Annotated in this window: 56 protein-coding genes and 1 pseudogene (2 of these 57 cut by a window edge); 16 read left to right on the top strand and 41 right to left on the bottom strand. The window is 67.4% G+C overall.

What is annotated here, in order from left to right:
• Positions 1-625, bottom strand: partial view of a DNA polymerase I gene (polA, locus tag PSm6_RS10505; protein WP_021219849.1) — the start only. The gene continues 2,123 nt to the left of window position 1, outside the view; the window shows 625 of its 2,748 coding nt (coding positions 1-625); the start codon lies at positions 623-625; its stop codon lies beyond the left edge, outside the window.
• A gap of 77 nt (positions 626-702) precedes the next feature.
• On the opposite strand from polA, the gene PSm6_RS10500 reads away from it, so the two are divergent.
• Entirely contained in the window at positions 703-987 is a 285-nt protein-coding gene (locus PSm6_RS10500; RefSeq protein WP_043243844.1) for a DUF2782 domain-containing protein, read from the top strand.
• Between the two features lie 32 nt (positions 988-1,019).
• Positions 1,020-1,970, top strand: coding sequence for a homoserine kinase (locus PSm6_RS10495; RefSeq protein WP_043243845.1), 951 nt, complete (start codon positions 1,020-1,022; stop codon positions 1,968-1,970).
• On the opposite strand, the gene PSm6_RS10490 is transcribed toward PSm6_RS10495, so the two are convergent.
• The 4 genes from PSm6_RS10490 to PSm6_RS10475 form a co-directional block, all read right to left on the bottom strand.
• Positions 1,967-3,046: a DUF4419 domain-containing protein gene (locus PSm6_RS10490; protein WP_043243846.1), complete on the bottom strand. Its 1,080-nt coding sequence runs from the start codon at positions 3,044-3,046 to the stop codon at positions 1,967-1,969. The two genes, PSm6_RS10495 and PSm6_RS10490, sit on opposite strands and share 4 nt — an antisense overlap.
• 286 nt (positions 3,047-3,332) lie before the next feature.
• The gene (locus tag PSm6_RS10485) at positions 3,333-4,022 is read right to left on the bottom strand and encodes a TSCPD domain-containing protein (RefSeq protein WP_169708402.1); all 690 of its coding nucleotides are present in this window, start codon (positions 4,020-4,022) and stop codon (positions 3,333-3,335) included.
• A gap of 12 nt (positions 4,023-4,034) precedes the next feature.
• Complete coding sequence (locus PSm6_RS10480) at positions 4,035-6,170, bottom strand: adenosylcobalamin-dependent ribonucleoside-diphosphate reductase (RefSeq protein ID WP_021219854.1); 2,136 nt, start codon at positions 6,168-6,170, stop codon at positions 4,035-4,037.
• A gap of 167 nt (positions 6,171-6,337) precedes the next feature.
• Positions 6,338-7,258 (bottom strand): zinc ABC transporter substrate-binding protein, encoded by a 921-nt coding sequence (locus PSm6_RS10475; RefSeq protein ID WP_031287846.1) that lies wholly within the window; start codon positions 7,256-7,258, stop codon positions 6,338-6,340.
• 32 nt (positions 7,259-7,290) lie between these two features.
• Between PSm6_RS10475 and PSm6_RS10470 the strand changes: the two genes are divergently transcribed.
• The 3 genes from PSm6_RS10470 to znuB are packed head-to-tail and all read left to right on the top strand — an operon-like array spanning position 7,291 to position 9,399.
• Positions 7,291-7,821: a Fur family transcriptional regulator gene (locus tag PSm6_RS10470; protein ID WP_265170518.1), complete on the top strand. Its 531-nt coding sequence runs from the start codon at positions 7,291-7,293 to the stop codon at positions 7,819-7,821.
• A complete protein-coding gene (znuC, locus tag PSm6_RS10465; protein WP_021219857.1) occupies positions 7,818-8,621 on the top strand; it encodes a zinc ABC transporter ATP-binding protein ZnuC in 804 nt (267 codons plus the stop codon). Before PSm6_RS10470 ends, znuC begins: the two co-directional genes overlap by 4 nt.
• The gene (gene znuB / locus PSm6_RS10460; protein ID WP_043243847.1) at positions 8,614-9,399 is read left to right on the top strand and encodes a zinc ABC transporter permease subunit ZnuB; all 786 of its coding nucleotides are present in this window, start codon (positions 8,614-8,616) and stop codon (positions 9,397-9,399) included. The genes znuC and znuB overlap by 8 nt, the downstream gene beginning before the upstream one ends.
• Here znuB and PSm6_RS10455 read toward each other — a convergent pair.
• A complete protein-coding gene (locus PSm6_RS10455; RefSeq protein WP_021219859.1) occupies positions 9,396-11,042 on the bottom strand; it encodes a GMC family oxidoreductase in 1,647 nt (548 codons plus the stop codon). The genes znuB and PSm6_RS10455 overlap by 4 nt on opposite strands.
• Positions 11,043-11,243: 201 nt before the next feature.
• Between PSm6_RS10455 and PSm6_RS10450 the strand changes: the two genes are divergently transcribed.
• From PSm6_RS10450 to PSm6_RS10435, 4 genes are all read left to right on the top strand, one after another.
• A complete protein-coding gene (locus tag PSm6_RS10450) occupies positions 11,244-12,080 on the top strand; it encodes a PA5502 family lipoprotein (protein WP_043243849.1) in 837 nt (278 codons plus the stop codon).
• A gap of 245 nt (positions 12,081-12,325) precedes the next feature.
• Complete coding sequence (locus PSm6_RS10445) at positions 12,326-13,333, top strand: methionine ABC transporter ATP-binding protein (RefSeq protein WP_021219861.1); 1,008 nt, start codon at positions 12,326-12,328, stop codon at positions 13,331-13,333.
• On the top strand, positions 13,333-13,998 hold the full coding sequence (locus PSm6_RS10440; RefSeq protein ID WP_021219862.1) for a methionine ABC transporter permease: 666 nt from the start codon (positions 13,333-13,335) through the stop codon (positions 13,996-13,998). Before PSm6_RS10445 ends, PSm6_RS10440 begins: the two co-directional genes overlap by 1 nt.
• Positions 13,999-14,054: 56 nt before the next feature.
• Complete coding sequence (locus tag PSm6_RS10435) at positions 14,055-14,825, top strand: MetQ/NlpA family ABC transporter substrate-binding protein (RefSeq protein WP_021219863.1); 771 nt, start codon at positions 14,055-14,057, stop codon at positions 14,823-14,825.
• 159 nt (positions 14,826-14,984) lie between these two features.
• Here the strand turns inward: PSm6_RS10435 and PSm6_RS10430 are convergent, their stop codons facing one another.
• The 14 genes from PSm6_RS10430 to PSm6_RS10365 form a co-directional block, all read right to left on the bottom strand.
• A complete protein-coding gene (locus PSm6_RS10430) occupies positions 14,985-15,380 on the bottom strand; it encodes a YbaN family protein (RefSeq protein ID WP_265170189.1) in 396 nt (131 codons plus the stop codon).
• Complete coding sequence (locus tag PSm6_RS10425; RefSeq protein WP_043243851.1) at positions 15,373-15,966, bottom strand: biliverdin-producing heme oxygenase; 594 nt, start codon at positions 15,964-15,966, stop codon at positions 15,373-15,375. Before PSm6_RS10425 ends, PSm6_RS10430 begins: the two co-directional genes overlap by 8 nt.
• A gap of 154 nt (positions 15,967-16,120) precedes the next feature.
• Positions 16,121-17,458 (bottom strand): TolC family outer membrane protein, encoded by a 1,338-nt coding sequence (locus PSm6_RS10420; protein ID WP_371877073.1) that lies wholly within the window; start codon positions 17,456-17,458, stop codon positions 16,121-16,123.
• Complete coding sequence (locus PSm6_RS10415; protein ID WP_265170187.1) at positions 17,455-18,792, bottom strand: HlyD family type I secretion periplasmic adaptor subunit; 1,338 nt, start codon at positions 18,790-18,792, stop codon at positions 17,455-17,457. Before PSm6_RS10415 ends, PSm6_RS10420 begins: the two co-directional genes overlap by 4 nt.
• Positions 18,789-20,561: a type I secretion system permease/ATPase gene (locus PSm6_RS10410; protein WP_021219868.1), complete on the bottom strand. Its 1,773-nt coding sequence runs from the start codon at positions 20,559-20,561 to the stop codon at positions 18,789-18,791. Before PSm6_RS10410 ends, PSm6_RS10415 begins: the two co-directional genes overlap by 4 nt.
• Before the next feature lie 158 nt (positions 20,562-20,719).
• Positions 20,720-21,481, bottom strand: a complete 762-nt coding sequence (locus PSm6_RS10405; RefSeq protein ID WP_021219869.1) for a heme acquisition protein HasA — start codon at positions 21,479-21,481, stop codon at positions 20,720-20,722.
• A gap of 119 nt (positions 21,482-21,600) precedes the next feature.
• Positions 21,601-24,210 carry a TonB-dependent receptor gene (locus PSm6_RS10400; RefSeq protein ID WP_265170186.1) on the bottom strand — a complete coding sequence of 870 codons (2,610 nt, stop codon included), beginning with the start codon at positions 24,208-24,210 and terminating at the stop codon, positions 21,601-21,603.
• A gap of 209 nt (positions 24,211-24,419) precedes the next feature.
• Entirely contained in the window at positions 24,420-25,427 is a 1,008-nt protein-coding gene (locus PSm6_RS10395; RefSeq protein ID WP_021219871.1) for a FecR family protein, read from the bottom strand.
• A gap of 68 nt (positions 25,428-25,495) precedes the next feature.
• Entirely contained in the window at positions 25,496-26,011 is a 516-nt protein-coding gene (locus PSm6_RS10390; protein WP_021219872.1) for an RNA polymerase sigma factor, read from the bottom strand.
• A gap of 81 nt (positions 26,012-26,092) precedes the next feature.
• Positions 26,093-26,728: an SCO family protein gene (locus tag PSm6_RS10385; protein WP_021219873.1), complete on the bottom strand. Its 636-nt coding sequence runs from the start codon at positions 26,726-26,728 to the stop codon at positions 26,093-26,095.
• An 89-nt stretch (positions 26,729-26,817) separates the two neighbouring features.
• Complete coding sequence (cyoE, locus tag PSm6_RS10380; protein ID WP_043241920.1) at positions 26,818-27,723, bottom strand: heme o synthase; 906 nt, start codon at positions 27,721-27,723, stop codon at positions 26,818-26,820.
• 23 nt (positions 27,724-27,746) lie between these two features.
• On the bottom strand, positions 27,747-28,790 hold the full coding sequence (locus PSm6_RS10375) for a COX15/CtaA family protein (protein ID WP_021219875.1): 1,044 nt from the start codon (positions 28,788-28,790) through the stop codon (positions 27,747-27,749).
• A 98-nt stretch (positions 28,791-28,888) separates the two neighbouring features.
• Entirely contained in the window at positions 28,889-29,476 is a 588-nt protein-coding gene (locus PSm6_RS10370) for a PA_0111/PP_0108 family redox-active disulfide protein (protein ID WP_021219876.1), read from the bottom strand.
• Positions 29,451-30,179 (bottom strand): SURF1 family protein, encoded by a 729-nt coding sequence (locus tag PSm6_RS10365; protein ID WP_021219877.1) that lies wholly within the window; start codon positions 30,177-30,179, stop codon positions 29,451-29,453. Before PSm6_RS10365 ends, PSm6_RS10370 begins: the two co-directional genes overlap by 26 nt.
• Before the next feature lie 69 nt (positions 30,180-30,248).
• Between PSm6_RS10365 and PSm6_RS10360 the strand changes: the two genes are divergently transcribed.
• Entirely contained in the window at positions 30,249-30,452 is a 204-nt protein-coding gene (locus PSm6_RS10360) for a twin transmembrane helix small protein (protein WP_021219878.1), read from the top strand.
• 78 nt (positions 30,453-30,530) lie between these two features.
• Here the strand turns inward: PSm6_RS10360 and PSm6_RS10355 are convergent, their stop codons facing one another.
• The 4 genes and pseudogenes from PSm6_RS10355 to coxB all read right to left on the bottom strand — a co-directional run bounded on the left by PSm6_RS10355 (position 30,531) and on the right by coxB (position 34,714).
• Positions 30,531-31,418: a cytochrome c oxidase subunit 3 gene (locus PSm6_RS10355; RefSeq protein ID WP_043241918.1), complete on the bottom strand. Its 888-nt coding sequence runs from the start codon at positions 31,416-31,418 to the stop codon at positions 30,531-30,533.
• Positions 31,419-31,443: 25 nt separating this feature from the next.
• A pseudogene (locus PSm6_RS10350) lies at positions 31,444-31,994 on the bottom strand (cytochrome c oxidase assembly protein).
• Position 31,995: 1 nt separating this feature from the next.
• Positions 31,996-33,585 (bottom strand): cytochrome c oxidase subunit I, encoded by a 1,590-nt coding sequence (ctaD, locus tag PSm6_RS10345; RefSeq protein WP_021219881.1) that lies wholly within the window; start codon positions 33,583-33,585, stop codon positions 31,996-31,998.
• Between the two features lies 1 nt (position 33,586).
• On the bottom strand, positions 33,587-34,714 hold the full coding sequence (coxB, locus tag PSm6_RS10340) for a cytochrome c oxidase subunit II (protein WP_043241915.1): 1,128 nt from the start codon (positions 34,712-34,714) through the stop codon (positions 33,587-33,589).
• A 375-nt stretch (positions 34,715-35,089) separates the two neighbouring features.
• Here coxB and PSm6_RS10335 point away from each other — a divergent pair, with 375 nt between their 5' ends.
• A complete protein-coding gene (locus PSm6_RS10335) occupies positions 35,090-35,749 on the top strand; it encodes a hypothetical protein (protein WP_043241913.1) in 660 nt (219 codons plus the stop codon).
• A 3-nt stretch (positions 35,750-35,752) separates the two neighbouring features.
• Here PSm6_RS10335 and PSm6_RS10330 read toward each other — a convergent pair whose 3' ends face one another.
• From PSm6_RS10330 to prlC, 11 genes are all read right to left on the bottom strand, one after another.
• Entirely contained in the window at positions 35,753-37,282 is a 1,530-nt protein-coding gene (locus PSm6_RS10330) for a SulP family inorganic anion transporter (protein ID WP_265170185.1), read from the bottom strand.
• A gap of 71 nt (positions 37,283-37,353) precedes the next feature.
• The gene (locus PSm6_RS10325; protein ID WP_021219885.1) at positions 37,354-38,076 is read right to left on the bottom strand and encodes a carbonic anhydrase; all 723 of its coding nucleotides are present in this window, start codon (positions 38,074-38,076) and stop codon (positions 37,354-37,356) included.
• A gap of 292 nt (positions 38,077-38,368) precedes the next feature.
• On the bottom strand, positions 38,369-39,073 hold the full coding sequence (locus PSm6_RS10320) for a carbonic anhydrase (RefSeq protein WP_021219886.1): 705 nt from the start codon (positions 39,071-39,073) through the stop codon (positions 38,369-38,371).
• Between the two features lie 148 nt (positions 39,074-39,221).
• Positions 39,222-40,280 (bottom strand): PA0069 family radical SAM protein, encoded by a 1,059-nt coding sequence (locus tag PSm6_RS10315; RefSeq protein WP_265170184.1) that lies wholly within the window; start codon positions 40,278-40,280, stop codon positions 39,222-39,224.
• An 83-nt stretch (positions 40,281-40,363) separates the two neighbouring features.
• A complete protein-coding gene (locus PSm6_RS10310; protein ID WP_021219888.1) occupies positions 40,364-40,885 on the bottom strand; it encodes a hypothetical protein in 522 nt (173 codons plus the stop codon).
• Positions 40,882-41,706 (bottom strand): hypothetical protein, encoded by an 825-nt coding sequence (locus tag PSm6_RS10305; protein WP_021219889.1) that lies wholly within the window; start codon positions 41,704-41,706, stop codon positions 40,882-40,884. The genes PSm6_RS10310 and PSm6_RS10305 overlap by 4 nt, the downstream gene beginning before the upstream one ends.
• Positions 41,707-41,834: 128 nt before the next feature.
• A complete protein-coding gene (locus PSm6_RS10300) occupies positions 41,835-42,476 on the bottom strand; it encodes a Vat family streptogramin A O-acetyltransferase (RefSeq protein WP_043241907.1) in 642 nt (213 codons plus the stop codon).
• A 37-nt stretch (positions 42,477-42,513) separates the two neighbouring features.
• Positions 42,514-43,293 (bottom strand): DUF3658 domain-containing protein, encoded by a 780-nt coding sequence (locus tag PSm6_RS10295; protein WP_043241905.1) that lies wholly within the window; start codon positions 43,291-43,293, stop codon positions 42,514-42,516.
• Between the two features lie 80 nt (positions 43,294-43,373).
• Positions 43,374-44,753 carry a hypothetical protein gene (locus PSm6_RS10290; protein WP_043241903.1) on the bottom strand — a complete coding sequence of 460 codons (1,380 nt, stop codon included), beginning with the start codon at positions 44,751-44,753 and terminating at the stop codon, positions 43,374-43,376.
• A gap of 21 nt (positions 44,754-44,774) precedes the next feature.
• A complete protein-coding gene (locus tag PSm6_RS10285; RefSeq protein WP_021219893.1) occupies positions 44,775-45,056 on the bottom strand; it encodes a YheV family putative zinc ribbon protein in 282 nt (93 codons plus the stop codon).
• Positions 45,053-47,101, bottom strand: coding sequence for an oligopeptidase A (gene prlC, locus PSm6_RS10280; RefSeq protein WP_043241901.1), 2,049 nt, complete (start codon positions 47,099-47,101; stop codon positions 45,053-45,055). The genes PSm6_RS10285 and prlC overlap by 4 nt, the downstream gene beginning before the upstream one ends.
• A 439-nt stretch (positions 47,102-47,540) precedes the next feature.
• Here prlC and PSm6_RS10275 point away from each other — a divergent pair, with 439 nt between their 5' ends.
• Both PSm6_RS10275 and PSm6_RS10270 read left to right on the top strand, forming a co-directional pair.
• Positions 47,541-48,086 carry a gamma carbonic anhydrase family protein gene (locus PSm6_RS10275; protein ID WP_021219896.1) on the top strand — a complete coding sequence of 182 codons (546 nt, stop codon included), beginning with the start codon at positions 47,541-47,543 and terminating at the stop codon, positions 48,084-48,086.
• Positions 48,087-48,176: 90 nt separating this feature from the next.
• On the top strand, positions 48,177-48,824 hold the full coding sequence (locus PSm6_RS10270; protein WP_043241898.1) for an HAD family hydrolase: 648 nt from the start codon (positions 48,177-48,179) through the stop codon (positions 48,822-48,824).
• 56 nt (positions 48,825-48,880) lie between these two features.
• Here PSm6_RS10270 and PSm6_RS10265 read toward each other — a convergent pair whose 3' ends face one another.
• Together PSm6_RS10265 and PSm6_RS10260 are read right to left on the bottom strand one after the other, a co-directional pair.
• Complete coding sequence (locus PSm6_RS10265) at positions 48,881-49,114, bottom strand: DUF1161 domain-containing protein (RefSeq protein WP_031287857.1); 234 nt, start codon at positions 49,112-49,114, stop codon at positions 48,881-48,883.
• A 31-nt stretch (positions 49,115-49,145) separates the two neighbouring features.
• Positions 49,146-50,243, bottom strand: a complete 1,098-nt coding sequence (locus PSm6_RS10260) for an aminopeptidase (protein ID WP_265170183.1) — start codon at positions 50,241-50,243, stop codon at positions 49,146-49,148.
• Positions 50,244-50,292: 49 nt separating this feature from the next.
• Here PSm6_RS10260 and PSm6_RS10255 point away from each other — a divergent pair, with 49 nt between their 5' ends.
• Both PSm6_RS10255 and PSm6_RS10250 read left to right on the top strand, forming a co-directional pair.
• Positions 50,293-50,709 (top strand): PA0061/PA0062 family lipoprotein, encoded by a 417-nt coding sequence (locus PSm6_RS10255; protein WP_265170182.1) that lies wholly within the window; start codon positions 50,293-50,295, stop codon positions 50,707-50,709.
• Positions 50,710-50,760: 51 nt separating this feature from the next.
• On the top strand, positions 50,761-51,180 hold the full coding sequence (locus PSm6_RS10250) for a PA0061/PA0062 family lipoprotein (RefSeq protein WP_265170181.1): 420 nt from the start codon (positions 50,761-50,763) through the stop codon (positions 51,178-51,180).
• A gap of 1 nt (position 51,181) precedes the next feature.
• Here the strand turns inward: PSm6_RS10250 and PSm6_RS10245 are convergent, their stop codons facing one another.
• The 3 genes from PSm6_RS10245 to PSm6_RS10235 all read right to left on the bottom strand — a co-directional run bounded on the left by PSm6_RS10245 (position 51,182) and on the right by PSm6_RS10235 (position 52,969).
• On the bottom strand, positions 51,182-52,180 hold the full coding sequence (locus PSm6_RS10245) for an LLM class flavin-dependent oxidoreductase (RefSeq protein ID WP_265170180.1): 999 nt from the start codon (positions 52,178-52,180) through the stop codon (positions 51,182-51,184).
• Positions 52,181-52,371: 191 nt separating this feature from the next.
• Complete coding sequence (locus PSm6_RS10240) at positions 52,372-52,596, bottom strand: DUF1161 domain-containing protein (protein WP_021219903.1); 225 nt, start codon at positions 52,594-52,596, stop codon at positions 52,372-52,374.
• 157 nt (positions 52,597-52,753) lie between these two features.
• Positions 52,754-52,969: a dodecin gene (locus PSm6_RS10235; RefSeq protein ID WP_043241890.1), complete on the bottom strand. Its 216-nt coding sequence runs from the start codon at positions 52,967-52,969 to the stop codon at positions 52,754-52,756.
• A gap of 137 nt (positions 52,970-53,106) precedes the next feature.
• Between PSm6_RS10235 and PSm6_RS10230 the strand changes: the two genes are divergently transcribed.
• Entirely contained in the window at positions 53,107-53,430 is a 324-nt protein-coding gene (locus PSm6_RS10230) for a hypothetical protein (RefSeq protein ID WP_021219905.1), read from the top strand.
• Positions 53,431-53,542: 112 nt separating this feature from the next.
• Here PSm6_RS10230 and PSm6_RS10225 read toward each other — a convergent pair whose 3' ends face one another.
• Positions 53,543-54,551, bottom strand: partial view of a TonB-dependent siderophore receptor gene (locus tag PSm6_RS10225; protein ID WP_265170179.1) — the final stretch only. Its footprint extends 1,238 nt past the window's final position; only the last 1,009 of its 2,247 coding nucleotides appear in the window; its start codon lies off the right edge, out of view; the stop codon is at positions 53,543-53,545.

The raw sequence follows: 54,551 nt of genomic DNA, 5'->3' as shown, positions 1-54,551 counted from the left end.
GGCCGCCACCGACGCCGGTCAGCAGGCCCAGGGCGGTCTTTTCACCGACGCCGGGCACGCCCGGGATGTTGTCGACCTTGTCGCCCATCAGGGCCAGGTAGTCGATGATCAGCTCAGGACCGACGCCGAATTTCTCTTTCACGCCATCGATGTCCAGCACGCTACCGGTCATGGTGTTGACCAGCGTAATGTGCCCGTCGACCAACTGCGCCATGTCCTTGTCGCCGGTGGAGATCACCACCGCACGGCCCAGCGCCGCGCTCTGCCGGGCCAGGGTGCCGATCACGTCGTCGGCCTCCACGCCCTCCACGCACAGCAGCGGCAGGCCCAGGGCGCGCACGGTGGCGTGCAGCGGTTCGACCTGCACCCGCAGCTCGTCGGGCATCGACGGCCGGTTGGCCTTGTACTCGGCGAACATCTCGTCGCGGAAGGTTCCGCCCTTGGCGTCGAAGACCACTGCGAAGGGGCTGTCCGGGTACTGCTTGCGCAGGCTCTTGAGCATATTCAGCACGCCCTTGACCGCACCCGTCGGCAGGCCGGCGGAGGTGGTCAGCGGAGGCAGGGCATGAAAGGCACGGTACAGGTAGGAGGAACCGTCCACCAGGACGAGAGGGGCTTGGCTCATGCGTGAATTCAACCTTTATTCGCCGGACCCGCAGTAGAATGGCCCGATCATTGACGATAAGGGACAAGGTTACCACCATGCGCGCCATCAACCGCCTGTTGCTTGCCAGCCTGCTGGTCGTCGCACCGGCCGGCGTATTCGCCGCCGACGACACCCCCTCTGCCGAGCCCGACGTGACCATCCGCCAGGACGGCGACAAGACCATCCAGGAATACCGCGTCAACGGCTTCCTGTACGCCATCAAGGTCACCCCCAAGGGTGGCAAACCCTATTTCCTGGTCCGCGCAGACGGCGACAGCAACTTCATCCGGTCGGACAACCCGGACATGCTGATCCCGCAGTGGGAAATCTTCAGCTGGTAAGGCTGCTGCGCCGACCGTAACAAGGTAGTCCAATGTCCGTTTTCACCCCACTCGAACGCCCTGAACTCGAAACCTTCCTGGCCCCTTACGGGCTGGGGCGGCTCAAGGACTTCAAGGGCATCGCCGAAGGCTCGGAGAACAGCAACTTCTTCGTCAGCCTGGAGCAGGGTGAATACGTGCTGACCCTGGTGGAGCGCGGCCCCAGCCACGACCTGCCGTTCTTCATCGAGCTGCTCGACGTGCTCCACGACGCCGGCCTGCCAGTGCCCTACGCCCTGCGTACCGACAACGGCCAGGCCCTGCGCGAGCTGGCCGGGAAGCCCGCCCTGCTGCAGCCCCGGCTCGCCGGCAAGCATGTGCGCGAAGCCAACGCGCACCACTGCAGCGAAGTCGGCGCGCTGCTGGCCCGCCTGCACCTGGCCACCCGCGCGCACCCCATCGAGCGCAAGAGCGACCGTGGCCTGGACTGGATGCTCGCCGAAGGGCCGTCCCTCGCCCTGCAACTGGACGACGCCGCGCTGCCTTTATTGCGTGACGCCCTGAAGGAAATCGCCGAGCTCAAGCCGCGCATCGTCGCCCTGCCCCGCGCCAACCTGCACGCCGACCTGTTCCGCGACAACGTGCTGTTCGACGGCCCGCACCTGGCCGGGCTGATCGACTTCTACAACGCCTGCTCGGGGCCGATGCTCTACGACCTGGCGATCTGCCTGAACGACTGGTGCTCCGACGAGGAAGGCCGCCTGGACGCCCACCGCGCCCGCGCCCTGCTCGGTGCCTATGCCGCGCTGCGCCCCTTCAGTGCCGCCGAGGCGGAACTCTGGCCGGCCCTGCTGCGCATCGCCTGCGTACGCTTCTGGCTGTCCCGCCTGATCGCCGCCAACGCCTTCGCCGGCCAGGACGTGCTGATCCACGACCCCGCCGAGTTCCAGCGCCGCCTGGCCCACCGCCAGAACGTGCACCTGCCGCTGCCTTTCGCGCTCTAGCTGGAAGGCTCGTCCACCACCGCCCAGCCGAACGCCGGGTACAGCGCACCGTCCACGTCGCGCTGGGCCACGCCGAACAAGCCGCCCACCAACCGGGCATTGCGCTTCGTGCCGGTGGTGAACTCGTCGATCAGCAGCACCGCACTCACCAGGCTCTTGGGGATGGCCTGCAGGCCCGGCCCCTGGGCCTGGTCCGCCATCAGCCAGTCACCGCTCAGCGCCATCACGCCAGCCCGCTCGAAGCGCACCTGCCAATCCCCCAGGTAGGGGTTCGGTCGCAGCGCGTCGGTGGCCGTGTCGACGATGTAGGGGAAGAGCGTGAGGATCCAGCCCGTCAGCTCGGACGGCCCCGAACCGCTGCGATAGCGGAAGAAGGACTCCCAGAAGGCGCGGTCCACCTCGCCGGCCGCAGTGCGGGCGATCGCCTCCAGCACCGGCTTCAGGCTCGCCACCCAATGGCCCAGACCATAGCCCTCCAGGGCGATGAAACGCTCGATGATCAGGCGCCAGTCATCCTCGCTGCCCTGCAGCTCGATTTCGGGGATGCCGCAACCGGCCAGCATCTCGTAGTCGAAATATCCACTGAAGGCATCCATCCAGCACAGCGAGAAGGCCGCCTGCTCGATGGGCCCGGTGGTGGAGAAGGCGGTGGAGATGAAGTCGGAGAACTGCGGGATCTCCCCGGCGATCTGCCGGGAGAAATCACCGAACAGCTCGACCCAGCGGTTTTTGTCGGTGAAGGGGTAGTCGGGGCAGAACACCGTCAGCTTCTTCTTGCCCTGGTGGCTCACCAGATCGGGCCGCAGCTGCTCGCCATGCAGGGCCATGTGGTTCGCGAAGCCCTGGGCGATGCAGAACCAGATGTCGTCCGGGCGGATCACCAGCGGGTGATGCCCATAGAAGGCACGGCACGCGGCCTTGGCGAAGGCGTTGCAGTTGTCCTCCTCCAATAGCTCGGCGGCCGCGCAATCCAGCGCCTCCACCGGCAGGTTGAGCAGCGTGCGCATGACGGTATCGGCCGGCAGGCGTGGATAAGGGGCGCCGTGTTCTACATCCGAAAGGATGAAGCGGATCATTCGGGTTCTCCCTGAACCTGGAAAAGCGCCATGGTGCCGGTTTGCCGAAAGCGGTGCAGCTACCTACGTCCGACTCTGGAGCCACGGAAGGGCACGGATAGAGGGCAGATGTAGCCTGGGCTTCAGCCCAGGAAATGCGCGCGAGGACGAAGCATGCTTGTCCGAGGAAAGGTAAAGCCCGCTGTAGACGTCCCTGTCGGTGCTCCGCTGCCTCAGTTCGACCCCGGCCCGGCCATCCTTGGCCGGGCGTTCGCCGGCGCAACGCATGCGTTGCGAAAACCCCGGCTCACCCACACTTGGAATGCCCGCAGTTGAGACAGGTGGCGCAGCCGTCCATCTGCACCACGGCCTGGGTGTTGCACTTGCCGCAGAGCTGGGAGCCGGGCGGGAAGCCTTCGCCGGGTTCGGCGGTGCTGGTGCCCAGGCTGGCTTCGTAGGCGGCGCGTTTTTCGGCGAGGTAAAGCTTCTGCTCCTCGCCCAGTTGCTGGCCTTCCATCAGGCCGATGGCGATCAGGTGGCGCTCCAGCACCGCGCCTATCTCCGCCACCAACGAGGGCATGTAGATACCGCCGCGCTTGAGATAGCCACCACGCGGGTCGAACACCGCCTTGAGCTCCTCCACCAGGAAGGTGCAGTCACCGCCCTTGCGGAACACCGCCGACATGATGCGGGTGAGGGCGACTATCCACTGGAAGTGCTCCATACCCTTGGAGTTGATGAATATCTCGAAAGGCCGGCGCTGCTCGTAGGCCGTGCCGGGGTTGAGCACCACGTCGTTGATGGTCACGTACAAGGCATGCTCGAACAGCGGCGACTTGATCTTGTAAGTGGCACCCACCAGGGTTTCCGGGCGCTGCAGGGTCTCGTCCATCTGCACCACGGCGGCGGCTTCCTCGGCGGCCAGGCGCACGCGCTCGGCCTCGACGTCGACCACCTTGAAGCCCTTGATCTTCTGGCTGATCTTCACGCTCATCACTGCCTCCGCGAATCAGTACTTGCCGTAATAGCCTTCTTTCAAGGCGTCGAAGAGGTTGGCGGCGCTGTGCAGCTCGCCGTCGTACTCCACCTGCTCGTTGCCCTTGAGCTCCACCACGCTGCCGTCCTCGAGTTCGAAGCGGTAGCGGGTCTTCTCCAGGTCCGCGTCCTTCACCAACACGCCCTGGAAGGCCGCCGGGTTGAAGCGGAAGGTGGTGCAGCCCTTGAGGCCCTGGCGCCAGGCATAGCGGTAGATGTCCTTGAAGTCTTCGAAGGGGTAGTCGGTGGGCACGTTGGCGGTCTTGGAGATGGAGGAGTCCACCCACTTCTGCGCGGCCGCCTGGATGTCCACGTGCTCGGCCGGGCTGATGTCGTCGGCAGCAACGAAGTACTCCGGCAGCTTCTGCGCCGCGGCCTCGGCGCCCGGCACGGCGTGGGCGTTGACCAGGGTGCGGTAGGCCAGCAGCTCGTAGCTGCACACCTCGATCTTTTCCTTGGTCTTGCGTCCGGGGCGGATCAGGTTGCGCGAATAGGCGTGGGCGAAGCTCGGCTCGATGCCGTTGGAGGCGTTGTTGGCCAGGCTCAGGCTGATGGTGCCGGTGGGCGCGATGGAGCTGTGGTGGGTGAAGCGTGCGCCGACCCGGGCCAGCTCTTCCACCAGCTCCGGTGCGTACTCGGCGATGCGCTGCATGTAGCGCGAATAGCGCGCATGCAGCAGGCTGCCGGGCACCTCGTCGCCCACCTTGAGGCCGTCCGCGGCCATCTCCGGGCGCTTGCGCAGCATCTCCGCGGTCACCGCGAAGCGCTGGGCCAGCAGCGGCGCCGGGCCTTTCTCCCGGGCCAGCTCCAGGGCCTGCTGCCAGCCCACCAGGGCCATCTCGCGGGCCACTTCCTCGGTGAACACGCAGGCTTCAGGGCTGCCGTAGCGCAGGCGCAGCAGGGTCAGCGCCGAGCCCAGGCCAAGGAAGCCCATGCCATGGCGGCGCTTGCTGGTGATCTCCTCGCGCTGCTGCGCAAGCGGCAGGCCGTTGATCTCCACCACGTTGTCGAGCATGCGGGTGAAGACCTTCACCACCTCGCGGAAGCGGTCCCAATCGAAGCGCGCATCCTCGCCGAAGGGCGCCTCGACGAAGCGGGTCAGATTGATCGAGCCCAGCAGGCAGGAGCCATAGGGTGGCAACGGCTGCTCGCCGCAGGGGTTGGTGGCGCGGATCGCCTCGCACCACCAGTTGTTGTTCAGGTCGTTGACCCGGTCGATGAGGATGAAGCCCGGCTCGGCGTAGTCGTAGGTGGAGACCATGATCATGTCCCACAGGTGCCGCGCCTTGAGCCGGCCATAGACGCGGCAGGCCACCAGCCCGTCCTCGCGCACCTGGTAGCCCTCGTGCACCGGCCACTCGCGCCAGACCACCTGCTCGGGGTCGCCCAGGTCCACCTCGCCCAGCTCCTTGGCGTGCACGGGGAATACCAGGGGCCAGTCGTCGTCGGTCTCCACCGCCTGCATGAAGCCGTCGGTGATCAGCAGACTGAGGTTGAACTGGCGCAGGCGCCCGTCCTCGCGCTTGACCCGGATGAACTCGCGTACGTCCGGGTGGCTGACGTCGAAGGTGCCCATCTGCGCGCCCCGGCGGCCGCCGGCGGAGCTCACGGTGAAGCACATCTTGTCGTAGATATCCATGAACGACAGCGGCCCGCTGGTATGGGCGCCGGCGCCGGAGACGTAGGCGCCACGCGGGCGCAGGGTGCTGAATTCGTAGCCGATGCCGCAGCCGGCCTTGAGGGTCAGCCCGGCCTCGTGGACCTTGGCCAGGATGTCGTCCATGGAGTCGTGGATGATCCCGGAGACGGTGCAGTTGATGGTGGAGGTGGCCGGTTTGTGGCCCAGGGCGCCGGCGTTGGAGATGATCCGCCCGGCGGGGATAGCACCGTTGCGCAGCGCCCAGAGGAAGCGTTCGTACCAGTGTTCGGCGTCCTTGCCCTCCACCTCGGCCAGGGCCTTGGCGACCCGCTGCCAGGTGTGGTCGAGGGAGGTGTCGACCGCGGTGCCGTCCTTGTGCTTGAGACGGTATTTGCTGTCCCAGATATCTTCCGAAGCGGGCTGCAGGGCGATGCCCTCGCGCGCCTGGATCGTGGTGCCTGTCTTCGCCATTCGCCGGAACCTCCTGTCGTCTGGATGAACCCTTGGAAGCGGCTCACCCTATCAACATGTAGTGCCAGATCGATGACGCATATCAATATCTTGTGTCACCGAGCCAAAATCCTCGATGACACCTTAGTCGCTGGAACGCCCCCTCGCCGGGCGTTCCGTCCGAACCTTCAGAGCGCTTCCAGGCAACCGGCCAGGCCGTCGCCCAGGTTCTCCAGCAGCTTCTCGTAGCCACCGGCATCCAGGGTTGCCTGCATGCCCAGGGCGTCCAGCTCGGCCAGGCGCACCGGCAGGCCGGCGGTCAGGGTTTCGGCCAGGCGCGGACGCACCGGCGGCTCGTTGAACACGCAGCTGGGGCCGGCTTTTTGCAGCCGCGCGCGCATGGCGGCAACGTGGCGGGCACCGGGCTGCACCTCGGCGGCGACGCTGAAGACCCCGGTGTGGCGCAGGCCGTAGGCGGACTCGAAGTAATCGAAGGCCTCGTGGAAGACGAAGAACGGCTTGCCCGACACGGCGGCCATGCGCGCCTTGAGGCGCTGGTCGAGCTGGCCCAGGCGCTCGTCGAAGGCCTTGAGGTTGGCCTGGTAGCGGGCGGCGTTGGCCGGGTCGGCGGCGGCCAGGTCGGCGGCCATGCGCGCGGCGATCACCCGGGCGTTGGCCGGCAGCAGCCAGAGGTGGGCGTCGAGGGAGCCGGGGCGGTGGTCGTGGTCATGCTCGTGTTCATCCTCGGCCCCGTGCTCATGCTCGTCGTGGCCGATGGCTTCGAAGTGGCGCAGGGTCATGCCGGGCAGGGACTGCACCGCCACCGATGGTTTGCTGCGGCCTTCCAGCACGCGGGGGAGGAAGCCTTCCAGGTCCGGGCCAACCCAGTACAGCAGGTCCACTTCACGCACCCGCCGCACGTCGGATGGGCGCAGCGCGTACTGGTGCGGCGAGGCACCCGGGGGCAGCAGCACCTCGGGCGTGCCGACACCGTCCTGCACGGCGGCGGCGATCAGTTGCAGCGGCTTGATGCTGGCCAGCAGGCGCACTTCGGCCTGGGCCGGAAGGGCCAGGCAAGCGAGGAGAAGAAGAGGCAACAGACGTGACACGGGAACAGACTCCGGCTCGAAAGCGTAATAGAATAACGTCTCTTTGCCCGGACGTCGCCGCCCATGCTCAAGCCCATCAAGACCAAAGCCCCCTGGCCTGCCTGCCCCACGACCATTCCCATTGCGTCCGTGATGCCCTGGCCGAAGCCGAGGTGCTCTGCGCTCGCGACGGCCTGCGCCTGACCGCCCTGCGCAAGCGCGTGCTGGAGCTGGTCTGGGCCAGCCACAAGCCGCTGGGCGCCTACGACATCCTCGGGGTGCTCACCGAGGAAGACGGCCGCCGCGCCGCGCCGCCTACCGTTTATCGGGCGCTGGATTTCCTCCTGGAAAACGGCCTGGTGCACCGCATCGCCTCGCTCAACGCCTTCGTCGGTTGCAACCACCCGGGCGACGCCCACCAGGGCCAGTTCCTCATCTGCCGCGAATGCCAGACCGCCATCGAGCTCGAACAGCCGACCATCAGCAACGCCATCGTCGCCAGCGCCCAGGCCGTGGGCTTCAGCGTCGAAGGGCAGACGGTGGAGATCGTCGGCCTCTGCGCCACCTGCCGGGAGGCGGCATGAGCGACGCGCTGATCCGCCTCGACGGCGTCGGCGTCAGCTTCGCCGGCCAGGCGGTGCTGCAGGACGTCGGCCTGAGCCTGAAGCCCGGCGAGATCGTCACCCTGATCGGCCCCAACGGTGCCGGCAAGACCACCCTGGTGCGCACCGTGCTCGGCCTGCTCAAGCCCGAGCGCGGCAGCGTCTGGCGCAAGCCGCGCCTGCGCATCGGCTACATGCCGCAGAAGCTCCAGGTGGACGCGACACTGCCGCTTTCCGTGCTGCGCTTCCTGCGCCTGGTGCCGGGGGTGGACCGCGACGCCGCCCTGGCCGCCCTCAAGGAAGTGGGCGCCACCCACGTCATCGACAGCCCGCTGCAGAGCGTGTCCGGCGGCGAGCTGCAACGGGTCCTGCTGGCCCGGGCGCTGCTGCGCCAGCCCGAGCTGCTGGTGCTCGACGAGCCGGTGCAGGGCGTCGATGTCGCCGGCCAGGCCGAGCTCTACCGCCTCATCACCCGCCTGCGCGACCGCCTCGGCTGCGGCGTGCTGATGGTCTCCCACGACCTGCACCTGGTGATGAGCACCACCGACCAGGTGGTCTGCCTGAACCGCCACGTGTGCTGCTCCGGTCACCCCGAGCAGGTCAGCTTCGACCCGGCCTTCGTCGAGCTGTTCGGCCAGGACGCCAAGAGCCTCGCCGTGTACCACCACCATCACGACCATGCCCACGACCTGCATGGCGAGGTCGTGGCCACCCCCACCTTCCCCGAGGGCACCCGCTTCACGCCCGTCCACAAGCACGGCCCCGACTGCAACCATGGCTGATTTCCTCGTCAACGCGCTTCTCGCCGGTCTCGCCCTGGCCCTGGTGGCGGGCCCGCTCGGCTCCTTCGTGGTCTGGCGGCGCATGGCCTACTTCGGCGACACCCTGTCCCACGCTGCGCTGCTGGGCGTCGCCCTGGGCCTGATGCTGGATGTCAGCCCGACCCTGGCGGTGACCGTCGGTTGCGTGCTGCTGGCCGTGCTGCTGGTGACCCTGCAACAGCGCCAGCCGCTGGCCTCGGACACCCTGCTGGGCATCCTCGCCCACAGCACCCTGTCCCTGGGCCTGGTGGCCCTGAGCTTCATGAGCGAAGTGCGCATCGACCTGATGGGCTACCTGTTCGGCGACCTGCTGGCGGTGAGCCCCACCGACCTGGCCTGGATCCTCGGCGGCAGCGCCCTGGTGATGCTGATCCTCATCCCGCTGTGGCGGCCGCTGCTGGCCATCACCGTGCACGAGGAACTGGCCCGGGTCGAAGGCCTGCCGGTAGCGGCCATCCGCCTGGCGCTGATGCTGCTGATCGCCGTGGTCATAGCCGTGGCCATGAAGATCGTCGGCGTGCTGCTGATCACCTCGCTGCTGATCATTCCCGCCGCCGCCGCCCAGCGCCACGCGCGCACCCCCGAGCAGATGGCCGCCGGCGCCAGCCTGCTGGGCCTGGTGGCGGTGTGCGCCGGCCTGGCGCTGTCCTGGTTCAAGGACACCCCCGCCGGCCCCTCCATCGTCGTCTCGGCGGCGGCGCTGTTCCTCCTCAGCTTCGCCCTGCCCAAGCGCACTTAGCCGCTCACCGCCTGCGCCACGGCCGCCTTCGCAGCGCCCGTGGCCGCGTCTTCCAGGATCATCCGTGCCGCCTTCTCGGCGATCATCAGGGTCGGCGAGCAGGTGTTGCCGGAAACGATGGTCGGCATGACCGACGCGTCCACCACCCGCAGCCCCGGCACCCCGTGCACCCGCAGGCGCGCGTCCACCACTGCCTCGCGGCCCTGGCCCATGCGGCAGGTGCCCACCGGGTGAAAGATGGTGGTGCCGATGGCCCCGGCCGCCTGGCGCAACTCCGCCTCGCTCTGCAGCGCCGCACCCGGCAGGTATTCCTCCGGCCGGTAGCGCGCCAGGGCCGGTGCGCCGGCGATGCGCCGGGTCAGGCGGATGGCGTCGGCGGCCACGCGCAGGTCCTCGTCCTCGCTCAGGTAGTTCGGCTGGATCAGCGGCGCCGCACTGGCCTCGGCGGCGCGGATATCCACCCGCCCGCGGCTGGCCGGGCGCAGGTTGCACACCGAAGCGGTGAAGGCCGGGAAGGCGTGCAGCGGCTCGCCGAAGCGCTCCAGGGACAGCGGCTGCACGTGGTATTCGAGGTTGGCGCGCTCCTGCTCCGGGCCGCTGCGGGCGAAGGCGCCCAGCTGGCTTGGCGCCATGGCCAGCGGGCCGCTGCGGCTCAGCAGGTAGCGCAGGCCCATGCCGGCCTTGCCCCAGAGGCTGCCGGCCATCTGGTTGAGCGTCGGCACGCCGCTGACCTTGAAGATCAGCCGCAGCTGCAGGTGGTCCTGCAGGTTGCCGCCGACGCCCGGCAGCTCGTGGCGCACGGCGATGCCCAGCCCTTCCAGCAGCGGGCGCGGGCCGATCCCCGAGCGCTGCAACAGGGTGGGCGAGCCGATGGCCCCGGCGCTGAGGATCACCTCACGGGCGCGGAATTCCCGGGCCTGGCCCTGCCAGCGGGCCAATACGCCCCGGGCGCGGCCGTCCTCCAGCAGCACCCGCTCGGCCTCGACGCCGGTGAGCACCGTGAGGTTGGGGCGCTGGCGTGCGGGGCGCAGGTAGGCCTTGGAGGCGTTCCAGCGCACCCCGGAGCGCTGGTTGACCTGGAAGTAGCCGCAGCCTTCGTTGTCGCCGGTGTTGAAGTCCTCCACCGCAGCAATGCCGGTCTCGCCCGCCGCCGCGCGGAAGGCGTCCAGCAGGTCCCAGGACAGGCGCTGGCGCTCCACCCGCCATTCGCCGCCGGCGCCGTGGTGCTCGGAGGCGCCGCCGTGGTGGTCCTCGCAATGCTTGAACAGTGGCAGCACGTCGCTCCAGCCCCAGCCCGGGTTGCCCAGGGCGGCCCAGTGGTCGTAATCCGCCGCCTGGCCACGCATGTAGATCATCCCGTTGATCGACGAGCTGCCGCCCAGCACCCGCCCGCGCGGGTAGCCCAGGGCGCGACCGTTGAGGCCCGGCTCGGCCTCGGTGCGGTAGCACCAGTCGGTGCGCGGGTTGCCGATGCAATAGAGGTAGCCGACGGGGATGTGGATCCACGGGTGGTTATCTCGGCCCCCGGCTTCCAGCAGCAGGACCCGATGCCGCCCGTCGGCCGAAAGCCGGTTGGCCAGCAGGCAACCGGCGGGGCCGGCGCCGACGATCAGGTAGTCGTAGGGGCTGTTGTCAGGCTGCATCGGAACCTCGCCAGAGCGTGTAATTGTTGTCGTTCACCATGGTAGGGAAGCCGCCGCAGAAATACAGGACGAACGGCGAACGGCGCGCGGGCCGCCTGGTCTGATAGCACGCAGATGGCAAAAAAGTGGCCCCGACTTTTGTCCTGCCCGGTCGCGCAGTGTAGAATTGCGCGTTTTTTGAGCAACACGAGACTTGCAGGAATGATGCTGTTCGCAACCCGATACCTTCCCGTTATCGCGATTTCCCTGCTGTTAGCCGCGTGCCAGAGCAAACCGCAGGTGGCCAGCCTGCCCACCGACGACCTGGTCACCAGTTTCCGTCAGCTGGACCTGAGCCTGAACAACGGGCAACTGGCCGACGCCGAAACCCAGCTCAAGGACCTCCAGCAGCGCGCCGCCGGCGACACCCGCCTGGAGCAGTACCAGCGCCAGCTCACCGAAGCCTGGCTGAAGAAAGGCCAGGCCGCGCTGCAGCAGGGCGACCTGGACACCGCCACCACCGCCCTCAGCCACGCCCGCAGCCTGATGCCCCAGGCCCCGGCGCTGACCACCGGCCTCGACGGCGCCATCGCCCAGGCCCGCGCCAGCGAGCTGGACCGTGCCGAGCAGGCCCGCACCGCCACCGAGCAGGCCGCTGCCAAGGAAGTCGCCGCCCGTACCGAGCAGGCCCGCCAGCAGCGCCTCGCCCTGGAGCGCCAGGCCGCCGAGGCCGCCAAGCTGGTGGCCATCCCGGCACCCGTGGCCCAGCCGGCCGCAGCCGCCAAGCCCGTACGCCGCGTGGCCAACCAGGTGGCCCTGCCGATGCTCGACAACGACGACAACGAGCGCCTGCGCAGCCTGTTGGACGCCGTCGCCGCCGACGTGGTCGCCTTCGACTGCGGCGTGCGCCTGCAGGTGCGCGAAGCCAAGCAGTACCCCTGGGTCGTGGCCCTGCTTTCCGCCCGGGTGAAGAAGCTCGACCCCAGCTACAAGCTGCGCGTGGACCACAGCGTCGACCCCGCCAAGGTGCCGAACCTGGTGCTCAGCCCGAAGAGCTGAGGCCCCGGCCAGCACGCACCGGGTTACACCCGCCCCAGGTCACGCAACGCCGATCCGTAGGGCGGGTGGAACCCGCGTTCACCCCCACCATGGCGTGACGATGGCGAGACGCGCCCACTCCCGTTCTTATTCCAACTGGCTATAGCCATAGGCCGACAAAGATTTTCGGCGCCTATGTGCGAACAGGTAAACTACTCGGCTTTTTAGGCCCCATCCGGCCCCCGAGAACCCACAAGGTTTCCCCCGTGATCGAATTCCATGACGTCCACAAGGCGTATCGCGTCGAAGGCCGCGAGATTCCGGCCTTGCAGCCCACCGACCTGCGTGTCGAGCAGGGCGAGGTGTTCGGCCTGATCGGCCACTCCGGCGCCGGCAAGAGCACCCTGCTGCGCCTGATCAACCGCCTGGAAGAACCCAGCGGCGGGCGCATCGTCATCGCCGGCGAAGACGTCACCGCACTCGACGCCGAAGGCCTGCGCCGCTTCCGCCAGCGCGTCGGCATGATCTTCCAGCACTTCAACCTGCTGTCTTCCAAGACCGTCGCCGACAACGTCGCCCTGCCGCTGAAGCTGGCCGGCGAGCTGTCGCGCAGCGAGATCGACGCCCGCGTCGCCGAGCTGCTGGCCCGCGTCGGCCTCAGCGATCACGCGAAGAAGTACCCCGCCCAGCTTTCCGGCGGCCAGAAGCAGCGCGTCGGCATCGCCCGCGCCCTGGCCACCCAGCCGAAGATCCTGCTCTGCGACGAGGCCACCAGCGCCCTCGACCCGCAGACCACCGGCCAGGTGCTGCAGCTGCTGGCGGAGATCAACCGCGAGCTGAACCTGACCATCGTCCTCATCACCCACGAGATGGACGTGATCCGTCGCGTCTGCGACCGCGTCGCGGTGATGGATGCCGGCGTCATCGTCGAGCAGGGCCCGGTGGCGGATGTGTTCCTCCACCCGCAGCACCCCACCACCCAGCGCTTCGTCCAGGAGGACGAGCAGGTGGACGAGGGCGAGCAGCGTGACGACTTCGCCCACGTCCAGGGCCGCATCCTGCGCCTGACCTTCCGCGGCGAGGCCACCTATGCGCCGCTGCTGGGCACGGTCGCGCGCCGCACCGGCGTCGACTACAGCATCCTTGCAGGGCGTATCGACCGCATCAAGGACACCCCCTACGGCCAGCTGACCCTGGCCCTCACCGGCGGCGACATCGAGGCCGCGCTGACCTGCTTCCGCGAAGCGGACGTGCACCTGGAGGTCCTGCGCTGATGAACGAGCTCATCGCCAACATCGACTGGTTCGAAATCTGGCTGGCCAGCCTGGACACCCTGCTGATGCTGGGCGGCTCCCTGCTGTTCACCGTGCTGCTGGGCCTGCCCCTGGGCGTGCTGCTGTTCCTCACCAGCCCGCGCCAGCTGTTCGAGAACCGCGCCCTCTACAGCCTGCTATCGCTGGTGGTGAACGTGCTGCGTTCGCTGCCCTTCATCATCCTGCTGATCGTGATGATCCCCTTCACGGTGTTCATCACCGGCACCTCCCTGGGTGTCGCCGGCGCCATCCCGCCGCTGGTGGTGGGCGCCACGCCGTTCTTCGCGCGCCTGGTGGAAACCGCCCTGCGCGAGGTGGACCGCGGCATCATCGAAGCCACCCAGTCCATGGGCGCCACCACCCGGCAGATCGTGGTCAACGCCCTGCTGCCGGAAGCGCGCCCGGGCATCATCGCCGCCATCACCGTCACCGCCATCACCCTGGTGTCCTACACCGCGATGGCCGGCGTGGTGGGTGCGGGCGGCCTGGGCGACCTGGCCATCCGCTTCGGTTACCAGCGCTTCCAGACCGACGTCATGGTGGTCACCGTGGTGCTGTTGCTGGTGCTCGTCCAGATCCTGCAAACCATCGGCGACAAGCTGGTGGTGCATTTCTCGCGCAAGTGAAAGGATGGCCGGCGTCCACCCCGACCCGGCCCTCGCATTCTCATAAGGAGCGTTCCATGAAAAAACTGCTGGTGGCCGCTGCCGCCTTCGCCGCCCTCTCCGCCCAGGCCGACACCCTGACCGTGGCCGCCACCCCGGTGCCCCACGCGGAAATCCTCGAATTCATCAAGCCGCAGCTGGCCAAGGAAGGCGTGGACCTGAAGATCAAGGTCTTCACCGACTACGTGCAGCCCAACGTGCAGGTCGCCGAGAAGCGCCTGGACGCCAACTTCTTCCAGCACCAGCCGTACCTGGATGAGTTCAACAAGGCCAAGGGCACCCAGCTGGTGAGCGTCGCCGGCGTGCACATCGAGCCCTTCGGTGCCTACTCCACCAAGATCAAGAAGCTCGATGAGCTGCCCCAGGGCGCCGCGGTGGTCATCCCCAACGACGCCACCAACGGCGGCCGTGCGCTGCTGTTGCTGGACAAGGTCGGCGTGATCAAGCTGAAGGACAACACCAGCATCACCGCCACCCCCAAGGACATCGCCGAGAACCCCAAGGGCATCAAGGTGCGTGAGCTGGAAGCAGCCACCCTGCCGCGCGTGCTGACCCAGGTCGACCTCGCCCTGATCAACACCAACTACGCCCTGGAAGCCAAGCTGAACCCCACCAAGGACGCCCTGGCCATCGAAGGCAGCGACTCGCCCTACGTGAACATCCTGGTGTCCCGCCCGGACAACAAGGACAGCGCCGACATGCAGAAACTGGCCAAGGCCCTGCACAGCCCCGAGGTGAAGCAGTTCATCCTCGAGAAGTACAAGGGCGCCGTGGTTCCGGCGTTCTGATCGCTTCCCGGTCATGAAAAAGCCCGCTCATCGAGCGGGCTTTTTTGTGGGCGCGGAACGGCGTCGATCAATACCGTAGGGCGGGTGAAACCCGCGTGTGCACCGTGCTCGGTCGTCGGGTTTCACCCGACCTACGAAACGGCGCCAGGGTAGGGGTCTTCAGCCCGCGTCCGGCAGCCGCTCCGGGCGCGACCAGATCCACGCGGCGCCGATGGCCATGCCGATGCCGGCCATGATCACCGACGGCAGGTGCGGCACGGTGCAGGCCATCAGGGTCAGGCCCAGGCACATGCTGGTACTGGCGACGACCTTGGTGCGGCGGGTGATGACCCCGCCGTTGCGCCAGTTGCGCAGCGAGGGGCCGAGCAGGCGGTGGCTCTCCAGCCAGGCGCTGAGGCGCGGCGAACCCTTGGCCGCCGCCCAGGCCGCCAGCAGCACGAACTCGGTGGTGGGCAGCCCCGGCAGCACCACGCCCAGCAGCGCCAGGCCGATGAACAGGTAGGCGAGGGCCTGCCACAACCAGCGCAACGGCCCCCGCGCAACGGCCTCAGGCAAAGCAGCGTTCCAGATGATCGGCGAAGCGGTTGAACGCGGCGATGGCGGCGGCCTCTGCGTGGCGCTCCTGCTCGGCGTCCAGCTCGATGCCGTCGAGGGTGGCGACGAAGCTCTTCCAGCCCTGGGCGCGACCGCCCTCCGGGTCACCCAGGTGACGGGCGCCGAAGCTGTCGGACAGCTGCAGCGCCTCGGCGCGCTTGTAGAGGAAGGCGGCGCCGAGCTTGGAGCCCTCGGACACGAACAGCCAGCCCAGGGCGGCACCCAGCGGGTGCTTGGCGCCACGCACGCTCTCGTCGCCCTCGGGCACGGCATGGCCCAGGTCGGCCAGGTCGAGGCGCGCCTGCTCGTGGCGGGCGCGGGCGGCGAGGTTGTCGAAGGTCAGGCCCAGCTCGGCGTCGGCATAGAGCGCGGCCAGGTCGTACTGGAACAGGTACTGGGCGGCGACGAAGCGCGCGAAGTTCTCGCGGTTGCCGAAGGGGTCGTGGCTCTTCACCAGGGCGTCCAGGCGGCTGTGGGGCTCGTGGGTGAGCTGGTTGAGGCGCTGGGAACGCAGGGGATGGGAGAGTTGCGACTGGGAAGCGGTCATGACGATGTCTCGATTCGGGTTGGCCTGCCCGGTCGATCGGCCGGGCTTTGCACTGGATGACGTTTCAGCGAATGAAACTCAGTAAAAAATATTCCGAACGGTTTTCCCCGGGCTGCAGCCCGGGCCACCTGCCGGGATAGATCGATGCCCGGGGTCAGCCCCGGGCCTGGAAATACCCGGCCAGCACATCCAGGTCACCCGCCTCCAGCAGGCCGGCGTGGTACTTCAGCTGCAACCAGGCGCGCAGGTAGCCGTAGCGGGCCTGGGCCAGGTCGCGGCGGGCGCTGTAGAGCTGCTGCTCGGCATTGAGCACATCGAGGTTGACCCGTTCGCCACCCGTCACGCTGCGCCTGGTGGCCTCGATCAAGGTGCTGGCCGATTCCACCGCCAGCTCATAGGCACGCACCTTGGCACCGCTGCTGACGCAGAGGTTGAACTGCTTGCGCAGCTGGTTGAGGGTCTCGGCGGTCTGCGCATCCAGGGCATGGCTGGCGCGCTCCATCTCGGCGGCGGCCTGGCGGGTGGAAGCGGAGACTGCGCCGCCGGCGAACAGCGGCAGGCTGATCTGGATGCCGATGCTGTCGGTGTCGTACTTCTGGTTGTAGGTGCTCTCCGAGCTGGAGCTGGTCTTGCTGGTGCTGGCGTAGGCGCTGAGGGTGGGCAGGTGGCCGGCGCGGTTGCGCTCCACCGTGTAGCTGGCGGCGTCCAGCGCGTGGCGCTGGGAGGCCAGCTCGGGGTTGCTGGCCAGGGCCAGGTCGCGCCAGGTCTCGAAGCGCGCCGGCTGCAGCGGCTGGATGTGGAAGCCGTCCGCCAGGGGCGTCAGGTCCTGGATGTCCAGGGGCTCGCCGACGATGGCCTGCAGCTCGCGCAGGGCCGCATCGAGGTTATCCACAGCCTCGATCTCCTGGGCCTGGGCCAGGTCGTAGCGGGCGCGGGTTTCCAGCAGGTCGGTGCGGGTGCCTTCGCCGGCCTCGAACAGGCGCTGGTTGAGCTGCAGCTGCTCGGCATAGGCGCGGCGCTGAGCCTGGGCGAGGTCGATCTGCTCGCTGGCGAACAGCGCCTCGCTGTAGACGTTGAACAAGCGCACCGCCAGCTCCTGGCTGCGGCTGCGCAGGCGCTCGTCGGCCAGCAGCGCCTTGGCCTCGCCCTGGCGGTACTCGGCCCAGGCGGCGTAGTCGAACAGTGGCTGCTGCAGGGTGAAGGTGGAGGAGTAGCTGCGGTAGTCCCGCTCGTTGGTGATGTCGCCGATCACGGTGGACTGGGTCACCTTCGAGTCGTTGCGGCCGTTGTTGTAGCTGTAGGAGAGCTTGGGCAGCAGCGCCGCGCGACCAATGATGCGCTCCTCCTGGCCGGCGTCGCGCTCGGCGAGGGCGGCGTGGAAGGTCGGGTCGTTGCGCAACGCCAGGGCATAGGCGTCGCGCAGCTCCAGGGCGCTGGCGGGGAACACGGGCAACAGCAGGATGAGGGCGAACAGCAGGCGCATCGGGCTCATTCCTCCGCCAGCGCGACGTGGGCGCGGTCGGTCAGCGGCTTGAACAGGTAGTTGAGCAGCGAGCGCTCGCCGGTGCGCACGAAGGCTTCCACCGGCATGCCGGGACGGATCTGCACGCCGGCCAGCTTGTGCATGCCCTCGTCGCTCACCTGCACGCGCATGCGGTAATAGGGGATGCCGGTCTTCTCGTCCTGCAGGCGGTCGGCGGAAACCAGCGTCACCCGGCCTTCCACCCGTGGCGTCAGGCTCTGGTTGAAGGCGACGAACATCAGCTCCACCGGCAGGCCGGGTTGCAGGGTGTCCACCAGGTCCACCGGCACCTGGGCGTCCACCAGCAGCGGCGCGTCCTGGGGGACGATCTCCATCAGCTTCTGCCCGGGGCTGATCACCCCGCCTTCGGTGAACACGCTGAGACCCACCACCACGCCGCCGCTGGGCGCGCGCACCTGGGTGTTGGCCAGTTCGAACTCGGCGCCGCGCAGGCGGTTGGCCAGGTCCTCGGCGCGCACCTGCTCCTCGGCGAGCTGGCCGCGCACTTCCTTCTGGTATTCCTCGCGGCGCTGGCCGGCGTTCAGGCGCAGCTCGGCCACCTGGCGCTGCAGGCGGCCGATATTGCCCAGGTCCTCGGAAAGGGTGCCGTTGATCTGCGCCAGCAGGCGCTCGTTCTCCAGTAGGCGGTTACGGGCGATGTAGCCGTCACGGGCCAGGTCGCGCAGGCCGCGCAGCTGTTCTTCCAGGGTGTCGCGCTGGGCTTCCTTGCTCGCCATCGAGGCGCGCAGGCCCTGGAGGATGGCCTGGGTGCCGGCGATGCTTTCGTCGATGGCCGAGAGTTCCATGCGCAGCGCCTGGCGCCGGCTGCCGAGCAGCTGGCGTTGCAGGGCCAGGCTGGCGGCGACGCGGGGTTCGCTCTCGCTGGCCAGCAGGTCGTCGGCGAAGGTGATGGTTGCCAGCCCGTCGCGTTCGGCGGTCAGCCGCGCCTCGGCGGCGCGTGTCCCGAGGTACTGGGCATGCAGGGATTCCCGCTGCGCCCGCGCCTGGGTGGCGTTGACCTGCACCAGCACCTGGCCGGCCTGCACCGTGTCGCCATCGCGCACCAGGATGCGCTCCACCACACCGCCACCGGGGTGCTGCACGGCCTTGCGGCTGTCGGCGACCACCACGCTGCCGGAGACCGGCACGCCCTTGTCCAGGGGCGCCAGCGCGGCCCAGGCCATGAAGCCGCCGAAGCCCAGCAGCACCAGCCACCAGCCGAGGCGGGTGAAGCGGCGCTCGTCCAGGGGCAGCACCGGTGCCAAGGTCGGCTCCGGGGCCTTTTCCACTGCATGCAGGCTCATGATTGCACCGGGGCGGCAGGGCCGCTGGCGTAGCTCACGCTCAGGCTCGGGGCCGCGCGCAGGGGCGCGGCCGCCGGGGTGGCGGGCCGTCCTTGCAGGTCCTGCCAGACCCGCGCCGCCGGGCCGAAGGCCTGCATCTGCCCGCCCCGCAGCACCAGCAGCTTGTCGGCACCGGCCAGCAGCGAGGGCTTGTGGGTGACCATCACCAGGGTACGGCGCAGGCGGCGCAGCTCGGCGATGGCCGCCAGCAGCGCCTGCTCGCCGGCTTCGTCGAGGTTGGCGTCGGGCTCGTCGAGCACGATCAGCGCCGGCAGGCCATAGAGCGCCCGGGCCAGGCCGATGCGCTGCTTCTGCCCACCGGAGAGACCGTTGCCGCCGTCGCCCAGCGGCGTGTCGTAGCCCTGGGGCATGCGCAGCACCAGCTCATGCACGCCGGCCAGGCGCGCGGCGGCCACCACCTTCTCCGCGTCCACTTCGGCGAAGCGCGCGATGTTCTCGGCGATGCTGCCGGCGAACAGCTGTACGTCCTGGGGCAGGTAGCCCAGGTGCGGGCCGAGGGCGGCCTTGTCCCATTGCTGCAGGTCGGCGCCATCCAGGCGCACCTTGCCCGCCTGGGGCGCCCAGACGCCCACCAGCAACCGCGCCAGGCTGGATTTGCCGGAACCCGATGGGCCGAGCACGCCGAGGGTTTCCCCGGCCGGCAGGGCGAAGCCCAGGTTGAGCAGGGCGGGAACACGGCTGCCCGGCGCGGCGGCGCTGAGCTGCTCCACGCTCAGGTTGCCCTCGGGCACCGGCAGCGGCATCGCCTGGGGCCGGCGCGGGTGGGCCTGGAGCAGCGCCACCAGGCGCTGGTAGGCCAGGCGCGCGGCGCTCCATTGCTTCCAGGCGCCGATCAGTTGGTCCAGCGGTGCCAGCACCCGACCCATGAGGATGGAGCCGGCGATCATCATTCCCGGCGTCACCAGGCCGATCACCGCCAGCCAGGCGCCAAGGCCGAGCACCAGGGATTGCAGGGCGATGCGGGCGATCTTCGACAGCGCGCCGATCATCGCCGTGCGCTCGCTGGCCAGGTTCTGCTGGCGGAGGAACTCGCCATGGCCGGCGAACCAGCGGCTGCGCAGGGCCGCGAGCATGCCCATGGCTTCGATCACCTCGGCATTGCGCAGGCTGCTGCCGGCCTGCTGGGAGGAGCGGATCGACAGGCGGCTGGCGGCAGCCAGCGGCTCGGCGGACACCCGCTCGTTGAGCCAGGCCAACAGCACCAGGATCAGCGAGCCGACCAGGGCGAACAGCCCGAGCCAGGGGTCGAAGAGGAAGATCACCCCCAGGTAGACGGGGAACCAGGGCGCGTCGAAGAAGGCGAACAATGAGGGCCCGGTGACGAACTGGCGCAGGGTGGTGAGGTCGTTCAGCGCCTGGGCGGCGGCCTGGTCGCCACTCTTCAGGCTGGACTCGAAGGCCGCGCTGTAGACCCGCTCGTTGAGCTGCATGTCGAGGCGTGCGCCGATGCGGATGACCACGAAGCTGCGCACGTATTCCAGCAGCCCCATGAAGGCGAACAGGCCGAGCACCATCAGCGTGAGCATGGCCAGGGTCATGGTGTTGCCGGAAGCCAGCACCCGGTCGTAGACCTGCAGCATGTAGAGCGCCGGGGCGAGCATCAGCAGGTTGATGACGGCGGTGAAGATGCCGACGCTGCGAAAACTCGACCGGAACAGCCCCAGCGCGGTGAGGATCTCGTTGCGCGGGCCCTGCTGTTGTGTGGCCATGACCGACTAGCTCCTGCGACACGCGCCCGGCGGGCATTGACGTGCCCCGGGCGCCTTTCAGAATTCGGCGCCGTCACAGCCGGCCTGCAAGCGAGGGCTGTGACGACGTGGTAACGGAGCGGATGGAAGAGCGATCTTTCATCCGCTTTTTGCTTTCGTCAGGCGACGAATTGCAGGTCGGCGGTGTTGAAGCTGGTCACACCGGCGAGGGTGATGGTGCCGTGACCGTTGGTGTCGATGACGGTGTTGCCGCCCACGCTGCCCACGGTGCCGCCGGCGGCGGTGAAGGCGCTGTAGTTGGCGAACAGCGAGTTGGAGATCTGGATCTTCTCGCCGCTGGCGTAGTCGGTGACGGTGTCGTTGCCGAAGCTGGTGGCCGCGCCGTTCACGCCGAAGAAGAAGTTATCCACACCCGCGCCACCGGTGAGGGTGTCGTTGCCGTTGTAGCCGGTGACGGTGTCCGCGCCAGAGCTGCCGTTGATCGACAGGTTGTTGGCGTTGAGCACGGCCTCCAGCTCGGTGGTGGTGCCCTGCATCAGGCCGTAGACGACCTTGTGCACGATGTTGTTGGCGGTCTGGGTGCCGGTCAGGTTGAGGCCGGTGATGGACAGTTCCGGGCCGTTGTTGAAGCTGTAGCCGGCGTTGTTCACGATCTGGTTACCGAAGCCCAGGCTGTCCAGTTGGCCGTACAGGGTGTGGGCCGGCGGTGAGAACAGGGTGTAGTTCAGCGAGCCGCCGGCGATGAAGCCTGCGGTGTGGCCTTCAACGCCGCTGGACAGGGCGTACTGGGTACCGCTCAGCGAGCCCGGGTAGAAACCGCCGGTGTTGTCCGGGTGGTTGCCGCTGATGAAGTCCGCGCGCCAGTCGGCGAAGTAGGTGCGGCCATTGGTAGCGGTTCCGTAGTTGATTGCGATAGTCACAGGTGAGTCTCCATCGTTTGGGGTTTCCCTCGGCGCCGTCCGGTGCCTCGGGGCCTGCCTGCCGGCTCAGGGCCGAGAGGCGTGCTCGTCGATGCCTGCCACGGGGGCGTGCATCAGGATCAGAAGCGGATTTCCACGGTGCCCTGCGCCGTGCGTCCACGGCCCATGGTGGCGGCCAGGGCATCGCCCATCGGCACCACGTAGGCACGATCACTCAGGTTCTCCACGGAGAGGCGCAGGGTCAGGTTGTCGCTGACGCGGTAGGCGCTGTAGAAGTCCCAGACCACGTAGCTCTTCCAGATCAGCGGGTAGACGTCTTCTTCACCGGCGGCGCGGCGCTCGGCATAGGTCTCGAAGAAGCCTTCGCTGTAGCGGGCGCGCAGGCCCATATCCAGTTTCTTGTCGAAGAAGCGCAGGCCGCCGTGCCAGCTGCCGCGGTCCATGGGCATGTGTTCGGCGCTGCCCATCATGAAGCCGCAAGTGACCATGTTGTCGCGCCAGGCCTGGCCGGTGGCGACGGCGGAGGGGCCGATGTACCAGACTTTGTAGCAGAGCTCGTTCCTGCCGATCATGTGGGTGTAGGTGAGGCCGGTGTACCAGCGCTCGGCGTCGTATTCGAGCTCGTACTCCACGCCCTTGAAGCGCGCCGGGTTGAGGCTGTTGACGAAGGCCGAGGTGCCCAGGTTGGTGACCGCCGTATTGGGCAGGCCCACCTCCAGGCTCATGAACATGTAGTCGTCGACCTTGGTGTCGAAGTAGGCGACCTTGCCGGTGAGCTTGTCCCCAGGGATGAACAGCCCTTCCTTGAACAGGTTGATGCCGGCTTCCCAGGTCCGGGATTCCTCGGGCTCGAGGAAGGGGTTGGGGTACATCTTCGAGGCGGCGTCACCGATGTGGGTGCCGTGCATCAGGGTTTCGGTGATGGCCGGCGGGCGCCAGCCCTTGCCGTAGTTGGCGAACAGCTGCAGCCAGTCGAGGCCCGGGTTCACTGCGATGGAGAAGGTCGGCGAGAGGTGGCCGCGCTCTTCGTCCACGCTGTACTGGGGCGACTGGGTGCGGCCGTTGAAGTCGCGGTAGGCGGTCAGGCGGGTGTCGCCTTCCAGGTGGTAACGGTCATAACGCAGGCCGCCGTTGATCTGCAGCCAGTCGTCGTAGCGATAGCCCAGGCCGGTGAACAGGCTGGCCATTTCCCGGGTGCCCTTGGGGGTCACGCCCAGGGTGTCGCCGATCGGGTCGGTGGCGACTCGAGGGGTGGCCAGGCCGGCTTCGGGCTTGGTCTTGTCCTCGAAATATTCCATGCCGTAGTTGGCGGTGACCACCGAGCGCTCATCCAGCTCGAAGGTCGAGGTGTTCTGCAATTGCGCACCCCAGGTGTCGGTGCGGTGGGTGATCGAATACGCCGGTGCGCAGTTGCGCTCCCAGGTCGCGGTCGAGCGCGGCACGTCGCAGTAGTCGGTGGGGTAGTTGGCGGGCGGGTTGCCCTTGTAGACGTCTTGCTCGTTACGGGTGGTGCCGTAGTAGAGCTTGGCCTGCAGGTCGATCAGCGGGTTGTCCGGGGTGTAGCTGTAGTCGAGGCTGTAGAGCTTGTTGGTCAGCCTGTCCTCGCCGGTCTTGCGCCAGGTATCGGTGCTCAGGGCGTTGGCCATGCTGGCGTTGTCGTAGCTGACGCGGCTTTCCAGGTAGCTGAAGCCCAGCGTCTGGTCCGGCGCCAGCTTGAGGCCGAGCTTGAACAGGTCGGAGCGCTGCATCTGGTTGGTGAACTTGACGAAGGTCGGCTTGCCCGGCTGGGCGTCGAGGCCCAGCTGGTTCTCGGCGCCGGACTTGCCGCGCTGGCCCGGCTCGTACTCGCCCAGGTGCTTTTCGCTGTGGGCCATCAGCAGGCTCCACAGGTCTTCGTCGAGGGCGAAGGCGGCGCTGCCGATGAAGTTCGTGCCGTTGTCGTAGCCGCCCAGGCCGGTGGTACCGCGCAGGCGCGCGCCGTAGTCATGGCCGGGCAGCAGCACGTCCTCGACGTTGAGGGTGCGGAAGTTGGCGATGCCGCCGATCACCCCGGCGCCGCCCATGCCCGAGGTCGGGCCCTTCTCGATGTCCACCTGGGTCAGCAGTTCGGTGTCCACCAGCACCTCGCCGTTGCGCTGCTGGTGGCCGCTCTGCTGGAAGTTCTGGCGGGCGCCGTCGATCGACATGTTGACCCGGCCGAAGTCCTGCAGCCCACGGATGTTCACCGACAGGCCCGGGTCCTGCTGGCTGACGATGCTGTACACGCCGGAGGTTTCCTCGAGCATGTCGGCGGCGTGGCGCGGCGGGTTGCGGTCGATCTGCTCGCGGCCGATCACCGCCACCGAACGCGGCGTGCGGTACATCCAGTCGTTGGCGTCGGCCTGGCTCTGCACATGGGTGGCGCCCAGTTGCATCACACTGCCGGCATCGGCGTAGGTGCGGGTCAGGCTGACCTGGCGCGGCGAGCTGAAGCTGTAGCTCACCGGGTGGCCGCGCAGCAGCGCCTGCAGGCCTTCGCGGATTTCCAGGCGGCCACGCACCGCGTTGCCCTGCAGCCCTTCCAGCAGGGCGGCGTCGAAGATCACCTGCACGCCGGACTGTTCGGCGAAGGTCAGCACCGCGCTGCTCAGCGGCTGCACCGGAATGTCGAAGGCGACCAGTGCCTGTTGCGCCTGCGCCGTCGCCGGAGCGGATTCGACGGCCTGCAGCTCCCCAGCGCAGGCCAGCATCCAGCTTCCCCCAAGGCGAGCAGCGCACGACGGAATCGCTGGCCCGGCCCCTTGTATGCGTTCATCGGTTTTCCTTATGGCTGTGTTTATTGTTTGGTGAATGAAAATCACTCTCATCACCAAGACGAACCAGTCGGGAAAACTCAGTAAGGTTTTTTTGCGATTTTTTTCAGGGGAACGCTGGAAGCCGCGCGGAGCGGGCTTCCAGGTCAGTAGAGGAAGGTGACGCCGGGCAGGTCGAGACGGCTGACCTTGAGTTCGTGGGTGAGGGTGTCCAGGGCCTCGTCGAGGATGTCGAGGCGGAACACGCCGCTGACCTCGCGACGGGCCAGGGCCGAGTCGGTGATCAGCACGCGGCCGGGGCGATAACGGTTGAGCTGCTCGGCGACCTGCTCCAGGGGCACGCGCTCGAACACCAGCACGCCACGGCGCCAGCTGGTGGCCCGTTGCAGGTCGCGGGCGGCCAGGGGCTGGATACCGCCACGGGCGTCATAGCGGGCGCTCTGGCCCTCCCGGAGCACCTGCTCGCGGGGGCCCCGATCGGGCGCGCGCTCCAGGGCGACGGCGACACTGTGCTCGGTGACCCCGACCCAGGCGCCTTGCTCGTCGTCCTGGCTGACCAGGAACTGGGTGCCGAGGGCGCGCGTCGTGCCCCCGGCGCTCTCGACCACGAAGGGCCGCGATTCGTTGGGCCCCAGGGGCGCCACGGTGAAGTAGGCGTCGCCGCCGAGCAGGCGCACCCGGCGTTCGGTATCGCTGAAGGCCAGGTCGATGGCGCTGCGGGTATCCAACTCCACACGGCTGCCGTCCGGCAACTGCACCTGGCGTATCTCGCCCTTGGCGGTGGCATGGTCGGCGAGCAGGGGCAGCAGCAGTTGCTTGCCCTGCTCGACGCCGAGCCCGGCCAGCAGCAACACGGCGGCAGCACTGGCCGCCCAGCGCAGGCGCGGACGCCGGCGGGCCGGCTGCTGCGGCCGTGCCCGGGGCAGCGCCTGGCCGGCGGGCGCATACGCGGGCGCGGGCATCTCGCCCAGGCGCGCGAGGTCCGCCCAGGTGCGCTGGGCGAACTGCAGCGCCGGCCCATGGCGCGGGTCTTCGGCCTGCCAGCGGGCCAGGGCCTGCGCCTGTTCGGCGTCCAGGGCCCCGGCGCTGAGGCGGATGGCCCAGTCGGCGGCTTGCTCGCGGATGTCCTGCTCGCGCAGGTCGTGGCTGATCACGGCGGTCTCTCGAGTTCTCGTTATAGGAATGCTGACGTCTGAGGGGCCGATATTCGGTAAACCATTTGTCATCTTTCGCTCGAAGCGCCGGTTTGCAGGCGCTGCATGACATGCGCCAGGGCCTTGGACAGGTGCTTCTGCACTGAGCTGTCGGAGATATCCAGCTGCCGGGCGACCTCGGCGTGGGTCAGGCCTTCGAGGCGGTTGAGGCGGAAGATTTCACGGGTGCGCGGCGGCAGTTCCGCCACCGCCTCGCGCAGCCGGTGCATGTGCTGGGCCTCGGCGGCTTCTTCGTCGAGGCCGGGGCGTTCTTCGACTATTTCCTCCAGCGCCTCGTGGGGCACCGACTCGGTCTTGCGCCGCGACTGCTGCCGGGCGTGATCGATCATCAGGTTGTGGGCGGTGCGGTAGAGGTACGCGGGGCTGTTGTCGATGCGTTCCTTGCCGCGCTGTTCGGCCAGGCGCAGGAAGCTCTCCTGGACCAGGTCGGCGGCCAGCTGCGGGTCGCGCACCTTGCGCGTCAACAGGCTTTGCAGGGCCTTCGCATGCTTGATGAAAAGGCTCTTGAGATCGGGCTCCGACAAGCGCGCTCCCTGACAGGCGGAGGGTGAGGGAGCGCCATCTTATTTTTATTGAGAATCGGTTGCAATTGAGAAAGAAACTTCTCAGCTGGCCGGTGCCAGCAGGGTGGGCAACTGGTCCTTGAGCTTCTGGTTGTTCAGCGGCGCACGGATGAAGCCGCGCTGGGTGCCGTCCGGGCCGATCACCACCAGGTTGCCGCTGTGGTCGACGGTGTAGTTTTCCTTGCTGGTGTCAGCCGGGATGAAGGGAATGCTCACGGCGTTGGCCAGCTTCTGGATCGCGGCCAGTTCGCCGGTGTAGCCGACGAAGGCCGGGTCGAAGTAGCCCAGGTACTGCTTGAGCTGCTGCGGGGTGTCGCGGTTGGGGTCGACGCTGACCAGCACCACGCGCAGGTTGTTGCGCGCCGCCTCCGGCAGCAGGCCCTTGAGCTCGCGCATCTGCGCCAGGGTGGTGGGGCAGATGTCCGGGCAGAAGGTGTAGCCGAAGAACAGCAGGCTCCATTTGTCCTTGAGTTCGTTGACCGCCACCGGCTTGCCGTCCTGGTCGGTGAGGCTGATGGACGGCAGGGTGCGGCTCTGCGGCAGCAGCACGATGCCGGCGTCGAGCAGTTGGGTCGGGTCGGCCTGGCGCTGGTTGTTGAGCACCTTGTGCACGGTCAGGCCGAGCACCAGCGCCACCAGGGCGATGAGGACGAATACGGTTTTCTGCACACGGGTCATGGGCGGTCTTCACTCGGGGATTTCGGTGGCGGCAAGACTAACCGCGAAGCGTGCCGATGGCACGGTCCGCGGTGTAACAGCCTTTGGAGTCAGATGTTCAGCAGCAGGTAGTGGTCCACCAGCAGGGCGATGAACAGCAGGAACAGGTAGGCGATAGAGTACTTGAAGGTCTTGATCGCGGCGTGCGGTCGGCTGTCGCGGTAGAGCACCCAGGCCCATTGCAGGAAGCGCCCGCCCAGGCCGATGGCGCAGACCAGGTAGAGCAGGCCGCTCATGTGGATGGCGTAGGGCAGCAGGCTCACGGCGAACATCACCAGGGTGTAGAGCAGGATGTGCACCTTGGTGTAGTGCTCGCCGTGGGTCACCGGCAGCATGGGGATGTCGGCCTTGGCGTATTCCTCCTTGCGGTGGATGGCCAGGGCCCAGAAGTGCGGCGGGGTCCAGGCGAAGATGATCAGCACCAGCAGCAGCGGCTCGGCGGACAGGTGCCCGGTGACCGCGACCCAGCCGAGCATCGGCGGGGCGGCGCCGGCGAGGCCGCCGATGACGATGTTCTGCGGCGTGGCGCGCTTGAGAAAGCCGGTGTAGATCACCGCGTAACCCAGCAGCGAGGCGAGGGTCAGCCAGGCGGTGAGCTCGTTGGTGAAGTGCAGCAGCATCACCTGCCCGGCCACCGCCAGGAGCAGGGCGAACACCAGTGCGGCGACCGGCGAGACGCGGCCGTTGACCACCGGGCGCTTGAGGGTGCGCGCCATGATCGAGTCGATGCGCCGGTCCACCACGTGGTTCACCGCCGCCGCCGACCCGGCGCACAGGGCGATGCCGAGGTTGCCGAAGATCAGCACCTCCCAGGACACGCCCGCGCGGGTGGCGAGGAACATCCCCACCAGGGAGGTGATGAGCATCAGCACCAGCACCTTGGGCTTGGTCAGTTCCAGGTAATCGCGCCAGCTGGCGTGGACCCGGGCCTCGCGTTCGCTGAGCAGAGTGGCCATGGCGTCTCTCCTTCTTCTTGTGTTCAGGCAGGCTTGCCGGCGTGCAGCCGGAGAGCCGTGGTCGCGGGGGCGGCGGCCAGGGCCGGCGCACGCACGCGGTAATTCACCAGCACCAGGGTCAACAGCAGCAGCGCACCGCCGCCGTTGTGGGCCACTGCCACGGGCAGCGGCAGGTGGAAGATCACGTTGCTGATGCCCAGCCCCACCTGCAGCGCCAGGGCGCCGAGCACCAGCACAGCGAGGCGGCCGAGGCCGGCGGCACGCAGGCGCCAGGCGAGCACCAGCAGGGTGAGGGTCACCACCAGGGCGCCGAGGCGGTGGGTCATGTGGATGGCGGTGCGGGCGTCGCTGTCCAGCTGCCCGCCCAGGTAGTTGGGGCCGATGTGCTGGCTGAGGTGGAAGCCGTTGGCGAAGTCCATCTCCGGCCACCACTGGCCGTGGCAGGTGGGCAGGTCGACACAGGCCACCGCCGCGTAGTTGGAGCTGACCCAGCCGCCGAGGGCGACCTGCCCGATCACCAGCAGCAACCCGAGGGTCGCCAGGTAGCGCAGCCGCGCGGGCAGCTGCAACGGGGCGAAGGCGCCGGACAGGCGCAGGCTGAGGAGGAACAGCAGCGCCAGGGTGGTGAAGCCGCCGAGCAAGTGCGCGGTGACCACCTGGGGCCAGAGCTTGAGGGTCACCGTCCACATGCCGAAGGCGGCCTGGGCGATGACCACGCCGAGCAGCAGCAGCGGCAACTTGTGCGGCTGCCCATCACGCCCGCGCCGCACCAGGGCATGCACGGCAAGGCCGAGGATGGCCAGGCCCAGGGTGCCGGCGAAGTAGCGGTGGATCATCTCGTTCCAGCCCTTGTCGGCCTCCACCGGCGCCTCGGGGAAATGCACCTCGGCGTGGGCCAGCTGGGCTTCGGTCTTGGGCACGCTGATAAAGCCATAGCACCCCGGCCAATCGGGGCAACCGAGGCCGGCATGGGTCAACCGGGTGTAGGCGCCCAGCAGCACCACCACCACAGCCAGCGCGGTGGCCAGCACCGCGAGGTAGAAACCGGGACGAAAAGATCGTTGCATGTGGAGAGCTCCGTTTTCTCAGCTGCAAGCTTCAAGCCTCAAGCGACAAGGGAAGAGCAGGCCTCTTGCAGCTTGTAACTTGCAGCTTGCCGCTGCCCTCAACCTATATTCGAGAGCTTCATGAGGTGCCGCAGGTCGTTGAGGATCTGCTTGCCCTTGATCTTCGCGTCGTAGCGCAGCACCAGGTTGCCATGGGGGTCGACGATCCACAGCTGCGGGCCGGTGACGTCGCTTTCCACCGCCTTGCCATAGGCCGCCGGGTCCAGCGTGTAGCGCTGCAGGCGCGGGTATTCGCGCTCCAGGGTTTGCTGGTAGTCCGCCGACAGCGGCTGCGCGGCGGCGAAGGCGTGGCTGCCGCGCTCGGCCTCGCGGCCCAGGCCGATGTGGATCTGCCGAGCGACGTACACCAGTTGCTGGCAGTCGGCCTCGCAAGCCTGGGGGGCGGTGACCAGCAGCTGCCACAGCGCAGGCTCCCCGGCGCCCTGCACGCCGAGGTCGGCGCGGGTCTGGCCGTTGCCGATCAGCGCGCCGTGGTAGCTGCGCCCCTCCGGCACCCAGAAGCGCAGCTTGTACATGGCCGAGGCCAGCACCATGGGGCCGAGTACCACCGCGAGGATCAGCAGCAGCTGCAGGCGCCCGCGCGTACGGCGCGGCGGCGTATCAGGCAGAGCGAGGGCTGGATTCATCCGTTAACTCCCGTGCTTGGCGAAAACCGAAATAGGTGAAGAGGGCGCAGAGGGCCGCCGCCATGGCGAACCACTGCACCGCGTAACCGAGGTGTTTTTCCGGCCCCATGGCCACCACCGGCCAGTCGGCTTCATAGGCGGCGAAACCGGGCTCGATGCGCAGCTCGAAGGGCAGGCCGCCACGGCCGAGCTTCTGCCACAGGGCACGTGGCTCGACCTGGTTGATCAGTTGCGGCCACTCGGCGCTTTCCACGTGCTTGAGCTCGAAGGCGGCGCCGGGCGGCACATAGACCCAGGCGTCGAGGGCCAGGGGCTGGTGCGGGGTGTCGAATTGCGGCGGGGTGCGCCGGTCCGGCCAGGGCAGCCAGCCCCGGTTGACCAGCAGCCAAAGCCCGCTGGCCTGGTCGTAGAAGGGTTGCAGCAGTTCGACGCCGGGCTTGCCGGCGCGAATGCGGCTGTCCAGCAGCAGGCTGTGCTGGTCATCGAAACTGCCCTGCAGGCGCACCCGCACATAGGCCGGATCGGGCAGGCGTTCGAGTTCGGTGATGGCGATGGGTTCGGCGCTGCGACGCGCTTCGTAGCCGGCCAGCAGCTGGCGCTTCTCCTCGGCGCGGGACAGTTGCCAGACGCCCAGGCCGACGAGCAGGGGCAGCAGCGCCAGCACCACGAGGGTGGGCACGAGGCCGGGGCGGAAGGCCCTCAACCGACGTGGCCTGGAGCCTGGAAAGCTCTGGCTATACTGCACAACGTCCCCCTTGCCCCGGATTCGCCCATGCTCAAGGCGCTTATCGTTTTCATGCTGCTGGCCACCGTGGTCAGCCTGTTCAGCGGCCTGTTCTTCCTGGTCAAGGACGAGGGCCGCGGTTCACGCGTGGTCAACGCCCTCACCGTCCGTGTCGTCCTTGCCGCTCTCACCCTCGGCCTCGTCGCCTGGGGCTTCTACAGCGGCCAACTGGTGTCGCATACGACCTGGTAACCAGAGCTGGAAGCTTGAAGCCAGAAGCTGGAAGAAGAACTGCTTCGGGCTTCCCGCTTCCGGCTTCCAGCTGCTTTTTCAAAGCACATACACAAAGATGAACAGCCCCACCCAGACCACGTCGACGAAGTGCCAGTACCAGCTGGCGGCTTCGAAGCCGAAGTGGTGGTCGGCGTCGAAGTGCCCGCGCAGGATGCGCACCAGCATCACCGTGAGAATCAGCGTGCCCATGGTCACGTGGGCGCCGTGGAAGCCGGTGAGCATGAAGAAGGTGGCGCCGTAGATGCCCGAGCCGAGGGTCAGGCCCAGTTCGGTGTAGGCGTGGATGTATTCCTCGGCCTGCAGGGCGAGGAAGGCCACGCCGAGGAGGATGGTCAGCGCCAGCCAGATCTTCAGCAGCTTGCGGTTGGCCTTCTTCAGCGCGTGGTGGGCGAAGGTCACGGTGAAACTGGAGGACACCAGCAGGAGGGTGTTGATCAGCGGCAGGTGCCAGGGGTCGATCACCTCCTTGGGCCCGGGGAAGAGTTTCGGGTCGGGGGTGTTGAGCAGCGGCCAGGTGTATTGGAAGTTGGGCCAGAGCATGTTGGCCACACCCTTGTCGCCCTCGCCGCCGAGCCAGGGACCGGCCCAGGTGCGCACGTAGAACAGCGCGCCGAAGAAGGCGGCGAAGAACATCACCTCGGAGAAGATGAACCAGCTCATGCCCCAGCGGAACGAGCGGTCCATCTGCGGGCTGTAGAGCCCGCCGCGGCTTTCCTTGATCACCGCGCCGAACCAGCCGAACAGCATGTACGCCAGGCACAGGGCGCCGACGAAGAAGATCAGCGGGCCGTTGGAATCCGGGCGGGCGGCCTTGAGGTCGTTGAACCAGGTGCCCAGGCCGTAGACGGTGACGAGCATGCCGATGGTGGCGATGATCGGCCATTTGCTCTGGGCGGGAACGTAATACTGCTCGTGACTTGCCATCGTTGTTGTTCTCCTTGTCGGCGCGTCAGCTGCCGGTCTTGGCGACCGGGGGCTTGCGGGCCGTGATATCGAACAGCGTGTAAGCGAGTGTCAGGTGGTGCACGTCGGGCGGCAGGTCGCGGTCGACGATGAAGCGCACCGGCATTTCGATGCGCTCGCCCGGTTGCAGGACCTGCTGGGTGAAGCAGAAGCATTCGGTCTTGTGGAAGTACGCGGCAGCCTTGGACGGCGAGATGCTCGGCACCGCCTGGGCGGTCATGGGCTTGTCCGTCGTGTTGTGGGCGATGAACAGCATCTCGTTGCTGGCCCCGGGTGCACCACCAGGTCGTCCGCCTTGGAGCGGAATTCCCAGGTCATGTCCGCCGAGTTGGTGGCGAGGAACTGCACCCGCACCTGGCGTTGCTCGTCCAGCGCCTGGCTGCCTTCGTAGGCGGAGGCATTGGTCTTGCCGTTGATGCCGAAGGCCACGCACATCACTTCGTAGATCGGCACCAGGGCGAAACCGAAGCCGAACATCGCCACCACCAGCACCAGCAGGCGTGGAATCAGGCGGCGATTGTTCAGTTCCCCGCTCATCTCACTTCACCTCCGGCGGGGTGCTGAAGGTGTGGTACGGCGCCGGCGAGGGCACGGTCCACTCCAGCCCTTCGGCACCGTCCCATGGCTTGGCCGGTGCGGGTTTGCCGCCACGGATGCACTTGATGACGATGAACAGGAAGAGCAGCTGGGTGGCGCCGAAGGTGAAGGCGCCGATGGAGGAGATCATGTTGAAGTCGGCGAACTGCAGGTTGTAGTCCGGGATGCGTCGCGGCATGCCGGCCAGCCCCACGAAGTGCATGGGGAAGAACGCCATGTTCATGCCGATGAAGCTCATCCAGAAATGCAGCTTGCCGAGGGTCTCGTCGTACATGTGGCCGGTCCACTTCGGCAGCCAGTAATAGGCCGAGGCGAAGATGCCGAAGATGGCGCCGGGCACCAGCACGTAGTGGAAGTGGGCCACCACGAAGTAGGTGTCGTGGTACTGGAAGTCCGCCGGGGCGATGGCCAGCATCAGCCCGGAGAAGCCGCCGATGGTGAAGAGGATGACGAAGGCCACCGCGAACAGCATCGGTGTCTCGAAGGTCATCGAGCCCTGCCACATGGTGCTGGCCCAGTTGAACACCTTCACCCCGGTGGGCACGGCGATCAGCATGGTGGCGTACATGAAGAACAGCTCGCCGGTCAGCGGGATGCCGACCACGAACATGTGGTGCGCCCAGACGATGAAGGAAAGGAAGGCGATGGAGGCCGTGGCGTAGACCATCGAGGTGTAGCCGAACAGCGGCTTGCGCGCGAAGGCCGGGATGATCGAGCTGACCGCGCCGAAGGCGGGCAGGATCATGATGTACACCTCGGGGTGGCCGAAGAACCAGAACACGTGCTGGAACAGCACCGGGTCGCCGCCGCCGGCCGCGCTGAAGAAGCTGGTGCCGAAGTGGATGTCCATCAGCATCATGGTCACGCAGCCCGCCAGCACCGGCATCACCGCGATAAGCAGGAAGGCGGTGATCAGCCAGGTCCAGACGAACAGCGGCATCTTCATCAGGGTCATGCCTGGGGCACGCAGGTTGAGGATGGTGGCGATCACGTTGATCGCGCCCATGATCGAGCTGATGCCCATCAGGTGGATGGCGAAGATGAAGTAGGTGACGCTCTCCGGCGCGTAGGTAGTGGACAGCGGCGCGTAGAAGGTCCAGCCGAAGTTGGGCCCGCCGCCGGCGGTGAACAGGGTGCTGATGAGCAGGCCGAAGGCGGCGGGCAACAGCCAGAAGCTGAAGTTGTTCATGCGCGGCAGGGCCATGTCCGGCGCGCCGACCATCAGCGGGATCATCCAGTTGGCCAGGCCGACGAAGGCCGGCATCACCGCGCCGAAGACCATGATCAGGCCGTGCATGGTGGTCATCTGGTTGAAGAAGGCCGGTTCGACGATCTGCAGCCCGGGCTGGAACAGCTCGGCGCGGATCACCATCGCCATGGAACCCCCGAGGAGGAACATGGCGAAGGCGAACCACAGGTACATGGTGCCGATGTCCTTGTGGTTGGTGGTGAGCACCCAGCGCATCAGGCCCTTGGCCGGGCCGTGGTGGTGATCATGCCCGGCATGATCGTGGTCGATCACTGCACTCATGTCATTTCTCCTCGGCTTGCTTGAGCGCAAGCACTTCTTTCGGCGTCACCATGTCGCCCTTGGCGTTACCCCAGGCGTTGCGTTCGTAGGTGATGACGGCGGCGATATCGACTTCCGACAGCTGCTTGCCGAAGGCGGCCATCGCGGTGCCGGGTTTGCCGTGGAAGACGATGCTGAGGTGGTCTTCCTTCGGCCCGGTGGCGATCTTCGAGCCCTTGAGCGCCGGGAACATGGGCGGCATGCCCTGGCCCTCGGCCTGGTGACAGGCGGCGCAGGTGGTGTGGTAGACCTTGTCGCCACGGGCGGTGAGCTCTTCGAGCGTCCACTCCTTGTCGGTCAGCTCCTTGAGCTTGGCCACCTCTTCCTTGCGGCCGGCGAGCCACTTGGCGAAGTCCTCCTTGGACTTGGCCTCGACCACGATGGGCATGAAGCCGTGGTCCTTGCCGCACAGCTCGGCGCACTGGCCGCGGTAGATGCCGGGCTTGTCGATGCGTGTCCAGGCTTCGTTGACGAAGCCGGGGATGGCGTCACGCTTGACCGCCAGCGCCGGTACCCACCAGGAGTGGATGACGTCGGCGGCGGTGATCAGGAAGCGCACCTTGGTGCCCACCGGGATCACCAGCGGCTCGTCCACCTCCAGCAGGTAGTGCTCGTCCTTCTCCGCCTTGTTGTGGATCTGCTCGGCGGGGGTGGCGAGGTTGCTGAAGAATTCGACGTCCTGGCCCAGGTACTTGTAGTTCCACTTCCACTGGTAGCCGGTGACCTGGATATCCAGCTCGGATTCGGAACTGTCGTAGATGTCGATCAGGGTCTTGGTGGCAGGTATCGCCATCAGCACCAGGATGACGAAGGGCACGACCGTCCAGAGGATCTCCACCGTGGTGCTCTCGTGGAAATGCGCCGGCTCCTGGCCGGTGGAGCGACGGTGGATGATCATCGACCAGAACATGGCACCGAACACGATCACGCCGATGACGACGCAGATCCAGAAGATGGTCATGTGCAGATCGAAAACGGTACGACTGACCTCGGTGGCACCGGGCGTCATGTTGACGGTCCAGGCGGCCTGCGCCTGGCTGAAAATCGACCACAGCAGGAGTCCCATCCAGACTCGTGGATGTCGCATCATTGCGGGTTCCCCTTATCGTTCTTGTTATCCCGCCGGCTGGGCCAGCGGCTAAGGGAGCGGTCGTTAATACGGCTGACTTTAACGGCCGACCTTCAGCACGTGGTGCACAGTCGGGTGTCATCAGGTATCGCCTTTCGAGTCGGAGTATAGACACCGACTTGAAGCTGGCAACGCGATGGGAAAATTGGCGCAAGGGCCGCAAGCCTTGTCCTAAACGCCACGGCTGGCGCGGGGTTGGCGGGAGCGCGCGGTGCCCGTTATCGCGACCATGCATAAGCATTGCGGCATTATGACAATCGGGTCTTAGCTGGCCGCCGAGGCGAGCTAAGTTGTGTCTTCCCCTCCCTTCGATCCATGTCCTATCCAGGAGCAGTCATGAATACCCTCGCCCTGCGCGAACTCATCCAGCGAGCCCACGAACAGGAAGCCCGGAGCGGGCACCTGGCGCGCATCCTCTCCACCCAGCTGGACCGCCTCCACCCCGCCATCCGCCTGCCCGACGACGACGCCCAGGGCGTGCTGGCGCGCTTCGTCAGCGCTTATATCGAACAGGTGCCGGACGTGCTCGATGCTGCCGCCAATGTCGCCCGCGAAGCCGGTATCGAGGCCCAGGTGAAGCCGGTGCTGAAGGTGGCCGAGCAGTTCTTCCTGCAGCCGCCGAGCATGGTGGAAGGCCACGAGGGCCTGGACGGCCTGCTTGACGAGGCCTACCTCGCCCACCGCCTGGTGGAGGAAGTCAACGACCGCTACATCGCCCACCTCGGCGAACCGCTGATCCCCCTGGACACCACCGTGGCCAACCTCATCGCCCACCGGCTGATCGGCGAACCCTTCGCCAACCAGCTGGACGAAGCCGTGCACCATGCAGTGGACGGCATGCTCGACGAGGCAGTGTTCGAGCGCGCCTCGGTGCAGCACTACCGCGACAGGCTGCACGACCCAAAGGTGGAAGCGGCGTGGAAGCGCTGGCCCTGCCTCTCGCGCCAGCTCGGCGTCGAACTGCAGCTGGACCAGGCACAACGCGCCGCCAGCTGATCTTCAGACGGCGCGGCCGCGCAGGCTGAGCAGCCGTCCCTCCAGGCGCCGGTTCAGGGCACAGGGCTCGATCTGCAGGGCCCCACCCTGGCGCTGCGCGGCGCGCCCCCAATCCTCCAGCAGTTCCATGCAGGCATGGTCGATGTAACTGAGGTTATCCAGCGGCACCTGCAGCCGCGTGCCCGGCTCCACCCCCTCCAGCACCCGCGCCAGCTGCGGCACCCGCAGGAAGGTAGCGGCGCCGGCCAGGCGCAGCTCGGCCTCGCCGGGGGCACCCTGCACCAGGGCGACTTTCAGGCGCGAAGCCTTCCAGGCCAGCTTGGCCAGGGTCAGGGCGAAGCCGATGAGCACGCCGCTGAGCAGGTCGAAGGCGACGATGCCCAGTGCCGTGGCGGCATAGATCAGCAAGGGTGCGCGACCGTAGCGCGAGAGGCTGCGCATGGCCTTGGCATCCACCAGCTTGAAGCCGGTGAACACCAGCACGCCGGCCAGGGCGGCCACCGGGATGCTCTGCAGTACCGCCGGCAACAGCGCCACGAAAGCCAGCAGCCAGGCACCGTGCAGCACGGCGGACAAGCGCGTGCGGGCGCCGGCCTGGACGTTGGCCGAGCTGCGCACGATCACCCCGGTCATGGGCAGCGCGCCGAGTACGCCACAGAGCAGGTTGCCCACGCCCTGGGCCGACAGCTCGCGGTCCAGGTCGGAGCGCGGCCCAGCGTGCATGCGGTCTACGGCGGCGGCGGAAAGCAGCGTCTCGGCACTGGCGACGAAGGCCACCACCAGCGCCGCCAAAAGGATCTGCGGGTCGGCCAGGCCGAGCAGGTCGGCCGGTCGCAGCCAGTCGATGGCTTCGCCCAGGGTGGCCGGCACCGTCACCCGTTGCACATCGAGCGCCAGGGCCAGGCTGGCCAAGGTCGCCAGGCTGACACCGATCAGCGCGCCGGGCAGGAAACGCAGCGACTGCGGGCGCCAGCGCTCCCAGCCCCACATGCAGGCGATGGTGCCCAGGCCCAGCGCCGCGGCGGCCAGGCCGCCGCCGGAACCGACCTGGGCGAGCGCGTTGATCAGCGTCTCGGGGAACGCCAGCAGGTTCTCCAGACCCGAGGCGTGGGGCCTGGCATCGAACATCACATGCACCTGCGACATCACGATGAGCGCGCCGATGCCGGCGAGCATGCCGTAGACCACCGCTGGCGCCGTGACCCGGAACCAGCAGCCCAGGCGCAGGCGGCCTGCGCACAGCTGCAACAGCCCGGCCAGCACCAGGATCGGCCCGAGCATGGCCATGCCGTGCTCGCGCACCAGCTCGAAGACCAGCACGGCGAGGCCCGCCGCCGGCCCGCTGACCTGCAACGGCGAGCCCGCCAGCCAGCCGACCACCAGGCCGCCGACGATGCCGGTGATCAGGCCCTTGGCCGGCGGCATGCCGGAGGCGATGGCGATGCCCATGCACAGTGGCAGGGCGACGAGGAAGACCACCACCGAGGCCAGCAGGTCCCGGGGTAGCGTGGATTGAAGGGAAGCAAGGCGCATGTCGCGATCTCCTGCGGCACGAAAGGGGGACGCGCGGCGGTCTCGGCCGCCACGGCGTATGGGGAGGGGCGTCAGGACGCCAGGTAGCGCGGGCGCGGTGTCGCCATGGCGGCGCGGCCTTGCTCCAGCGGCCGGAAGCGGCCGGCCTCGGCGTCGTAGGCGCGGATGGCGGCGGTCTCGATGTCGTAGACCCAGCCGTGGATGAACAGCTGGCCGGCGGCCAGGCGCGCGGCCACCGCCGGATGGGTGCGCAGGTGGTCGAGCTGGGCCACCACGTTCTCCTCGGTGAGCACGCCGAGGGCATCGTGGCCCACGCAATCGCAGTTGCGTTCCACCAGGCTGCGGGCCACCTCGGCGTGGCGCAGCCAGGCGCTGACGGTGGGCATGCCGTTCAGGGATTCCGGGGCCAGCACCGCCTTCATGGCGCCGCAGTCGGAATGGCCGCAGACGATGAGGTGCTGCACGCCCAGGGCCATGACCGCGTACTCGATGGCGGTGGAGACGCCACCGTTCATCTGGCCGTAGGGCGGCACCAGGTTGCCGACGTTGCGGGTAACGAAGAGATCGCCCGGCGCGCTGTGGGTGATCAGCTCAGGGGCCACCCGCGAGTCGGCGCAGGTGATGAACATGGCCCGCGGCGACTGGCGCTGCGCCAGCTGCTGGAAGAGGGCGCGTTGCCGGGGGAAGGTCTCCTCGCGAAAGCGCCGGCAGCCCTGCACAAGGGTGTCGAAGGCGGCCTGGGCGTCGATGTCGTCGGAGGGGGCGGGCGGGATGCTGCGGATGTCCTGGTTCATGGTTTCTCCTGTTTGCGTTCCGAGCGGGCCGATGGCCCTCGTGACCTGCCGCTTGATGGCAGATTGCAACCCGACCGGGCGGTCGGGATGGAGAAAAACCTTAGGCGCGCAGACTTAACTCAAACTGAAGAAACCGCTCTGGAATGAGCATTACAGACGAATGGCCGATAGCAGTCTGCCAGCCCGGACTGGTGATGGGACGACCGTGCAGAAGTTCGACGCAGCGAAAGCGCAGCCACGAGAGGAAGGAAGGGAACGGACGGCGCCCCGGCCGCAGCCGGGGCGCCGGGGCTCACAGGTAGCGGGCGCGGGGCGTGGCCATCGGCAGCGGGCCATCACCGATGGTGCGGAAGCGACCGCTCTCGGCGTCGTAGGCGCGGATGGCGGCGGTCTCGATGTCGTAGACCCAGCCATGGATGAACAGCTGGCCGCTGGCCAGGCGCGCCGCCACCGAGGGGTGGGTGCGCAGGTGGTCGAGCTGGGCCACCACGTTCTCCTCGGTGAGCACACCGAGGGTTTCGTGGTTGGCGCAGCCGCAGTTCTCGGCGACCACGGTGCGGGCCACTTCGGCATGGCGCAGCCAGGCCTTGACGGTGGGCATGCGCTCCAGCTGCTCGGGGTTGAGCACCGCCTTCATGGCGCCGCAGTCGGAGTGGCCGCAGATGATGATGTGGTGCACGCCGAGGGCCATGACGGCGAACTCGATGGCGGTGGAAACGCCACCGTTCATCTGCCCGTAGGGCGGTACCACGTTGCCGACGTTGCGGGTGACGAACAGGTCGCCGGGGGAGCTCTGGGTGATCAGTTCCGGGACGATTCGCGAGTCGGCGCAGGTGATGAACATGGCGCGGGGTTTCTGCTCATGGGCCAGGCGCTTGAACAGCTCTTCCTGCTCCGGGTAGACCTGATCGCGGAAACGCTGGAAACCTTCGACGATGTTGCGCAGCGCTTCTTCAGCGCTTTCCTGGGTTTGCGGGGTATCGTGCTCGTCGCTCATGCCGACCTCGTTCGCCTTGGGACTCTGTAGGGGAAAGTGGGATTACTTTACCGATATAGTCGGATTTATCCGACCCCCTACAGGACACCGTTCGGCGTGTTCCGGTCACACTTCGGCCCCGCAAAAGCCCTTCCGCCCATCCTTTCGCTCACAGCAACGCCATCTGCCCCCCAGGCGGACAGAAGCGCGAGCAGTCCAGCGCCACGTCGCCACGTTTCTCCAGGCCCAGGCGGCGCATGGCGACGGCGAAGCGCTGGGCCAGCAGCTGGGCGAAGGCGCCTTCACCGCTGAAGCGCTTGCCGAAGCGGCTGTCGTAGACCTCGCCGCCCCGGCACTGGCGGATGATGCTCATCACATGGGCAGCCCGTTGCGGGTAGTGGGCCTGCAGCCACTCCTCGAACAGCGGCGCCACCTCCCGGGGCAGGCGCACCAGCATGTAGGAGGCGCTGCGCGCACCGGCGTCGCGGGCGGCTTCCAGCAGGCTTTCCAGCTCGCTGTCGTTGATCATCGGGATCATCGGCGAGCAGAGCACGCCCACCGGAATACGGTTTTCACGCAGCACGCGGATCGCCCGCAGGCGCGCGGAGGGCGCGGCGGCGCGGGGCTCGAGCACGCGCTTGAGTTCGTCGTCGAGGGTGGTGAGGCTGATCATCACCTTGACCAGGCGCTGCTCGGCCAGCTGGCTCAACAGGTCGAGATCGCGCAGCACCAGCGAGCCCTTGGTGACGATGGTCAATGGGTGGCGGTAGCGCAGTAGCACTTCGAGTATCTGCCGGGTCAGGCGATGCTCGCGCTCGATGGGTTGGTAAGGGTCGGTATTGGCACCCAGGGCGATGGGCGCGCACTGGTAGCCGGGCTTGCTCAGCTGTTGCTCCAGCAGGGCGGCGGCGTTGGTCTTGGCGATCAGCCGGGTTTCGAAATCGATGCCCGGGGACATGTCCCAATAGGCGTGGCTGGGCCGCGCATAGCAGTAGATGCAGCCGTGTTCACAGCCGCGATAGGGGTTTATCGAGCGGTCGAAGGGCAGGTCGGGCGACTGGTTGCGGGCGATGATGCTCTTGGCCGTCTCGATGCGCACTTCGGTGGCGCGGGTTGGCGGCACCTCCTGGTACCAGCCGTCGTCCTCGGCCACCGAGAGGGTCGGGGCGAAACGGTTGAACGGGTTGCTGCCGGTGCCCCGGCCACGGGGCGGGAGGGTGACGGACATGGCGAGGCGCTCCGGAAAATACTGTATGCATGAACAGTATATTCTTACAGCGTCCTGCGCCAGCCGGTTTTCGTCGGAAAGCCCTACTCGTCCTCGTCGGACTCGCTCGGCGGGGTGAAGGGCTCGATCAGGTATTGGCGGCCGTGGGCCTTGCAGTCGGCGAGGGTGCCCTCGGCCGAGGAGCGCAGTTGCAGGAAGCTGCTGCCGAAGCGCTGCTCGTCGGTGTCCACCAGGCCGTCCTTGAGGTCCACGCTGTTGGCCATGGCCATGGAGTCGGCGTACTTGAACGCATCGCTCACGCCGGATTTGCCGGTCCACAGGACGATGCGCTGGCCTTCCTGCCAATGCACCGCCGCCTTGCGCTTGCCATCCGGCCACTGGTAGCCGACCACGCAGAAGTGGTTGGCGCTGTCGTTGCGCTTGGCCTGCACCAGCAGGTAGCGCATGTCCTGCTCGGGGTCGGCGAAGGCCTTGTCCTCGGCGATGTCGAAACGCGCCACCTGGCCGGTGTAGATCGACGGGCCGAAGGACTCGGCCGCGCAGGCACCGAGGGTGACGAAAAGCAGGGCGCCGGAGAAGAGTCCGGCCAGGCGTGAGCTGTTCATTTCTTCGGTTTACCCGGGTTGTTGGGGTTGTCGATAAAGGCCTGGGTGAGGCTGAAGAAGGTCTGGCCACCCTTGTCCACCGCCTTGATGAAGTAGCCGCCCGGGTCGCTGCCTTCGGTCATCCAGCCATAGACCGGCGGCTTGTAGGGCTTGGCGACACTCTTGCCCGCCGCCACGTCCAGCGCGTTCTGCACATGCTGGCGGACGAAGGAGAAACGCAGGTCGCTGCCATCGTTGGCCAACCGCAGGTAGCTGTCGATCTTGCCTTCCTTGGCGCCGATGGCCGGATAGTTGCCGAACCCCTCGAACTGCAGCGGGTCACGGGCGGTGATGAAGCCGGTCATGGTCTTGTTGGCGGGCTTGCCGAAGTGCTTCGGTTCGGAGAACGCCATGCGGTTCTCGATCACCTGGCGCATCAGCTGCATGGAGAACAGCGCCTCCTCCAGGCCTCCCGCGTTCTTCGGCACCACCGACTCGGCCAGCAACAGGCGCGCGAGGCAGCCTTCGTCGGTCTTGCCATCGGGCAGCGTCAGCGCTTCCAGCACGGTGATGACCACGTGGATGCCCGAGGGCAGGTCATCGACGGCGGAAAAGGCTTCGACGCGCACCGACTGGCAGGCGCGCAGGGCCTTGATGGTGATGCTCTGCTCGCTCTGGCGGTCGTTGGCGTCCTGCTTCACTTCCAGGCAGGTGTTGGCGCTCTTGATGCGGTAATGCTTCTTGCCCGGCCCCAGGCCGTTGAGCTTCAGCTTGAGCACGTTGCCGACCACCAGTTCGAGGCTGCCGACGACCGGAAGTTTGTTGCGGGTAAAGGTGGGCACCTGGGGTCTCCTTGCTGTATTGCCGCCCTCTGCGACGGCTCCCTGTGCAGCGGGGCACAGCAGGGAAAACTACTCCCGGCCCCGCGCCGGGGCAAGGTGCCCGCTCGGCGGAAGTGACGCAGTTCGCCTCAGCCTTCCCGGGCGCAGCGCTCCAGGGCGTCGAGATCGGCGGCCATGATCGCCGCCATGTGCCGGCTGATCTTCTCCACCGGCCAGTCCCACCAGGCCAGGGCGAGCAGGCGTTCCACCACTTCATCGGGGAAGCGCCGCTTCAGCGGTTCGGCCGGGTTGCCGCCGACGATGCTGTAGGGCGCCACGTCGCGGGTCACCACCGAGCGCGAGGAAATGATGGCGCCATCACCGATCTTCACCCCGGGCATGATCAGCGCCTCGTAGCCGATCCACACGTCGTTGCCGATCAGGGTGTCGCCCTTGTTGGGAAACTCGGACAGCTCCGGCATGTGCCGCTCCCAGCCACCGCCGAAGATCTGGAAGGGGTAGGTGGAGAAGCCGGAGAGCTTGTGGTTGGCGCCGTTCATGATGAACTTCACCCCGCGCGCGATGGCGCAGAAGCGCCCGATCACCAGGCGATCGCCGATGAAGGGGAAGAGATAGAGCACGTTGCGCTCGAAGTTCTCCGAGTCATCCGGGTCGTCGTAATAGGTGTATTCGCCGATCTCGATCTGCGGGTTGTTCACCGTGTTGCGGATGAAGCAGACCTGCGGGAAGCCCGCCATGGGATGCGGGTTGCGGGGGTCGGGTCCGTGCATGAAGCCTCCGGCTCGAAGGAATGAGTGCAGCCCGGAATCAACCGGGCAGGCGCACCTGCAGGCCGCCGTAGCCATTGGCACCGGGTTCGCCCTCGATCTGGACCCGGCCCTGGACGGCCAGTTCCCGAGCGCGCCAGAAGAGGAAGAAGTCGGTGGCGAAGAAGCCGTCGCAATGGCCCATGACATCGGCCATCACCCGGCCCAGCGGGCGCCATTCAGGGGTGCAGCGCTCCAGCAGGTCGGCATCGATAAAGCTGAAGTCTTCACCCTGGAAGGCCCCCTCGCGCCAGCGGCGGATGCCCGCGCCCTCGGCCAGTACGCCACGCCACTGGTTGGCCAGTTGCTGGCGGCGCTCCGGCCCCACCAGTTTGGGCAGGTACAGCTCGGCGAGTTCGGCCGGCGCCCGCATGGCCACCGCGCGGCGGCTGGCCACGCGGCTGTCGCCGCTGCCGCAGGGCACTTCCCAGAGGGGCAGCTCGCTGTGCTCCAGGGCCGCCGCGATGCGGGCCAGCAGCAGTTGCTCGGAGGCGCTGTCGCCATGCCAGACGGTGACCGCATGACTCTGCCCGGCCAGGCCGGCGAGCCATTGGGCGTCTTCGCCCAGGCCACTTTCGAAGTCCGGCACCGGCTGCACCGCAACCGGCCATACCGCGCGCCAGAAGGCGGCACGGCGGGTACAGGGCGGCTGTTCGATGCCGCTCAGCGGGCCGACGGCGAGGTCATCGCGCAGCACCCGCAGGAACTGCCGCGCCACCTCCTCGCCAAGCACGAAGGCGACGCCTTCGACCGCGTTGTCACCGCATACCAAGTGCCACATGACGCCCTCTCTGAACCCTTGTACACGCAGGGGAAGATCCACCTGGGTGTCGGAATCTAACACTGTCATAAGCGCCACGCTCAAGGCTGCTGGCGCTGCAGCCCCTGGATGACTTCCGCCTCGAATGCCTTGCCGCTTTCCATCGCCTGCTCCGGTTCAGCCCGCTGCAACAGGCCGCGCTCGAATGCCGCGCTCACCGCAGCATTGGGGCCGGCCAGCACCAGCGACATCTGGTCGCCACTGGCCAGCGGCACAAATGCCACGTCCAGCCGGCGGTCATCGGCGACTCGCTGCAGCAGTTGCAGCACGGCCTGGACGTCGTACCAGTCGCCGTAGTTCTGCGCTTCCAGGCGATAGACCGAGCCATCGGCATAGGCACTCAGCCGGTAGGGGCCCTGGTCGTCCGCCGGGTAGCGCTCCTCGAACACCACATCCTGCAGCGTCGACCCGGCCAGGCGCGCCAGGCGCCGCAACAGCGAATCGTGCTGGTTGGGGAACATCCCGGTCTCGGTGTCGAAGCCGTACAGGTAGTCGGCGGCACTCAGCAGGAACTCCGGGTCGGCACTGGCCTGCTCATCCACCTTGAGCGCCTGCACCCGGCTGAAGCCGAGGGTAGCCAGCTCGGCGATGCGACGCGCGACAAGAGCCCTGTCGACGTGCGGCTCGTCCTCGCCCTGAGCCTCTGCCCCGTAGTGCGGCGAGGGGCTGCACATCGGATCGCGCAGGCGACGCTGGCAGGCCGCCTGCGCCAGTGCGCGTCCCTGAGGGTCGTCGCTCCGCAGGAAAGCCAGTGCGACCTGGTCGGCCTTGTCCTGGTCGGTGATCCGCCCATGGATGCGCAACAACGCACGGTTGGCCTCGGCCTGTTTCAGGTGCACGAGGGTGAAGGCGGCGGCGCGCAGCTCATAGGCTTCAGCGCTCGGGATCATCGCGGTGACGGCCTGCTCCAGGCGCGGCTCGAAAGCGGGCAAGGGCGCTTCCTGCCCGGCGTAGAACGCCAGCACCGCGCGGGCCGGCGTATCCGGGCGCAACAGCAAGGGACGGTCCGATGCCTGGGCGCAGCCCTTTGCGAAAGGTACGGAGACGATGCGGCGGATCAGGTCGTCCGGCCCTTGCAGGCTGCGCCGGGCGAAGGTGCAGAACGCCGGTGACAGCTCGCTGAACTGCAAGTGCGATTGCCACAGGCGCTCGACCGCGACGGCCTCCGTCGGGCGGACCTGGGCCATTGCCGAACGCCAGCGCTGTAACCAGGGCTCGCTGCCATCGGCGATCTGGTCCAGGGCATGGGCGACGGGTGGGAAACGGCGGGTGTCCTGGTCCCAGGCCCGCAGGTCGGCCGCGCTGTGAGGCAACGCGGCGCCATAACGCGCGGGCAGTGCCGCAGGCTCGCGGGTGATTTCGCTGGCGACGACAAGGCCGCTGGCCAATGCCAGCAGGCCACAGAGCATCAGACGGGTCATCGGCCCTCCCTGGCCTTCAATTCACTCGCTGGGTTTCTTCAGCTTGGGATTGGGGAAGAACTGCACGCCCTGGACCTTGGGGTCGGCCGGCTTGGGCACAGCCTTGTTGACCCGCGTCCCCAGCTCCTTGGGCACGGACTGGCCCTGGGCGTTGAGGGTATCGGCATAGCCGCAGGCCACGCACTGGCGGTGCGGTACGCCGTCCTCGTCCCACATCTGGATGCGGTCCTGCTCGCTGCACGCCGGGCACACGGCACCGGCGATGAAGCGTTTCTTGGTGACGTTCACGGGGCCTTCGCTCATGCGGCCTCCGCGGACAGGCCGAGGTGGCGCAGCAGGGCGTCGATGGAGGGCTCGCGGCCGCGGAAGTCGACGAACAGCACCATGGGCTCCTGGGAGCCGCCACGGGCGAGGATGGCCTCGCGGAAGGCGCGGCCGGTGTCGGGGTTGAACACGCCCTCTTCCTCGAACTTGGAGAAGGCATCGGCGGAGAGCACTTCCGCCCACTTGTAGCTGTAGTAACCGGCCGCGTAACCGCCGGCGAAGATGTGCGCGAAGCTGTTGGCGAAGCGGTTGAAGGCCGGCGGGCGCATCACCGAGACCTCGGCGCGGATGCCTTCGAGCACCTCCAGCACGCTGCGGCCGTCGCCGTGGGTGGCGTGCAGCTCGAAGTCGAACAGGGAGAACTCCAGCTGGCGCACCATCATCAGGCCGGACTGGAAGTTCTTCGCGGCGAGCATCTTGTCCAGCAGGTCCTGGGGCAGGGCCTCGCCGCTCTGGTAGTGGCCGGAGATCAGCGCCAGGCCTTCCGGCTCCCAGCACCAGTTCTCCATAAACTGGCTGGGCAGCTCGACCGCATCCCAGGCCACGCCGTTGATGCCGGAGGCGCCGGCGTGCTCGACGCGGGTCAGCAGGTGGTGCAGGCCGTGGCCGAATTCGTGGAACAGGGTGGTGACTTCATCGTGGGTCAGCAGCGCGGGCTTGTCGCCCACGGCCGGGGTGAAGTTGCACACCAGGTTGGCCACCGGGCTCACCAGCGTGCCGGCGGACGTGCGGCGCTTGTCGCGGGCACCGTCCATCCAGGCACCACCGCGCTTGTTGGCACGGGCGTAGAGGTCGAAGAAGAAACGGCCGACGTGCTGGCCGTTCTCGCTGATCTCGAACAGGCGCACGTCCGGGTGCCAGGTGTCGAAGCCCGACAGCTCGCGGATCTCGATGCCGTAGAGCTTCTGCACGATGGCGAAGAGGCCGGTGAGCACCTTGTCGATGGGGAAGTAGGCGCGGAGGATTTCCTGGGAAATGCTGTAGCGCTGCTCACGCAGCTTCTCGGCGTAGTAGCCGGTGTCCCAGCTCTGCAGGTCGTCCAGGCCCTGTTCGGCGGCGAAGGCACGCAACTCGTCGAGGTCCTGCTTGGCGAAGGGCTTGCTGCGCACGGCCAGGTCGCGGAGGAAGCTCAGCACCTGGTCGCTGGTCTCGGCCATCTTGGTGGCCAGGCTCAGTTCGGCGTAGCTGCCGAAGCCGAGCAGGGCGGCCAGCTCCTGGCGCAGGTCGAGGATCTGCTCCATCACCGGGCCGTTGTCATTCTGGCCGGCGTTGGGGCCCTGGTCGGAGGCGCGGGTGCAGTAGGCGGTGTAGACCTCTTCGCGCAGGGCGCGGTCGTTGGCGTAGGTCATCACCGCGTAATAGCTGGGGAACTCCAGGCTGATCAGCCAGCCGTCCAGGCCCTTGGCCTGGGCCGCCTGCTTCATCTGGGCGCGGGCGGATTCGGTGAGGCCATCCAGTGCGGCTTCGTCGCTGACGTGCTTGGTCCAGGCCTGGGTGGCGTCCAGCAGCTGGTTGGAGAAGCGGCTGGTGAGCTCGGAGAGCTTCATCTGAATTTCGCCATAGCGCTGCTGCTTGTCGCTCGGCAGGTCGATGCCGGACAGGCGGAAGTCGCGCAGGGCGTGTTCGAGGATGGTCTTCTGCGCCACGTCGAAGCCGGCGGCCTCGGGGCTGCTGGCCAGGGCCTCGTAGGCCTGGAACAGTTCGCGGTTCTGGCCCAGCTCGGTCCAGTACTCGGACAGCTTGGGCAGGCAGGCCTCGTAAGCGCTGCGCAGCTCGGCGCTGTTGCACACGGCGTTGAGGTGGCTCACGGGGCTCCAGGCGCGGCCCAGGCGTTCGCCCAGTTCGTCCAGCGCCAGCACCAGGCCTTGCCAGGTGGGCGTGCCTTCCTGGCGGGCGAGCAGCGCGTCGATGGCGGCACGGCTGTCAGCGAGGATGGTGTCGATGGCGGGCTCTACATGCTCCGGGCGGATGGCGGAGTAGGGCGGCAGGTCGAAGTCCTGAAGGAGGGGATTGCTGGAGCTCACGGCATTCACCTGTTGCGTCTGGAAAGGTTGATGGAGCGTAGATACCGGGAAAGAGAGAGAGGGGGCACAAGGCCCCCTCCTGAATCATTTCCTGCGCCTGGACAAGTGCCAGGAACCGTTCAATGGCATCCCGCTCACCCCCCGGGCGATCTTCTGGATCTGCCCCCACGCCGCAGATAGGCGGCGACCTGGGATTCGAGGGATTCACGGGTTACCGTGGCCGCTGCGACTTTGGTTCTGTTCGCAGAGGATCTGAAACGCAAGGTAGTCATGGACTCTCTCCTTTTCCAGAGACGGCCAGCCACATTGCCAGATTTTTGACGGTCCTACGCCGGGTGCACCTGATGAGTGGGACAACCGACGCGCCACGAGGTTTAACCCGGGTCGATGGCGTTCATCTTAATTACAATCGGCGCACAACGCAGCCACAGGACTTTCTATGAGCGCGATAAGAACCTACCGGGGCACCGCTCCACAGCTGGCCGAGCGGGTTTTCGTCGACCGATCCGCCGTGGTCATCGGCGATGTCGAACTGGGCGATGACAGCTCCGTCTGGCCCTTCGCCCTGATTCGCGGCGACATGCACCGTATCCGCATCGGGGCACGTACCAGCGTGCAGGACGGCAGTGTCCTGCATATCACCCACGCCGGTCCCTTCAACCCGGACGGCTTTCCCCTGCTCGTCGGCGACGATGTGACCATAGGACACAAGGTCACCCTGCACGGCTGCACCCTGGGCAACCGCATCCTGGTGGGCATGGGCAGCATCGTCATGGACGGCGTCGTGGTGGAAGACGAGGTGGTGATCGGCGCCGGCAGCCTGGTACCTCCGGGCAAGCGCCTGGAAAGCGGCTACCTCTATGTCGGCAGCCCGGTGAAGCAGGCCCGCCCGCTGAGCGACAAGGAAAAGGCCTTCTTCACTTACAGCGCCGCCAACTACGTGAAGCTGAAGGACCTGCATATCGCCGAGGGATACGACCAGTGACGCCACCGGCCGGCCATGCCCAGCAGATGCTCGGCATGGTCGGCCAACCCCGCTATCCTGCCCACCCCCGAGCACAGACCGCCTCAAGCCATGCACCAGCAGAACATCCTCTTCGACCTCGATGGCACCCTCACCGACCCGCGCGAGGGCATCACCCGCTCGATCCAGTACGCCCTGGGCAAGCTGGATATCCACGAGCCGGACCTGGCGCGCCTGGAGCACTTCATCGGCCCGCCGCTGCTGCAGTGCTTCATGCAGACCTACGCCTTCGACGAGCCCCGTGCCTGGGAGGCGGTGAACCACTACCGCGACCGTTTCAAGGTCACCGGCCTCTACGAGAACCGCGTGTTCGACGGCGTCGCCGAACTACTGAGGATGCTCGGCGAGCAGGGCCGCACCCTGTACATCGCCACCAGCAAGCCGGCGGTGTTCGCCCGCGAGATCGCCCGGCACTTCGATTTCGCCAAGCACTTCAAGGTGATCTACGGCAGCGAGCTGGACGGCACCCGCACCAACAAGGTGGAGCTGATCCGCCACCTGCTGGACGAGGAAGGGCTGGACCCGGCCGAGACACTGATGATCGGCGACCGCAAGCACGACCTGATCGGCGCCCGGGAAAACGGCCTGCAGGCCATTGGCGTCGGCTACGGTTTCGGCAGCCATGAGGAATTGATGGCGGAAGCCCCGGCCTGGTACTTCGCCACCCTGGCGGAGATGCACCAGGCCTTCGCGCGCTAGCACTCGGGCTCTCGGCAGGTAGCCCGGGCTTCAACCCGGGAGATTCAACGCAAGGCTCAGGTCCCGTTGCGCTGGTAGACGATCTTCTTCGTGCCGTTCTCGCAGGTGCCGACCACCATGTTCGGGTCCTCCACCTCGGCGGCCGGCACGATCTCCAGCGTATAGGCGGTCACCCCGGCGGCCTGGATCTTCACCTCGATCTCCTGCTTGAGTTCCTCGCACGGCTTGGGTGCCGCCACGGCGGCGCTGCCCAGCAGGCCGAGCAACACGGCCAATCCCCATCTGTTCATCGCACACCTCCTCTGTCAGGCGAATCCACGTTCATTCGACCGATGCGGCCACCGGCGAGTTCTCCGGCATCAACGCGGCCACAGCCGCCTGGCGTTGCATGGGCTCGAGCGCGGCCAGCGCCGCCACTCGCTCGTAGAAATCGGTCCAGCCGGCACTGCGTCGGTACAGCTCGGCGAAGGCCGGCACCCAGCGGTCGTAGAGGCCGAAGGGCAGCAACTTGGCGTTGTTCAGCGGGCTTTCGATCCAGCCGTCGTAGCGGCCGACACCCTGCCACTGGCTGTCGCGCAGCTGGCGGTAATCACGGCGCAGGCGCTCGAACTCGGCCTGCTTGGCCGCGCGCTGCTCGGCATCCGGGCGGTCGCTGGCGTAGAGCCTCTCCAGGCGCTCGCGGCTGGCCAGCACCAGCGCGGTGAACTGCTCGCGCTGGCGCACGCCCTCCTCGCCACCCGCCGGCAGGCCCTGGCTGGCACGCCACTGGCGCAAGCCCTCGCGCTCGACGAAGCTGGCGAAGGATTCGTTGAAGGCACTGTCGTCGGCGACATACAGCTTCTGGTGTGCCAGCTCATGGAAGATCACCGCCGCCAGCCGGTCCTCGTCCCAGCGCACCATGCTGCTGAGGATGGGGTCGTCGAACCAGCCCAGGGTGGAATAGGCCTCGACGCCGCCGATCCAGGTATCCAGCCCCTCCTCGCGCATCAGCGCCGCAGCACCACGGGCGCGGCCCGGCTGGTAATAGCCGCGATAGGCGACGCAGCCGGCAATGGGGAAGCAGTGGGTGATGGGCGCCAGGGACAGCTCCGGCGTGGCGAACACATTCCACACCACGAAGGGCCTGTGGATATCCGCATAGACGCGGTAGCTGCCATTGTCCGGCAGGGCCAGCTCGGCGCTGGCGAAAACCCGCGCCCGCTGCGAGAGCGCTAGGCGCTGGCGCAAGGTGGCGTCGCGGCTGGGGTCGGCGAGCACCCGGGCCACCGGCTCCCGGGCGTGCAGCAACTGCAGCTGCCCGCTGGCCAGCTGGCCGTAGTAGTCCAGGCTGGAGCAACCGTTCAGCGCCAGGGCGAGCAGCAACGGAACCGCAAGGGTGCGGACGCGGTCGAGAGAGGCTAGAAGAATGGTGGCCGGCATGGCGTGAAGCTAGCGCATGGGCCCACCGCACGCCATAAGGAGTTGCCGCATGCGTCGCCTGCTTCCCACTGTCCTGCTGCTCAACCTCGGCGGCTGCTCGCTGATCATGCCGAGCCACGACCCCGACCAGGCCTGGGTCGACCTCGACCAGCCGGACAAGCACGCCCTGCAGGCGGCCAGCGTGGACCGCCAGCCCCTGGAGGACGATCGCTACTTCCAGGTGACCCCCGGCAGCCATGAACTGGAAGTGCGCTTCAGCTTCGATGTGGACGGCCACGACATCGGCCCCCAGCGCGAAGCCATGACCCGCACCTGCCTGCTGAAGCTGGACTACCCGGCGTTCAGCGCCGGCCAGCGCTACGAACTCAAGGCCGGCGGCATCGGCTTCCGCCCCTGGGCGCGGCTCTATACCGACGACAACCGCGAAGTGGCGCGAGCCCGGGAAAGTCGCTGCGGCGATGTCTGAAAACGGGCGGCGGGTTTATCCTGCACGCCACGCCCTCCCGAGGACTCCGCCATGCGCAAGCTACCCGCCGCGCTCCTGCTGGCCAGCCTGACCGCCTGCGCCGGCCCGCTGCCCCAACCCGACCCGGCTCAGGCCTGGATCGACCTGCGCGGCGAGCCGGGCACCAGCTTCATGGCCGACCGCCTGGACGGCAAGCGCACCGCCGACGGCCGCTACTACCAGGTCAGCCCAGGCCGCCACGAACTGGAGATGCGCTACCAGTTCGAGGTCTCCAGCGGCGGCAGCCTCAATAGCGATTCCGGTTCCTTCCAACTCACCTGCCACGTGCGCATCCGTTACGACGGCTTCGTCGCCGGCGAGCGCTACCGCATCGACGCCCGGCCCATCGTCATGCGCCCGCAGGTGCTGATGTACGACGCCCAGCGCAACGTGGTGGCGCGGGGCGACACCCTGGGTTGCGGGCCGATCTGACTCAGCCGCGCAGGTCGGCGAGGATGTCGAAGGCGCGCAGGCGGTGTTCGTGCTGGTAGACGTCGCAGGTGAAGATCAGCTCGTCCGCGCCGGTCTGCTCCAGCAGCACCTCCAGCTTGCCGCGGATCTTCTCCGGCCCGCCCACCATGGCCATCGCCAGGAAGCTGCCGACCGCCTCCTTCTCGTGGGGCAACCAGCGCCCAGCCATGCTGTCCACCGGCGGGCGCAGCACCAGGCTCTCGCCGCGCATCAGGCTCAGTACACGCTGGTAGACGGTGGTGGCGAGGAAGTCCGCCTCCTCGTCCGTGGGCGCCGCCACCAGCGGCACGCCGAGCATCACGTAGGGCGCATCGAGCACCGCCGAGGGGCGGAAGTGGTTGCGGTACACGCGTATCGCCTCGTGCATGTAGCGCGGTGCGAAGTGCGAAGCGAAGGCGTAGGGCAAGCCCTTCTGCCCGGCCAGCTGGGCGCTGAACAGGCTGGAGCCGAGCAGCCAGATCGGCACATGGGTGTCCATGCCGGGCATGGCGATGACCTTCTGGCCTTCCAGGCGCGGGCCGAGCAACAGCTCCAGCTCTTCCACGTCCTGGGGGAAATCGTCGGCGCTGCCGGAACGCTCGCGGCGCAGGGCACGGGCGGTCAGGTGGTCGGCGCCCGGCGCGCGGCCGAGGCCCAGCTCGATGCGCCCCGGGTAGAGCGTGGCGAGGGTGCCGAACTGCTCGGCCACCACCAGCGGCGCGTGGTTGGGCAGCATGATTCCGCCGGAGCCGAGGCGCAGCGTCGAGGTATTGGCCGCCAGGTAACCCAGCAGCACCGAAGTGGCGGAGCTGGCGATGCCTTCCATGTTGTGGTGCTCGGCCACCCAGAAGCGCGAGAAACCGAGCTGCTCCACATGGCGCGCCAGGGCCAGGGAGTTGTGCAGCGCCTGGGCGGGGCCGCCATCGTCGCGGATGGGGGCCAGGTCGAGGACGGAAAGGGGCAGGGAAGAAAGGGCTGACATAGCGAAGGGACCTTGCTCAGGGGAAGACTCACGCCTTCCGTAAGACACAGGCGAGCTACTGTAGGCCTACCCGGCGGCAGCCACCAGAAGGCACTTTTCGGTAACCAGGGCACCTCCGGGTAAGCCATGGGGCCCGCCGGGCGCCCATAAAAAAGCCGGCGCGAACGCCGGCTTTACTGCTCATCGCGCGATCAATTGCGCTGGTAGACGATTTCCTTGCTGCCCGCTTCGCAGCTGCCGACCACTTTCTTGTCGGTCGCGCTGCCCTTGTCGACGATCTCAAGGGTGTAGGAGGTGGCTCCGTTCGCCTTGATCTTCGCGTCGATTTCGGACTTCAGCTCCTCGCAGGGCTTGGCGGCGGCAAAAGCCGAACCGGCAAGGGTGAACAGGCCAACGGCCAACAACAGTTTCTTCATCGGTAACGCTCCCTCGTTGTAGAAAAGAAAGGCTCGAGCGAGCCAAGGGGACCAGACGTCCCCAAGCGGATGGCACCTGTGGTCTTGTTCGTTTAGACGCCACATGGCCAAACCTGTGTGAGCCTAGCCCAGGGACTAGGCCTTTTCTGTAAGACGCTCAGCTATCACTGAGTCGGAATCCGACCTTCAGGGTGACCTGGTAGTGGCCCACCTTGCCGTTCTCGATGTGCCCACGGGTCTCCACCACCTCGAACCAGTCGAGGTTGCGGATGGACTTCGCCGCCTCGGCCAGGGCGTTGTTGATGGCTTCGTCGATGCTGGTGCGGGAGGAGCCGACGATCTCGATCTTCTTGTAGGTGTGATGATCAGACATGGTTGTTCTCCTTGCTTTCGGAAATGGGCCACTTGCCATCTCAGGCCCGGAATCCCACGAATAAGTTCAGATTAGCTGCACTCCTCGGCGATACGTGGGTCGGACCTAGTACCCCAACCCGAAAGAGGAGGTACGACATGGCTTTCTTCATGTCTTCGCGCAAGAAATCCACCCTGCAGGGCATCGAGCAGGAAATCGAACAACTGCGCAGCGGTATCGAGCGCATCAAGCACGTGGTGGAAGCAGAGTCGCAGCACTCGCTCAGTGCCATCCAGGACGGCGCCCTGCGCACCCTGAGTCGCTCCCGTGATCTGGCCGGCCAGGCCTGGGAGCGCACGGCCAAGGCCGGTATCGCCACCCGCGAGTACGGCCGTGAGCACCCGCTGGCCACCGCTGGCGTCGCGGCGGGCGCCGTAGGTGCCGTGGCCCTGGCGACCTACATGTTGCGCCATCGCGGCTAGATCCGTCGCCCACCCCGAGCCGCCCGCCCAGGGCGGCTTCCACGAGGCCGGTCCCGCCTGAGGGAGCCGGCCTCGTGCCTGCCTGCTCCTCAGCAACCCGCGCGGCGAAGGCTCAGAGCGTCCAGTCCAGCCCCAGGGTCAGGGTGCGCGGTTCGCCCCAGTAAACGCCGTTATAGAAGCCAACCCGCTCGTAGTACTTCTTGTCGAACAGGTTGCTCACGTTGAGCGACACCGACAGGTGCCTGTCGAACTCGTAGCGCGACATCAGCCCCGCCACGCTGTAGGCCTGCTGATGGACGCGGGTGGTCTGGGTGATGATCGCACCGCCGCTGTCGCGCCCCACCGGGCGCCGGGTGTTGCCATAGATCTCGCTCTGCCAGTTCAAGGTGCCGCCGACGGTCAGCGCGCGCCATTGCCCCGGCAGGCGATAGGCCGTCGACAGGCGCAGCATGTTCATCGGCTCACCGCCATTGCTGCGCTGCTTCTCGCCATCCAGCGCGTGGGTGTAGGAGTAGCCGGCCGTCAGGTTCCAGTCCGGCAGGACCTCGCCCGAAACCTCGGCCTCGAACCCCTGGGCCTTGCCGCCCTTGCCGCCCGACTTGTAGAACTCCTCGCCGGTGACCGGGTCCGGCGGCACCGAGCTGTCCAGCTCGCCGACGTTGTCCTGCTTGCTCCAGAACACCGCCGTGGCCAGGTTCAGGCGCTCCTCCAGCAGGCTGCCCTTGAGCCCCAGCTCGTAGTTGGCGCCCACCACCGGCTCCAGGTACTTGCGGTTGGCGTCGCGCAGTTCCTGGGGTTTGAAGATGTCGGTGTAGCTGACGTACAGCGTGTATTCGGGGGTCAGGTCGTAGAGCAGGCCGGCATAGGGCGTCCACATGTCGTTGTGCTGCTGGCGGGTGTCCTCGATGCCGGTCAGCTGGTCGTTGGCATCGTACTCATAGCTGCGGGCCTGGTTTTTCCAGCTGCCGTAGCGGCTGCCCAGCACCGCATGCAGGTCATCGCGCAGGCTCAGGCGGGTGGCCAGGTAGCCGGCCTTCTGCCGGGTGCTGCCGTCGGAACCGGGCAGGTGGGTCACGGTGTCGGGGAACTTGCCGATGCCGCCCATGTACTTCCAGTCGTCG

This window comes from Pseudomonas solani (genome assembly GCF_026072635.1).
In the GTDB taxonomy this organism is placed as follows: Bacteria; Pseudomonadota; Gammaproteobacteria; order Pseudomonadales; family Pseudomonadaceae; genus Metapseudomonas; species Metapseudomonas solani.
Note: the sequence above shows the minus strand (reverse complement) of the source record. Positions and strands in the feature narration are given on the sequence as shown.

What these genes read in the sequence shown, in the direction of transcription:
- PSm6_RS10500 (WP_043243844.1), top strand. Translation starts at nt 703, where the DNA reads ATGCGCGCCATCAACCGCCTGTTGCTTGCCAGCCTGCTGGTCGTCGCA.
- PSm6_RS10495 (WP_043243845.1), top strand. Translation starts at nt 1,020, where the DNA reads ATGTCCGTTTTCACCCCACTCGAACGCCCTGAACTCGAAACCTTCCTG.
- PSm6_RS10490 (WP_043243846.1), bottom strand. Translation starts at nt 3,046, where the DNA reads ATGATCCGCTTCATCCTTTCGGATGTAGAACACGGCGCCCCTTATCCA.
- PSm6_RS10480 (WP_021219854.1), bottom strand. Translation starts at nt 6,170, where the DNA reads ATGGCGAAGACAGGCACCACGATCCAGGCGCGCGAGGGCATCGCCCTG.
- znuC (WP_021219857.1), top strand. Translation starts at nt 7,818, where the DNA reads ATGAGCGACGCGCTGATCCGCCTCGACGGCGTCGGCGTCAGCTTCGCC.
- znuB (WP_043243847.1), top strand. Translation starts at nt 8,614, where the DNA reads ATGGCTGATTTCCTCGTCAACGCGCTTCTCGCCGGTCTCGCCCTGGCC.
- PSm6_RS10455 (WP_021219859.1), bottom strand. Translation starts at nt 11,042, where the DNA reads ATGCAGCCTGACAACAGCCCCTACGACTACCTGATCGTCGGCGCCGGC.
- PSm6_RS10450 (WP_043243849.1), top strand. Translation starts at nt 11,244, where the DNA reads ATGATGCTGTTCGCAACCCGATACCTTCCCGTTATCGCGATTTCCCTG.
- PSm6_RS10440 (WP_021219862.1), top strand. Translation starts at nt 13,333, where the DNA reads ATGAACGAGCTCATCGCCAACATCGACTGGTTCGAAATCTGGCTGGCC.
- PSm6_RS10435 (WP_021219863.1), top strand. Translation starts at nt 14,055, where the DNA reads ATGAAAAAACTGCTGGTGGCCGCTGCCGCCTTCGCCGCCCTCTCCGCC.
- PSm6_RS10425 (WP_043243851.1), bottom strand. Translation starts at nt 15,966, where the DNA reads ATGACCGCTTCCCAGTCGCAACTCTCCCATCCCCTGCGTTCCCAGCGC.
- PSm6_RS10420 (WP_371877073.1), bottom strand. Translation starts at nt 17,458, where the DNA reads ATGAGCCCGATGCGCCTGCTGTTCGCCCTCATCCTGCTGTTGCCCGTG.
- PSm6_RS10415 (WP_265170187.1), bottom strand. Translation starts at nt 18,792, where the DNA reads ATGAGCCTGCATGCAGTGGAAAAGGCCCCGGAGCCGACCTTGGCACCG.
- PSm6_RS10410 (WP_021219868.1), bottom strand. Translation starts at nt 20,561, where the DNA reads ATGGCCACACAACAGCAGGGCCCGCGCAACGAGATCCTCACCGCGCTG.
- PSm6_RS10400 (WP_265170186.1), bottom strand. Translation starts at nt 24,210, where the DNA reads ATGCTGGCCTGCGCTGGGGAGCTGCAGGCCGTCGAATCCGCTCCGGCG.
- PSm6_RS10385 (WP_021219873.1), bottom strand. Translation starts at nt 26,728, where the DNA reads ATGACCCGTGTGCAGAAAACCGTATTCGTCCTCATCGCCCTGGTGGCG.
- cyoE (WP_043241920.1), bottom strand. Translation starts at nt 27,723, where the DNA reads ATGGCCACTCTGCTCAGCGAACGCGAGGCCCGGGTCCACGCCAGCTGG.
- PSm6_RS10375 (WP_021219875.1), bottom strand. Translation starts at nt 28,790, where the DNA reads ATGCAACGATCTTTTCGTCCCGGTTTCTACCTCGCGGTGCTGGCCACC.
- PSm6_RS10370 (WP_021219876.1), bottom strand. Translation starts at nt 29,476, where the DNA reads ATGAATCCAGCCCTCGCTCTGCCTGATACGCCGCCGCGCCGTACGCGC.
- PSm6_RS10360 (WP_021219878.1), top strand. Translation starts at nt 30,249, where the DNA reads ATGCTCAAGGCGCTTATCGTTTTCATGCTGCTGGCCACCGTGGTCAGC.
- PSm6_RS10355 (WP_043241918.1), bottom strand. Translation starts at nt 31,418, where the DNA reads ATGGCAAGTCACGAGCAGTATTACGTTCCCGCCCAGAGCAAATGGCCG.
- ctaD (WP_021219881.1), bottom strand. Translation starts at nt 33,585, where the DNA reads ATGAGTGCAGTGATCGACCACGATCATGCCGGGCATGATCACCACCAC.
- coxB (WP_043241915.1), bottom strand. Translation starts at nt 34,714, where the DNA reads ATGATGCGACATCCACGAGTCTGGATGGGACTCCTGCTGTGGTCGATT.
- PSm6_RS10335 (WP_043241913.1), top strand. Translation starts at nt 35,090, where the DNA reads ATGAATACCCTCGCCCTGCGCGAACTCATCCAGCGAGCCCACGAACAG.
- PSm6_RS10330 (WP_265170185.1), bottom strand. Translation starts at nt 37,282, where the DNA reads ATGCGCCTTGCTTCCCTTCAATCCACGCTACCCCGGGACCTGCTGGCC.
- PSm6_RS10325 (WP_021219885.1), bottom strand. Translation starts at nt 38,076, where the DNA reads ATGAACCAGGACATCCGCAGCATCCCGCCCGCCCCCTCCGACGACATC.
- PSm6_RS10320 (WP_021219886.1), bottom strand. Translation starts at nt 39,073, where the DNA reads ATGAGCGACGAGCACGATACCCCGCAAACCCAGGAAAGCGCTGAAGAA.
- PSm6_RS10315 (WP_265170184.1), bottom strand. Translation starts at nt 40,280, where the DNA reads ATGTCCGTCACCCTCCCGCCCCGTGGCCGGGGCACCGGCAGCAACCCG.
- PSm6_RS10310 (WP_021219888.1), bottom strand. Translation starts at nt 40,885, where the DNA reads ATGAACAGCTCACGCCTGGCCGGACTCTTCTCCGGCGCCCTGCTTTTC.
- PSm6_RS10300 (WP_043241907.1), bottom strand. Translation starts at nt 42,476, where the DNA reads ATGCACGGACCCGACCCCCGCAACCCGCATCCCATGGCGGGCTTCCCG.
- PSm6_RS10295 (WP_043241905.1), bottom strand. Translation starts at nt 43,293, where the DNA reads ATGTGGCACTTGGTATGCGGTGACAACGCGGTCGAAGGCGTCGCCTTC.
- PSm6_RS10290 (WP_043241903.1), bottom strand. Translation starts at nt 44,753, where the DNA reads ATGACCCGTCTGATGCTCTGTGGCCTGCTGGCATTGGCCAGCGGCCTT.
- PSm6_RS10285 (WP_021219893.1), bottom strand. Translation starts at nt 45,056, where the DNA reads ATGAGCGAAGGCCCCGTGAACGTCACCAAGAAACGCTTCATCGCCGGT.
- PSm6_RS10275 (WP_021219896.1), top strand. Translation starts at nt 47,541, where the DNA reads ATGAGCGCGATAAGAACCTACCGGGGCACCGCTCCACAGCTGGCCGAG.
- PSm6_RS10270 (WP_043241898.1), top strand. Translation starts at nt 48,177, where the DNA reads ATGCACCAGCAGAACATCCTCTTCGACCTCGATGGCACCCTCACCGAC.
- PSm6_RS10265 (WP_031287857.1), bottom strand. Translation starts at nt 49,114, where the DNA reads ATGAACAGATGGGGATTGGCCGTGTTGCTCGGCCTGCTGGGCAGCGCC.
- PSm6_RS10260 (WP_265170183.1), bottom strand. Translation starts at nt 50,243, where the DNA reads ATGCCGGCCACCATTCTTCTAGCCTCTCTCGACCGCGTCCGCACCCTT.
- PSm6_RS10255 (WP_265170182.1), top strand. Translation starts at nt 50,293, where the DNA reads ATGCGTCGCCTGCTTCCCACTGTCCTGCTGCTCAACCTCGGCGGCTGC.
- PSm6_RS10250 (WP_265170181.1), top strand. Translation starts at nt 50,761, where the DNA reads ATGCGCAAGCTACCCGCCGCGCTCCTGCTGGCCAGCCTGACCGCCTGC.
- PSm6_RS10245 (WP_265170180.1), bottom strand. Translation starts at nt 52,180, where the DNA reads ATGTCAGCCCTTTCTTCCCTGCCCCTTTCCGTCCTCGACCTGGCCCCC.
- PSm6_RS10240 (WP_021219903.1), bottom strand. Translation starts at nt 52,596, where the DNA reads ATGAAGAAACTGTTGTTGGCCGTTGGCCTGTTCACCCTTGCCGGTTCG.
- PSm6_RS10235 (WP_043241890.1), bottom strand. Translation starts at nt 52,969, where the DNA reads ATGTCTGATCATCACACCTACAAGAAGATCGAGATCGTCGGCTCCTCC.
- PSm6_RS10230 (WP_021219905.1), top strand. Translation starts at nt 53,107, where the DNA reads ATGGCTTTCTTCATGTCTTCGCGCAAGAAATCCACCCTGCAGGGCATC.